Genomic DNA, 44,935 nt, shown 5'->3' with positions numbered 1-44,935 from the left:
CTTCAGCGAGAGCGAAACGCGCTCGCGATCGAGCTCGACCGAAAGCACCTCGACGGTGACTTCCTGGCCAACCTCGACGACGTCGGAGGCGTGCTCGATGTGCTTCCACGAGAGCTCCGAGACGTGCACGAGGCCGTCAACGCCGCCGAGATCGACGAACGCACCGAAGTTAACGATCGACGAGATGACGCCCTTGCGAACCTGGCCGGGCTTGAGGTCGGCGAGGAACGAGGAGCGCGTAGCGGACTGGGTCTCTTCGAGGAGCGCACGACGCGAAAGCACAACGTTGTTGCGGTTCTTGTCGAGCTCGAGGATCTTGGCCTCGATCTCCTGGCCGAGGTACGGGGTGAGGTCGCGCACGCGGCGGAGCTCGATGAGCGATGCGGGCAGGAAGCCGCGGAGCCCGATGTCAACAATGAGGCCGCCCTTGACAACCTCGATGACGGTGCCGGTGACGACACCCTCGGTCTCCTTGACCTTCTCCACGTCGCCCCAAGCACGCTCGTACTGAGCACGCTTCTTGGACAGGATCAGGCGACCTTCCTTGTCCTCCTTCTGGAGCACGAGTGCCTCAACGGAATCGCCGACCTTGACAACCTCATCAGGGTTGACGTCGTGCTTGATGGACAGCTCGCGCGAGGGGATAACGCCCTCGGTCTTGAACCCGACGTCGAGGAGAACCTCGTCGCGGTCAATCTTCACAACGGTGCCCTCGATGAGGTCTCCGTCGTTGAAGGACTTAATGGTCAGTTCGACCGCTGCAAGGAAGTCTTCGGCTGAGCCGATGTCGTTTACTGCGACCTGCTTGCTCGTGGTCGTTGCGTTCGTCATGTAATTGGTCTCCAGAATGGACAGGATATTCAGGTGGGCGCGTGCCAAAGTGGCCGGAGCTGAATTGCTTCTGCTCCGCGAGACGTCCCACACGTGGACATGGTGTAGTCGCCACAAATGTGACAGTTCAGTCTAACTCGAATTTGCCTGACTGGGCAAGTGACGAACTCCGGCGCGTCGGAAGGCCTGCGGGCCGCCTGTTGCGACCCGCATTCCTAGTCCGGTGCGGGGGCTAGTGGGCCGCAGCGTTCCAGTTTGGTCCGTGCCCGAACTGCACCTCGAGTGGCACGCTCAGCTCGGCAGCGCCCGCCATGTCGGCGTGCACGATCTGTTCGAGCTGCTCCTGCTCCCCCTCGGCCACCTCGAACATGAGCTCATCGTGGATCTGCAGCAGCATGCGCGACTTCAGGCCCGCCTCGCGCATGTGCTGTTCGACGCGGATCATTGCGATCTTGATGATGTCGGCTGCTGACCCCTGGATGGGGGCGTTGAGCGCGGCGCGCTCCGCGTTCTCGCGGAGGATCCGGTTCGGGCTCGCAAGGTCGGGGAACGGCCGGCGGCGACCGAAGATCGTCTCGGTGTAGGTGTCCTGCTTCGCCTGCTCGACGACCGAGCGGAGGTAGTCGCGGACTCCCCCGAAGCGCTCGAAGTAGTCCTCCATGAGCTGCTTCGCCTCACCGGCGGAGATGTTCAGCTGCTTGGAAAGCCCGAACGCCGACAGCCCGTATGCGAGACCGTACGACATCGCCTTCACCTTGGAGCGCATCTCATTCGTCACCTCAGCCGGCGTGACGCCGAAGATGCGTGCGCCAACGAAACGGTGGAGGTCTTCGCCGGCGTTGAAGGCCTCGATGAGTCCCTCGTCGCCAGAGAGGTGCGCCATGATGCGCATCTCGATCTGCGAGTAGTCAGCCGTGAGCAGCGTCGTGTACTCAGGCGCGTGGATGAAGCCCTCGCGAATGCGACGCCCCTCCTCAGACCGGACGGGGATGTTCTGCAGGTTCGGATCGGTCGAGGCGAGGCGCCCCGTGCTAGCGCCAACCTGCACGAGCGTGGTGTGGATCCGCTGATCCTCCGGGTCAACGGCCTTGATGAGCGTCTCGATGATCTGCCGCAGCTTGTTCGCGTCGCGGTGTGCGAGCAGCGAGTCGAGGAACGGGTGGGGGTTCTTCTGCTGCAGGTCGGCAAGCGCCGCCGCGTCCGTCGTGTAGCCGCTCTTCGTCTTGCGCGTCTTCGGCATGTCGAGCTCTTCGAACAGAACCTGCTGGAGCTGCTTCGGCGAGGAGAGGTTCACCTCGTGCCCGATTGCGTCAAACGCGCGCTGTTCGAGCGCCGCGACACGTTCGGTCAGCTCGGCGTTGTGCGCTTCGAAGAGTGGCAGGTCGATCGCGACGCCGCGCGCTTCCAGCTGCGCGAGGATCGGCAAAAGCGGTAGCTCGATCTCGGTGTAGACCTCGCCCGTGCGACCCTGGAAACGGCCGACGATTGCGGCGTGCACCCGCACGATGTACCAGGCGAGCTGCTCAGGGGTCGCAACGCTGCCCTCTTCTGGGACGAGCTGGTTCGGATCCCCCGTCGGGACTTCCTCGCCGAGGTAGCGGAACACGGCCTCGGCGATGGTCTTCTCTGGGGCGATGGGCCGGAACACCCAGGCGGCGAGGAGCGCATCTCCCGCGATACCCGAGACCTCGACGCCGGCGGCGGCTGCGATGCGTAGCTGCGCCTTCGCGTCGAAGAAGATCTTCGGCGCGTCTGAGCCAAGCCACTCCTCGAACTGACCGTAGTCGCGGCCACCCGGCTGCCAGAGCAGCTTCACGGTGGAGTCTGCTGTCGCGAGCCCAACGTCGACGCCCGAGCCAGTCTCGGCGAAGTAGACGGCGGGGCTGTCGGCCTTCGCAAGCCAGTCTCCGAGTTCTTCGTCGATGAGCAGTCGCGCCTCGGGCAGCGTCGCGCCGATCGCCGCGGGCTTGCTCGAGCCCGTTGGTACCTCGGCACCGACGAGCTTCGCAACGCGCTGCAGCAGGGTGCGGAACTCGAGCTCAGCGAACTTCTCTGCGACGGCATCCATATCGACGTCGCCGCGCTTGAGGCCTTCGAGCGGCAGATTCAGTTCGACATCCGTCACCAGTCGGTTCAGGCGGCGATTGCGCACGGCGAGGTGCGCGTTTTCGCGCAGGCTCTCGCCGACCTTGCCGCCGATCTCGTCCTGCCGCTTGAGGATCTCGTCGAGCGAGCCGAACTGGTTGATCCACTTCACTGCGGTCTTCTCGCCGACGCGCGGCACACCAGGGAGGTTATCGCTCGTCTCGCCGACGAGCGCCGCGATCTCGGGATACTGCTCCGGCCGAACGCCGTAGCGCTCCATGACCTTGTCGGCGTCGTAGCGGGTGAGTTCGCTCACGCCCTGCTTCGACGGGTAGAGCAGCGTGACATCGTCATTCACGAGCTGGATCGTGTCGCGGTCACCGCTGACGACGAGCACGCGATAACCGCCAGCACGCCCCTCGGTCGCGAGCGTCGCGAGAATATCGTCGGCCTCGTAGCCCTCCTTCTCGATGGTCGTGATGCCCATCGCGTGGAGCGCCTCCTGGAGGAGCGGGATCTGGCCCTTGAACTCGACAGGGGTCTCGCCGCGGGTGCCCTTGTACTCCGGGTATTCCTCGGTGCGGAACGAGTGGCGCGAGATATCGAACGCGATCGCGAGCGCGTCTGGATTCTCGTTTGCCAACAGGTTGATGAGCATCGAGATGAAGCCGTGGATCGCATTGGTGTGCTGACCCGTCTGCGTCTGGAAGCTATCGACTGGAAGCGCGTAAAAGGCACGGAAAGCGAGGGAGTGACCGTCGATGACCATGAGGGTAGGCTGCTGAGTGTTATTCGACACACACCCAGCCTACAAGGCCGGACCGACATTGAAAGAGTGACAATGACCGAGCATGATGTAGCAGCCCCCAATCGTTTCGGAGCTCGCCCAGGAGAAGACACCGCCGACCTGGAGTACATCAATTCCGTCGGCCTCGGAGCGCTCGCGAACACTATGGGCATCACGCTCACGGAATTCAATCGAGAGCGTGCGGTAGCGACCATGCCTGTCGAGGGAAACACGCAGCCTTACGGGCTCGTCAACGGCGGCGCGTACGCTGTACTCGGCGAGACGCTCGGATCCATGCACGCGGGATTTCTGGCCCCGGAGGGCAAGGTTCCCGTCGGCGTCGACATCAACGCAACCCACACCGGCTCGGCGACTTCGGGCAACATCACCGCGGTCTGCACACCCATCCACGCAGGCCGTTCGATGACGGTGCATGAAATTGTGTGCACGGATGACGACGGGCGCCGGTGCTCGACGCTGCGCATCACGAACTTCTACAAGACCCTCAAGGCCTAACCGCTCCTGCACCGGCAGCGCACCAGCCAACAACGAAAAAGACCCCGCAGGTTGCGGGGTCTTTTTCGGTTCGGGCGTGGCGCCGATCTCGAGCAGTTCGTCGAGTTAGTCCTTCTTCGGCCCGAGCTGGTCGATGATCGTCTTCGCGACGTCCTGCATGGTCAGGCGGCGATCCATGGATGCCTTCTGAATCCAGCGGAACGCCTCGGGCTCAGAGAGGCCCATCTTGTCGTTGAGGATGCCCTTCGCGCGGTCAACGAGCTTACGCGTCTCGAAGCGCTCAGCGAGGTCGGCGACCTCGCTCTCGAGGGCAACGATCTGCTGGAAGCGCGAGAGCGCAATCTCGATCGCAGGGATCAGGTCTGCTGGGGTGAACGGCTTCACGACGTAGGCGAGTGCACCCGCCTCGGTCGCGCGCTCGACGAGCTCGCGCTGGCTGAACGCGGTGAGCAGCACGACGGGGGCGATGTGCTCCTCGTTGATCTGCTCAGCAGCTGAGATGCCATCAAGCTTTGGCATCTTCACGTCCATTACGACGAGGTCGGGGCGCAGCTCTTTCACGAGCGCAACAGCGGTCTCGCCGTCGCCGGCCTCACCGACAACGTCAAACCCGTTATCGCGGAGCGTCTCAACAATGTCGAGGCGGATGAGGGATTCGTCTTCTGCGACAACTACGCGCCGCGGCGCGGTCGGTGCAACACTCTGGTCATTCACGCTTCAAGCTTACGATATTCCGATTACATAACGCCCAGAATTCGCCGTGTGGCCGAAAAGAGTCTCCGAATAACGTCGAACTATCAGCTTCACCGCACAAGAGAAGGCACACTGCGCTTGGCTGCAGTGTGCCTTCTGTGTCTGTGCAGCCGGGCGCGTCACGCCCAGCTCGTTGTACCGGATGCGGGACTCGAACCCGCACGCCTTTCGGCAACGCATTTTGAGTGCGCCGTGTCTACCATTCCACCAATCCGGCAAGAGACTCCAGTTTACTGTACTGGAGCCGCCCCTGGGACCGCGAACGGGTGTCACCCCGTCGTCCCAGAGCGCGGGGCGGGCCGCAGCCCGCCCCGCGAGCGACCTATTCGCCGTCGAGCGTGTGCTTGCGCGGCCCGGCCTCGGTCAAGTTACCGCTCGTCTCCCCCACACGGTGAATGCGGAGGGTGTTCGTTGTGCCGACGGTCCCTGGAGGGGAACCGGCAATGATGAGGACACGCTCACCGAGTTCGATGTTGTCGCGCGGCTCGAGCACCTCGTCGACCTGAGCGAACATCTCGTCCGTGCTTCCGACGCGCGGCATCTCAATGCTGCGCGCACCCCAGGTGAGCTCCATCCGGCGGCGTGTTGCGACCTCCGGAGTGAAACCGATGATGGGGATCGGCGTGCGCAGACGTGACATCCGGCGCACCGTGTCACCTGACTCGGTGAACACGCAGATGTACCGGGCGCCGATGAAGTCAGCGACCTCGGCAGCAGCGCGGGTGAGCACGCCGCCCTGGCTGCGGGGAGCTGCGGTGAGCGGCTTGATCCGATCCAGCGCGTGATCCTCGGTGGTCTCGATGATGCGCGCCATCGTCTGCACGGCCTCAACAGGATACGCACCAACGCTTGTCTCGCCCGAGAGCATGACGGCGTCCGCGCCGTCGAGCACGGCATTCGCGCAGTCCGAAGCCTCGGCGCGAGTCGGCCGCGGGTTCTCAATCATGGACTCGAAGACCTGCGTCGCAACAATCACAGGCTTTGCGTTGCGCCTGGCAATGTCAATGGCCTCGGTCTGCACGAGCGGCACCCGCTCGAGCGGCATCTCGACGCCAAGGTCGCCACGGGCGACCATGATCCCGTCGAATGCGGCGACGATCTCTTCGAGGTTGTCGACGGCCTGCGGCTTCTCGATCTTCGCGATCACCGGAAGGCGCGTCCCCTCCTCGTCCATGATCTCGTGCACGCGGTCGATGTCTGCAGCATCACGCACGAACGAGAGCGCGATGTAGTCGACGCCGAGCTTGAGGGCCCAGCGAAGGTCGTCCTCGTCCTTCTCGGACAGCGCGGGAACGTTCACCGCGACGCCGGGAAGGTTGATGCCCTTGTTGTTCGACACAGTGCCAGGAACCTCAACGACCGTGTACACGGTGTCTTCAGTGACCTTGATCGCGCGAAGCGCGACCTTACCGTCGTCTACGAGCAGCGGATCCCCAACGCTCACGTCGCCAGGGAGGCCCTTGTGGGTCGTCCCACACAGCGTGCGATCTCCGGGAACGTCGCGAGTGGTGATCGCAAACTCGTCTCCGACTGCAAGGTCGTGGGGGCCGTCTGCGAAGGTCGCGAGCCGGATCTTCGGGCCCTGGAGGTCGGCGAGCACAGCAATGGGGCGAGCAACCTCGATCTCGGCGCGCCGGATGTTGCGGTAAATGCCCTCGTGCACGTTGTACGTGCCGTGCGACATGTTCAGGCGCGCGACGTTCACACCCGCGCTGATGAGCTCGAGAGTGTGGTCGTAACTTGAGACAGCAGGGCCCCAGGTTGCGACGATCTTGGCGTGGCGCATGGCTACTCCTTCTATTCCGCGTTATCGCGGGTGATCACATGATGAAATTCTTCGGGGTCCGCAGTGTCGCTGAGGACCGAGTCGGCCGGGTTGTTCCGGCCTGGCAAGTACACGCTCGTCTCGACGCCTACGTGGCGGCGACGCTGCACGAGGTACAGCACGATTCCGAGGACGATCGCGAGTAGCGCGGCGAGCACGTTGGTGCGCAGCCCCAGGAAGAGGAGGCTCGGGTCGACGCGCATCGATTCGATGATGGCGCGGCCAACGCCGTACCAGACGAGGTACAGCGAGAAGAGCTTGCCCCAGCGGAGCCGCCACTTGTGCTCGATCGCGAGCAGAACGACGATACCGACGAGGTTCCAAAGGATCTCGTACAGGAACGTCGGGTGGAAGAGAGTCCCCTCAGGCAAACCGATCGGGAATGCCGGATTCGAGGAGTCGATTTCGAGCCCCCACGGAGCCGTGGTGGGGCCGCCGAAGAGCTCGTGGTTGAAGTAGTTGCCGAGCCGGCCGAACGCCTGTGCGAGCAGCAGGCCGGGCACGAGTGCGTCAGCAAACGAGAGGAAGCGCACGCCGGTGAGACGGGAGGCGATGAGCACGCCGACCGCGCCGCCGAGCAGCGCACCGAAGATGGCGATCCCGCCATCCCAGATGTTCCAGATCGCATCCTTCTCGAACGGGTTCCACCACTGACGGCCAGAGGCAAAGTAGAAGCCCCAGTGGGTGACGACGTGGTAGAGCCGCGCCCCGATGATGCCCATGAGCACCGACCAGATCATGAAATCGAGAACGACGCCGCGCTCTGCCCCGCGAGCGGTGAGCCTGCGCCCGGTCCACATGGTTGCGAGGGTAATGCCGAGGATGATCCACAGGGCGTACAGGTGGATCGTGAGCGGACCAATTTCAAAGAACTGGAAGCTGGGGCTCGGAATACTGAGCGGGAGAATCATTGGCTCCTCTTTCGCGGGCGAATCTGTTCACTGGCGGCTGCGTCGGCGCTGGGATTTCTCCCCTCGGCGCTGGTGCGCAGCCAAGTTCCTTGTCCGCGCGACCACACCACCTCTGGTTGGCTCTCACCACGGTATCCCGCGGCACCAGAGTTCATCCTATCTCCTGGTGCCCTCGGCGATCTCGCGAACCACCTCGGAAAGTCGCTCGACACCGCCCTCGCGCAGCGCGCGAACGAAGACCGTGCCGACGATGGCTCCGTCGGCGTATTCGAGTGTCGAGGCAACCTGCTCGGCGTTGGAGATGCCGATCCCGACACAGGCGAGCCTGTCACCAGCGTCGCGGAGTCGTGCGGTGAGCACGCGAGCGGCGGCGTCGAGCTCCGACCGCTCCCCCGTGATTCCCATGGTGGAAACGGTGTACACAAAGCCTGTGCTGCTCTGGGAGATCATCGCGAGCCGCTCATCGCTGGATGTCGGCGCGGCAAGGAACACGCGGTCGAGGCCGGTTCGCTCGCTGACGTCGATCCACTCGGCCGCCGCGTCAGGGGTGATGTCGGGCGTGATGAGCCCAGCACCACCGGCAGCAGCCAGGTCGCGCGCGAAGCGCTCAACCCCGTACTGCACGACGGGATTCCAGTAGGTCATGACGAGTACTGGGGCGTCGACGACGGCCGTGACCCGCTTGATCGCTTCGAAAAGCTGCGAGAGCTTGAAGCCAGCTTTGAGCGCGGTCTGCGTCGCCTCCTGGATCACCAGGCCGTCCATCACCGGGTCGGAGTATGGCACCCCGAACTCGATGACGTCGGCACCGGACCGCGCCATCGCAATCGCCGCGTCAACGCTCGTGTCGAGGTCGGGGAAGGCAACAGGAAGATAGCCAATGAGCGCGCCCTTGCGCTCTTGCTTTGCGGCGAGGATTGCCGCTTCAACACGCGAAGCGCTCATTCTGCGCCCTCCTGAGAAATGGTGCCGTCAACCTCGGCGCCGTCGAGCTCGGTGCCGTCAAACAGCCCGAAGTAGCGACCCGCGGTCGCCATGTCCTTGTCGCCGCGGCCGGAGAGGCTCACTGCGATGATCGCGTCTGGCCCGAGTTCCTTACCAATGCGGATCGCGCCAGCGAGCGCGTGCGCAGATTCGATCGCGGGAATGATGCCCTCGGTCTGGCTGAGCAGCCGGAGCGCCTGCATCGCCTCGTCATCGGTCGCGGGAATGTAGGTTGCCCTGCCAATGTCTGCGAGCCAGGAGTGCTCTGGCCCAACGCCCGGATAGTCGAGACCGGCGGAGATCGAGTGCGACTCGATGGTCTGGCCGTCGTCGTCCTGCAGCACGTAGGTGCGCGCGCCGTGCAGCACACCGGGCTTGCCGCGCTCGATCGAGGCCGCGTGCCGTTCGGTGTCGACGCCATCGCCCGCGGCCTCAACACCGTAGAGCGCGACGGATTCGTCGTCGAGGAACGCATCAAACATGCCGATCGCGTTCGATCCGCCGCCGACGCAGGCAACGACCGCGTCGGGTAGCCTGCCGTTCTTCGCGAGCAGCTGCTCACGCGCCTCCTCGGAGATGACCTTCTGGAAGTCACGCACCATCGCGGGGAACGGGTGCGGGCCTGCCGCGGTTCCGAAGACGTAGTTGGTGTTCTCGACGGTCGCGACCCAGTCGCGGTACGCCTCGTTGATTGCGTCCTTGAGCGTGCGCGAACCGGTCGTCACCGGAACAACCTCAGCGCCGAGCAGGCGCATCCGTGCGACGTTCAGCGCCTGCCGCTTGGTGTCGACTTCGCCCATGTACACGACGCACTCGAGCCCGAGCAGCGCCGCCGCGGTAGCCGTAGCTACGCCGTGCTGCCCCGCGCCGGTCTCCGCGATGACGCGTGTCTTACCGAGCCGCTTCGTGAGCAGCGCTTGGCCGAGCACGTTGTTGATCTTGTGGGACCCGGTGTGGTTCAGATCCTCGCGCTTGAGAAAGATCCGCGCGCCGCCAGCGTGCTCAGCGAACCGCGGCACCTCAGTAATCGGGGACGGCCTGCCGGCGTAGTCACGGAGCAGATCAAGCAGCTCCGACTGGAACGCGGGGTCTGCCTTCGCCTCGGCGTAGGCCGCAGAGAGCTCGTCGATCGCGGCGATAAGCGACTCTGGCATGAATCGTCCGCCGTAAGAACCGAAAAACGGCCCCTGCTGATCTCTGAGACTCGTCATTGAGGGCTGATCTGACATGGTCGCCTTTCACAAGAGACGGTAGGGGTCGCGTTACACGTTCAAAAACGAACCAAGCGTCGCAATCGGGTCGTTCGTCACGAGCGCTTCGCCAACGAGCACCGCGTCGGCACCAGCATCACGGTAACGCTCGACGTCCTCGACACCGAGCACCGCCGACTCCGCGACGCGAATCACGCCAGCCGGAATCTGGTCGGCAACGCGGCCGAACAGGTCGCGGTCGAGTTCGAATGTCGAAAGGTCTCGCGCATTCACACCGATCAGCTGGGACCCAAGGTCGACCGAGCGAGCAACCTCGTCAGCGGAGTGCGCCTCGACGAGCGGGGTCATCCCCAGCTCAAGCGTGAACGCGTAGAGACGCTCAAGCGTCTCCTGTGGAAGCGCAGCAACGATGAGCAAAATGAGGTCTGCGCCAGCGGCGCGTGCCTCGAGAATCTGGTACTCCTCGCCGATGAACTCCTTGCGGAGCACCGGGATACTCACGGCCTTGCGAACCGCCTCAAGGTCCCGAAGGGATCCCTTGAAACGACGTTCCTCGGTGAGCACGCTCACCACGCTCGCGCCGCCAGACTCGTACTGGCTGGCCAGCGCCTGCGGCTCGGGGATCTCAGCGAGATCACCCCGCGAGGGGCTCGCACGCTTGACCTCGGCGATCACACGAATGTGATCCGCAGGCGCAAGATGCGCCAGCGCGTCAAGCGCGGCAGGCCGCGCCAACGCCTCCGCCTCAACGGCGGAGTACGGGCGGACCTGCCTGCGGGACTTCGCGTCCTCGAGCGAACCCTTGAGGAGCTGGTCAAGCATGGTTAGTCGTGTGACTTCGGGGTGAACCGGGGGCCCTTGACGCCATAGCCAGCCTTCGCGAGGATAGCTCCAAGGATCAGGCCGAGTGCTACGACTCCGACGCATACCCACACAAACGTGGGCATCTGCAGGAAGAAGAATACGGTTCCGGCAGCAATGCCAATGAGCATCACCACCACTGCCGTCCATGCCGCGGGCGAATCGCCGTGACCGGGGTCTCCGTGCTGGTTACTCATGTATCTCCTCTGGCAGGTGTGCACATTCGGACGTTTCAATCTTACCGGGAACTCTCAGCATTCAGCGAATGCAGAGGCGCGTGGCGTACTCATCGCCGTGTCTTGCGACGGATCGCAGCACATTACACGGCACGACAATCCGCGCCGACTTGGGCGAAGCGAAGCTCGCGTGCCGCTAGCGGTCATCCTCATCGTCGGTTGGGTCTCCGCCATCCGACAGCGCATCCCACTCAGAGATCCGGTCGTCGGTAGGGGCTGTCGCCGAGCGCGGGCGCGCCGGCCCCGATCCTGACTCATACTTGCGACCAGCTGCCTTCCAGCGCTGCCCGAATACCAACACCAAGACCCCGGCGAGCGCAAGGAGCGCACCAACCACAACGGTGACCGTTGGCCAGACCGACACGTTGAAGCTCTCGACGAGCGTGCTCTGCGCGGTACCGGTGATGCCGCTCACCTGCGCGATGGGGCCGCTCGCGCCATCGAACGGGTCGATGAGCGCGCGCACCCCAGCGTACGAGAGCCCGCCACCAAGGATGACGATGAGTAGGCCGATGACCCGGCGGAACCCCCGACCGGCAATCGTCAGCACCAGCGCAGACGCGAGCGCCGCAAGCGCGATGAGCGTGAGCGCCGGGCTGATCTGTTGACCTGTCACACTCAAGTGCTCAATCGTTGCTGCTCCGGGATGGAACGCGATATCGATCCATTCCTGCACAGAACTCAGCAACGCCACGGCGCCGGTGAGGACGACGAACCCGATGAGAGTCGCCTTATTCGTGAATTTGCTGGTGCGTACTTCAGACATGCGTGTTGGCTCCTCAGGCAAACTCAGTGATTCCTCGTGCGCGCTCGGTCCCCGGTCAGCCATGTACTGCTGCCCTGGTCAGTGAGTTCGCGATCGCAATAGCCCTGAGCGGCGCCGCAGCCTTACTCTGGCACTCGGCGTCCTCGGTCTCCGGGACCGAATCCGCCACAACTCCCGCGCCCGCCTGCACCATCGCAACGCCGTCGCGGATCGTGGCCGTGCGGATCGCGATCGCGAGATCCGCTGCCCCGCCGAGCCCGAAGTAGCCGACAACTCCCCCGTACACGCCCCGCTGCACTGGCTCGAGTTCGTCGATAATTTCGAGGGCGCGCGGCTTCGGCGCACCACTGAGCGTCCCAGCAGGGAACGTTGCCTTGAACACGTCAATCGGGTTCTGGTCTTCACGCACCTGACCCTCAACCGAGGAGACGATGTGCATGATGTGGCTGAACCGTTGGATCATCATGAACTCGGTCACCTCGACACTGCCTGGCTCACACACCCTGGCGAGGTCATTGCGCGCGAGATCGACGAGCATGAGATGCTCAGCACGCTCTTTCTCGTCAGCAAGCAAGTCCTTCGCGAACTGCTTGTCCTGCTCAACCGTCGCCCCGCGCGGCCGCGACCCGGCAATCGGGTGGGTCATCACGTGCCCGTGCTCCTGCACCGTCACCAGCGCCTCGGGGCTCGATCCGACGACCGCGAACGGCACCCCGTCATTGCCTTCGAGCTGCACAAGGTACAGGAAGGGACTCGGGTTGAGGTGCCTGAGCACGCGATACACATCGAGCGGGTCGGCCGTGCACTCCTGATCAAATCGCTGCGACGGCACGACCTGGAAGATGTCGCCGTCGACGATATAGCGCTTCGCCGCATCGACCGTCGCCATGTACTCGGGCGTGGTCGTCAACCGTGTCGGCTCTGGGATGGCGTCCCGGTCGAGCGTGCCGAGGGGCGACGGTTCAGGCGCAGCGAGTGCCGCCTGCAAGGCGTCGAGCCGGCGCTGCGCATCAGCCCACTGTGCGTCGCGTCGCCGTGCTCGCCACCGTTCGCGCCGGGGATGACGCCGTCGTTAAGAACGTTCGCGATGAGGATCACAGCACCCTCGCGGTGATCGATCACCACGAGCTCAGAAACAAAGCTCAGGCCCTGCGTCGGCAGGCCGGTTCCCGCAGCTGGAGGCGATTCGAGGCGCTCGAACTGGCGAACGGTCTCCCACCCGAGGTAGCCAACGAACCCGCTCGCGAGCGGCGGGAGTCCGGGAATCTGCGGCGCCTTCCAACGCTCGTACGCTGCGCGCAGCGCAGCGACGGGCTGCAACGTCGACACACCGCCTGGCAAGAGGCGATCCTCTGCGAGCGGCTCCCCGAGGGGCTGCGCACCGTTGGCGTCCGCAGCGCCAAATGCGTGCGTGCTCGGAGTCCACTGCGCACGGCCATCACGCTCGCCGAGCACACCAAAACTGCCTGCCCCAACAAAGCTAAACCGCGTCCACACGCCGCCCTGCTCAGCGGATTCGAGGAGGAATGTCCCCACCCGTGATCCGGCGACTTTCCGGTAGATGCTCACTGGCGTGTCCGCGTCAGCGAAGATCTCTCGCCTGACGGGGATGACGGCGTGTGCCATGCGCTCAGATTCGAACTCGGCACGGGTGGTCGTGTTGCTCACTGTCTCAGCCTATCTCTCAGTGCCAGAATGAACCCTGCGTTGGGCATTCTCATGCGCAAGAGACAGCTCAGCCCCGCCGTAGTTGGCGAGGCTGAACTGTCACATTCATCAATCGGTTACTGGGTCTCCAACGACCACGGGCAGTGCGCGCCCGTCGAAGCAGGTGCGCTCCCCAGTGTGGCACGCTGCCCCGAGCTGCACGACGCGCACGAGCAGCGTATCGCCGTCGCAGTCGCTGGCGACCGAGCGCACATACTGCCGGTGCCCCGACGTGTCGCCCTTGCGCCAGTACTCGCCGCGAGACCGCGACCAATACGTCACGCGGCCGGAGGTGAGGGTGCGTCGCACAGCCTCAGCGTCCATCCACGCCAGCATGAGCACGTCGCCACCGTCGTCGTCCTGCACGATCGCGGGCAGAAGCCCATCGTCACCAAACTTCAGCGACGCGATCGTTTCCGACACGTCAACAGCCGCGCCCGCACCCGTATCTGCTGCGTGCGAGTGCTCCGCAGCGACGGCCCGCTGAGCTCCGACACGATCCGTGTGCTGGCCACCATTCGCCTGCGAGCTCATCCCTGTCCCTCCGCCTGTGCGCCGCCGAGCCGCACAGGATGGCCTGCGGACGCAAGCGCCTCTTTCACCTCACCGATCGTGAACTTGCCGTAGTGGAAGACGGACGCGGCAAGCACTGCGTCTGCGCCAGCGTCAACCGCCGGGGCGAAGTGCGCAAGCTCACCGGCGCCGCCCGAAGCGATCACCGGAACCGTCGCGATCGCCCGCACCTTGCGTACGAGCTCAAGATCAAACCCGTCTTGCGTACCGTCGGCATCCATCGAGTTCACGAGCAATTCGCCAGCACCACGATCCACCGCTTCGCGGCACCACTCGAGCGCGTCGAGCTCGGTCTCGCGCTTGCCGCCATGGGTCGTCACGACGAAACCGCTGGGCTGCTTCTCGCTGCGCTTCACGTCGAGCGAGAGCACGAGCACCTGCGCGCCGAAGCGGTCGGCGATCTCACCGATCACTTCCGGGCGCGCGATCGCGCCGGAATTGATGCCGACCTTATCTGCGCCAACCTCAAGCAGGCGGGCGACATCGTCGACCTCGCGCACTCCCCCACCAACGGTGAGCGGAATGAACACCTGCTCAGCGGTGCGCCGCACCACGTCATACGTCGTCGAGCGGCCATCAACGGTTGCCGTGACGTCGAGGAACGTCAACTCGTCTGCGCCCTGCTCAGCGTACTTCGCCGCGAGTTCAACGGGGTCACCCGCGTCCTGCAGGTTGAGGAAGTTCACGCCCTTCACGACGCGCCCACCCGCAACGTCGAGGCACGGAATCACACGCACTGAAACAGTCATCGTGCGCGCCCCCTACAGCCGTGCGGCGTGGATCGCGGTAACGAGGATCGCCCTGGCACCGAGGTCATAGAGCCTGTCCATGATCTGGTTCGCGTCGTCCGCAGCAACCATGACCCGCACCGCGACCCACTTCTCGTCGCGCAGCGGCGACACGGTCGGCGACTCGATGCCGCCGGCGACCGCGATCGCGTCGTCGAGATGATCCACCGGGAGGTCGTAGTCCATGAGCACAAACTTGCGCGCGACAAGCACACCGCGGAGGCGGCGCATCAGCCGCTCAAGGCCTGCGTGCTGGCTCGGCCCACCGATGAGCACAGCGGTCGACTCGAGGATCACTGGCCCGAAGATGTCGAGCCCCGCAGCGCGCAGCGTCGCCCCGGTTGACACAACGTCGGCAACCGCGTCAGCGACGCCGAGCTGCACGGCAGACTCGACAGCGCCATCGAGCTTCACGAGCGTCGACTCGACGCCGCGCTTCCGCAGGAACGTATCTACGAGCGTCGGGTAGCTCGTCGCAACCCGCTTGCCGGCGAGGTGCTCAAGCTCGGTGATGTCGCCGTCGGCGGGCGACGCGAACCGGAACGTTGAGTCAGCAAAGTCGAGCTCTGCGATCTCGTGCGCTTCAGAACCCGAGTCGAGCAAGAGGTCACGACCCGTGATGCCGACGTCGAGCGCACCCGAACCAACATAGGTGGCGATGTCGCGGGGGCGAAGGTAGAAAAACTCAACGTCGTTCTTCGGGTCAGCGTGGACAAGCTTCCGCGCATCCTTACGCCCCGAGTAGCCGGCCTCTGCGAGCATTTCGGCAGCGATCTCGGAGAGCGAGCCCTTGTTCGGAACTGCGATACGCAGCATGTGGAAATTTCCTTCCATCGTGGCCGAGGCACGCAAGTGGATCGGCCGAGTGAGATTTTGAGTCAGCGGATCGCGCCAACGCAGGGCTCAAGCCGAGCGTCGACGCTACAGATGCGTGTAGACATCCTCAAGCGACATGCCCTTTGCGAGCATGAGCACCTGCAGGTGGTACAGCAACTGGCTGATCTCTTCGGCGCAGGCTTCTGACGACTCGTACTCGGCCGCCATCCAGACCTCTGCTGCCTCTTCGACGATCTTCTTGCCGATCGAATGCACGCCAGCGTCCAGCCGGGCGACAGTGTCGCTGCCTTCGGGCCGCGATGCGGCCTTCTCGGCGAGCTCGGCGAAGAGCGTGTCGAAGGTTTTCACGGGTCAAGACTATCAGGGTGCGCGGGCGCCGCTTGCCACGTCAGCGCGACCGGCACAGAACTCGGGCTTCTTGCGGCAGCGCGGCACTGCGCTTGCCGCGCTCACCGAGCTGCGCTGGCCGATGCGCGGTGCTGGGTTCGAACCCAACGCGCTGCGCCGCACTTATCTCTCGAATCCGCGTTATCTCTGCACGAAACCCAGGTTTTCCGCAGAGATAACGCCGATCTCAGTTCTTCTGCCGCCACACGGGGGGGCATGCTGCCGCCGACTGCCGCAGGCTACTGCCGGCTACTGCCGGCTGCCGCAGGCTACCGCCGGCAGCGGAGAACACCGAAGCCGAACAGCAGCGCCCCACCAAGCGCGATCCACAGTGTCGTGGCAAGACCCGGTGCGTTTCCGGCGAGCTCCCCGGCGAGCGTGCGGGATATCGCCGTCGTTGGGACGAACCCGAGCGCCCTGTCGGCCCCGGGCAGGATCGCGTCGAACGGCAGCGCCCCCGCGGTCAACAGCACGACGGCAGGCACGATCGTGCCGAGCGCCCGCACCTGCGAGGCGCGCGCCGCATAGGCTCCGATCACCGCGCCAAGGGCCATCCCGACTACGCAGAGGCCCGCACAGGCGACGAATGCCCCGGGCATTGCCGCGAGGGGTAGCCGAGTCGCGGCGAGTCCAGCGGCCGCGACAAGTGCAGCTGCGGCGAGCGCGACGGGCGTATGCGCGAGCAGGAGCGCGCCGCGATGCGCCGGGACGGTGTCGAGGGCGCGAAGGATGCCGCGTTCTCTTGCGTCGACTACTGGTACGGCGATGGCTCCGAAGGTGACGGTGACGAGGAGCACGGGAAGGAGGACGGGTATCGCTCCCCTGGTGAGTTCACCGCCTACGCCAAGCAGGAGGTCGGTTGCGGCGACGAGGAGGATGGTGCCGAGAGGGATCGCGATGCCGAGCACTGTTGCGAGCGGACGGCGGCGGATCTCGGTGAGTGCCGCCCGGTGGAGTGCGGGAACACCGCGAAGCGGTCGCGTCTGGAACATTAGCCGTCAGCCGTCAGCCGTCGTCCGAGCGGCGCGGCCCGGCTCTCCGCTTCCCGTCCCCCGGTGTCCGGCTCCCCGCTCCCCGCTCCCGGCTCCCGGCTCCTCCACGGCAGCGAGGTAGACGTCTTCGAGCGTTGGGTGGTGCACGGCGACGCCGGTTGCGTGGAGCCCACGCGTGAACGTGAGGCGTCTGAGTGTCGCGTCGGGGTCGTCGCTTGGCGCGGTGATCCGTTTCCCTGCGGCGAGCGCCCGCTCCGTACGCTGCTCTCCGACGGCCGCTGTGAGGAGCTCGGGATCCGTGTCCTGCGCGACGGTGAAGCACACCTGACTCGGTGCGACGAGTGCTCGCGTCAGGTCATCGGGTGAGCCGGCGAGCACGATCCTCCCCCTGGCCATGATCGCTACCCTGTCACAGAGCTGCTGCGCCTCGTCGAGGTGGTGCGTCGTCATGAGCACCGTCGCTCCTGCGCTGCGGATCTCCCGGATGAGCTGGGCGATGTCTCGCCGCATCTCGGGGTCCAGCCCGGCGGACGGTTCGTCGAGGAGCACGAGAGTGGGACGACCGACCAAGGCGATCGCGATGCGCAGCCGCCGCTCCTCCCCGCCGGAGAGGTGCTTCACGCGCGTGCGCCGCAGCTCAGTGAGCCCCACTCTGCCGCGAAGCTCTGCGAGCGGGAGCGGGTCGTCGTGGAAGGATGCGAAGAGTCGCAGCGTCTCGTCGACGGTGAGACTTGGGAAGAGCGCCGCCGCCTGCGGTTGCACGCCGACGTTCTCGGTGATGGTGGATCGCTGTCGCTCGGGATCCACACCGAGCACCGTAACGCTTCCCGAACTCGGCCGCTCGAGCCCGGCGATGAGATCCACCGTTGTCGTCTTGCCCGCACCGTTCGGGCCGAGGAGGCCGACGATCTCACCCTCCCTGGCTTCGAGGTCAACACCGTGCAGGATCTGTGCCTCGCCGACGGCGCGTGTTACCCCGTGGAGAGCGATGACTGAGGTCATTTCTTTCCCCCTGAGGGTGGCGCGTCTTCCTCCCCTGGGAAGAAGATCTGCTCGATGGGTTTACCGAACGCGGTCGAGACGCGGAACGCGAGCGGCAGCGATGGATCGTACTTGCCCGACTCGAGTGCGTTCACTGTCTGCCTGGAGACTCCGAGCATCTCGGCGAACTCGACCTGCGTCCACCCTGCTTCGCTGCGGAGGGCGCGCACGTCGTTTCTCACTTGTTCCCTCGGAGGTTCATGCCGAGCATCGCTGCACCCCAGGTGATCATGCCGACGACGAAGACTCCCCATGTGGCAAGGGGCAACGGCCCGATCTCGGCGTCGAGCATGCCGAACACGACCGAGGCGACCATCGCCGCGACGAACGCTATCGCGGCGGCTGTCATCGCGCGCGGGCGCATGAACTCGTCGAGGCTGCGCACGAACTGCACGACGGCGAACACCATCCAGGCGACCGCGACGAGCGGCACGAGAGCGATCACGAGCGCGAGCGGCGTGCCTGGTTCAGGCTCGAGGGGAAGAAACAGCATGAGCACAAGGAAGAGCACCGATGCGCCCGCCATGTGGAGGGTGTAGCGGCGCGCGTGCGCGCGTTCGCCCCTGGTGAGTTCGGTCATGTGATGGCTCCTTCACGGGAGGTTGCCGGTGGGGTGTTAAATGCGGTGGTCTCAGATGCGGTGGTCTCAGATGCAGTCGCGTCAGATGGGGCGGCGGCTGTGGCCTCCGGATCCTTGCGGCGCCTCGCTGGGGTCGGTGCGGCATCCCAGCTGAATCGTCTGGCGGCGAGTACGAAGCAGGCGACTCCCGTGAGGAGCATGAGCGCCCAGTACACGGGCACCGGCAGCAACGGGGTCGTGCCAGCGAGGTCCGCGCTTGCCGGTTCCGTCACCCAGCTGCCGGGGAGGAGGCCGACCACCGTGCGCATCGGAGCCGGCAGCACGGCGGTCGGGATTACCGCGCCCCCGCTGAACACGAGCGCAAGCGAGAGTCCAGCCATGACGTTCTGAGAGGCCTCGGCGTTGCGCGCCCTCGCAGAGAACACAGCCCCGAGCCCGAACAGCATGATGGCGGCGCAGCTGACGGTGACCGCGAAGCGCGGCAGCGCACTCACCTCGGTGTACCTGCGGGCGATCCCGATCGCGATGAAGCCGGCCGTGCAGGCGAGCAGCAGTGCTAGGCGCGTGGGAATGCGCGCGGCAAGAAACAGGCGGCGCGGGAGCGGGGTCGTGCCGAGGAGCCTGAGCATCCCGCGCTCGCGTGCCGCGACGAGCGGTACCGTCGTTCCGATGAGTGCGATCGAGGCGAGCACCGCGAGAAACTCGGTGCCGAGGTTGAGCCGAAGAAAGTCGGGGGCCGGGTCGCCGTCGACGCCGATCACGGTGATGCTTCCCGCCGGTACGCCCGCGGCGCGAAGCGTCTGCCAGAGTACATCCCAGCCAACGCGCGAATCCAGCAGCGTGACGGTCACCGCCGCGGCGTCGGTGTTCGCGTTGTCGCCTGTGCTGTTGCCAGTGCTGGCGCCTGTGTTCATTGCGAGCGTCGCATTCGGATCGTCCTGCGGGCCCGCGGCGAGGGGTGCGAGCTGAGCTGCGATCTTTGCCGTGTGGGGAGACGCGGTGAGGGCAGCAAGGTCGGCCTGCGCGATACGCGGGGCGGATCCCGTCACCGCGAACGCGAGCCACAAAGCGGTGTGGATCACGAGCAGGACGAGCACCATCGTGAGCATCGAGGCCACGGTGAGCTTTTCGCGGAACAGGTCGCTCGCATCCGTGCGGACGAGGGCCCGGAATGCGCGGCGCTTGGTCTTCGTGAGCACCGGACCCCCTGACGTCAACTTTCCTTTACGTCAGGCTAGGCGATCTCCCCCGAAGCGTCAAGACTCCTTAACATCGGCGTGCTTGGGGTGCCCGATTCCACGGACGAACACCCAAGAACGGCACGCATCTCCCCCTGCGCCGCACTTATCTCTGAAATCCGCGTTATCTCTGCACGAAACCCAGGTTTTCCGCAGAGATAACGCCGATCCCAGCTCTTCTGCCGCCGCACGGGCACAAGCTGCCGCCGACTGCCGCAGGCTACCGCCGGCCGCCCCGCGGGACGGCGGCAGGGCCCTAGGAGCTGGACCGCTCAGGCGTAGGGACAGCCCGTTCCGTGCTGCGTCCTAGGGGGTTGGCGCTTAGGCGGTGCGCACGTGGCGGGCACGACCCCGAACCACGTCGGGCTTCGCCTCACCCTCAGAGCGCGCGACGGCCTCCTCCAGCCGCTCAAGCTTGCCGTCCATCTCGCCCTCGAATCCGGGGCGAATATCCGCCTTCATGATGAGCGACACCCGCGAGCCGAACGGCATGACAGCCTCGGTCGCGCGCTTCACCACGTCGAAGACCTCGTCCCACTCGCCCTCGATCTCCGTGAACATGCTGCTCGTGCGGTACGGCAGGCCTGAGTCGCGCACTACGCGGATCGCCTCGGCCACCGCCTCAACAACAGATCCATCAGGGTGTTCTTGTCCGCCACTCGGGGCAACGGAAAACGCGAGAATCACGAAGGGGTCCTTTCGTCTTTGACGTAACCAGCCAAGGCTATCTGCCCGAGATGCTAGAAAGATCCGCGCGTCGAGGACCGGCGGCCGCCCGCGCCGAGCACACCCAAGGGAAACACCGGCTGAACCGCGGTGAGCGCCAGCCTACTTCTTGATCGCGGAGACCGTTCCGGAGCCCGCAGCGCAGAGGTACTCGTCACCCTCCGAGGAAACGAAGATCTCAACGAGGGTGACCGCCCGCCCAGACGTGCGGGCCTGCGTCGTCGCGCGCGCGATGACACGCTCCCCCTTTGCGGGTCGCAGATAGTGCAGGTTCACCCCCGCCGTGAGCACGTTCGGGCCGAGCACCTGGCCCGCTGCGAACGTCAGCGCGTTGTCTGCCAGGTAGCAGAGCACCCCGCCGTGCACGAAGCCGTGCTGCTGCAGCAGGTCGGGTCGAACGTCGAGCTCGAGCGTCACGCCGTCCGCGTCCCAGCGCGTGAGGCGCGCGCCAAGCAGTTGGCTGAAGGGCTGCGCGTCGAGGACGTGCTGGGCCCCGACAAGGTCAAGATCAGTCATGCCAACCCTCCGAATCCGAAAGCTGCTCCCGAGCAGACGCCGCTTCCGCCCGCACACCCCGCATCACTGACGGGCTGCTAACGGTGAGCGCCTCAATCACTGCGCCTCGCTGCGTCACGGGCACGGAACACCTCCGGGGCCAACTGCTGCTGCCGCGCCGCCAGGCGACGACGCATCACAACAAGTGTCGCGCAAACGCCCGCGGATAGCTAGTGCATGGCAGCGGGCGGAGAGCTAGCGGGCGGAGAGCTAGCGGCCCCGCCGGGTACCAGCTAGTGCGCGTGCTGCGCGGCGGCGACGCGGAGGTCGGCGATCCGCTCCTCTGGCACACCGCCATAGACGGCGGAACCGGCGACGAAGGTGTCTGCGCCTGCCTCAGCGGCGATCCCGATCGTGTCGACGGTGATGCCGCCGTCGACCTGCAGCCAGACGTCGAGGCCGTGCTTCGCGCGCGCCTCGGCGAAGCGGCGAAGCTTCGGCATCATGTCGGGCATGAACGACTGGCCACCGAAGCCTGGCTCAACGGTCATCACGAGCACCTGATCGAACTCGGGCAGCAGCTCAAGGTAGGGCTCGGGGTCGGTTCCTGGCTTCAGCGCGATACCCGCGCGGGCGCCGATGTCGCGGATCTTACGCGCGAGGGCGACCGGATCGGTGGACGCCTCGACGTGGAAGGTGACGGAGAACGCGCCCATCTCGGCGTAGCCTGGGGCCCACCGGTCAGCGTCCGAAATCATGAGGTGCATGTCGAGCGGGATCGGCGACACCGCCTGAATGCGCTCAACGATGGGCGGACCCATCGTGAGGTTCGGCACGAAGTGGTTGTCCATCACGTCGACGTGCACGAGGTCCGCGGTGCGGATCGCCTCGAGCTCCGCCTGGAGGTTCACGAAGTCGGCGGACAGGATGCTGGGGTTAATGCGCTGCGCGGTCACACCCAAAGCCTACGCGATCCGCACGGTCCTGCCCGCCGCGCGCTCAACAGCACCGGGCCCAGCATCGGACGCAGCATGAGGCGCACCATGAGGCGCAGCATGGGGCGCAGCATGAGGCGCAGCATCACTGGCGGCATCGCGGGCCGCATCGCGATCAGCCCCCTTCGATGCCGCCCTCCGTGAGCTCGCGTGCTCGAGGAGTGCGCGCGCGGCGGGGTGCGGTTCGCGGTTGTCGGGGAGCGCGAGCACGAGCTGCCGTGCGCGCCGCTCGACGAGCGGCCGCATGCGCAGGGTGTCGGCAAGCATTTCGCGCCCGAGCGTCGGCACGATCGACACCCCGAACCCCTGTTCCACCATGGCGAGGAGCGTGCTCATTTCCCGCACCCGATGCCGGGCGGAGAACTCGATACCCGCCGTGTCGAACATGGACCGGACGTGCACCTCGCAGCCGCCGCCCGAGACGATCATGCCGTCGTCGGCGAGCTCGGCGAGTGCGATCTCGGGAAGCTCGACGAGGGGATGATCCTCGCGCACCACGGCCGCGTATTCGTCAACGTCGATGATTTTCGATTCGGCAGGTTGCCGCTCGGGATCGACGAGGATCGCGACGTCAACGAAGCCGTTGTCGAGCCACTCCGGCATCTCGGCGTCGTCGCCTTCGAAGACGTCGACACGCACGTCGGGTAGTGCGCTCACCCACTCGTCGATGAGGTCGGGCAGCAGTCCCCTGCACACGGTCGGCACTGCGCCCAGTCGCACGGTGCCCGTGATTGAGCGGTCCCCTCGCGCGATCGCCTCGAGCTGCGCTATCGCGGCGGCGGCTGCTCGAGCCTGCACGATGGTTCGCTGGCCGAGCCGCGTGAGCGTGAGCGTTCGGCGGTCGATGACGCCGCCCCCGAGCTCCCGCTCGAGCCCGGCTATTGCGTGCGACACGGCCGACTGGCTCACGCCGACGTCGGCTGCGGCGTCCGTGAAGGATCCACTGTCGGCAACGGCGACGAATGCGCGCAGCTGCTGCGTGGTGACCCCCATGAGCCCTCCTCATATCTACATGAGCTTCATGTGTTTGCCTCATGCTAGCGTGATTTCTAAGCTTAGCCGCATGATTCAGCGACGCAAGGCCCCCGGAACCGCAATCGCGTTCGGCGTGCTCGCGCTCATTTGGGGGTCAAGCTTCTTCCTCATCAAACTCAGCCTCGAGGGACTGTCGCCGGGGCAGGTGGCGCTCGGCCGCCTGGCGTTTGGTGCGCTCACGCTCGTCGTCATCATGCTCGTGACGAAGCGCGCCTGGCCGCGCAGCCGGCGCGTCTGGCTGCACATGACGGTCGTGGCGGCCACGCTCTGCACGATCCCGTTCACCCTCTTCGCGTGGGCCGAGACGATGGTGCCGAGCACGGTCGCGAGCATCGTCAACGCGACAACACCCATCATGACGCTGCTCCTCATTCCGCTGGTGATGCCAAAGGATCGACTCTCACGGGCGCAGACCATCGGCCTCGTCGTAGGGATCCTTGGGGTGGTCGTGCTCGTAGGGCCTTGGCGAATGGTGCTCACCGGCGACGGAATCTCCCTCCCGGGTGTGCTCGCGGCGCTCGGCGCAACCGCGTGCTACGGCTTCGGCGGGCTGTACATGCGACGCTTCCTCACCGACACCACGATCGACTCGATCACGATCGCTGCCATGCAGCTCGTGCTGGCGACGGGCCTCGCGCTCATCGCCGCGCCGTTCATCTCGACGGGCCCCATGCAGCTCACCGCAACCGTTGTCGCAGCGATCTCAGCGCTTGGCATCCTTGGCGGCGGCATTGCGTACATCCTGTACACCGGGATCATCCGCACGTGGGGGCCGGCACGCGCGTCGACGGTGACCTACCTCACGCCCGTGGTCGGTGTCACCCTTGGTGCGCTGTTCCTCGGGGAGACCGTGCACTGGAACGAGCCGGTTGGCGGCGCGATCGTCGTGCTCGGCATCCTTGCGAGCCAGGGCGCGATCGAGCGGTGGATCGACCGGGGAGCGCGCAGCAAGCCAGCCGACGAGCCAGCCTGCGAGGCAGCCACCCCGCCCGAAAGTCGCCTCCCCGCCGCTTAGCTTTCCCGGGTGAGCAGCGACACGAACATCGCGTCGGTGCCGTGCCTGTGCGGCCAGAGCTGGGCGCTGAGCTGCTCGCCGGCGAGTTCCGGCTGCTCGTCCTCGCGGGCAGCCGCACGCACTGCGGCCTTCGCGTCGAGCTCGCGCAGCTCGGGGTGGCGCTTCAGGGCGCGATCCACACCGACCCGGGTCTCCGCGAGGTGCGGCGAGCAGGTCACGTATGCGAGCACCCCGCCCGGCTTGAGGTGCGCGGCGGCTGCGTCGAGCAGCTCCGCCTGCAGCGCGGTGAGCTCTGGCAGGTCGCCCGGCTGCTTGCGCCAGCGAGCCTCCGGCCTGCGGCGGAGCGCGCCGAGGCCCGAGCACGGTGCGTCAACGAGGATGCGGTCGTAGAGTTCGTGCCCGCCGGGGCCGCACCCGAACGCTTCTTCCTCGCGGCCGTCATGGGAGACGACTTCGATCGCCTCACCTGGCAGCGCGTCGACGCCGCTCACCGAATCGCGCACGAGGTCAGCGCGGTGCTCCGACACCTCGTTCGCTCGCACTGTCGCACCCTCAACGAGCGCCTCGGCCCCGAGAATAGCGGTCTTCCCACCGGGGCCAGCGCACAGGTCGAGCCAGCGCTCCCCCTCGGCGACGGGCGTCGCCCGCACGAGGGCGAGGGCCGCGAGCTGCGAGCCCTGATCCTGCACGCGCAGCAGCCCCGCGGGCACACTCGCCTGCTCCTCCGCCGTGGCCATCGCGCGGGCGGGATCACCGCCGAGCAGCTCAAGGCCGATCGCCGAAACGCATACGGCATCAAACAGGTCGGGTTCGACCGCGGCAAGCTCCTGGCTCGTGATGCCTGCCCCCTCGAGCAGGGCAAGGTTCACCCGCGGTGAGGCGTTGTTCGTGTCGAGCAGCGCCTCGATCTCGGCCTCGCGGCCCTCTGCGCGGAGGGCGTCGCGCAGCGCGCGCAGCACCCATGCAGGGTGCGAGGCTCGCGCGGCGAGGGCGTCGTCTGGCGTCTTCGCTTCGGCGACGATGCGCTCGTCCCACTCCTCTGGCGTCGCGCGACCAATCTCGCGCAGCACGCCGTTCACGAAACCAGCGGCTCGCTCGTTGCCGACGCGTCGCTGCAGCTCAACGCTCTCGTGCACGGCGGCGTGGGCCGCGGTGCGCATCGAGAGCAGCTGGTGCGCACCGAGCCGCAGTACGTTCAGCGCGACGGGGTCGATCTCCGCTGCCTGGCGGCCAGCGGCGAGCTCGATGATCCGGTCGATCCGGCCGAGGCCACGGAGCGTACCGGCAGCGAGCTCGGTCGCGAGGCCAGCGTCCCGGGAGTCAAGGCGCGCGGTGCGGATCCGTGAGGCGAGGGCGAGGTTCGCGTAGGCGTCGCGATCCACCACGTCGCGCAGCACGTCGTAAGCGACGATGCGCGCGCCCGAAATGCGCGGGCGTGGGGCGCGGTCGCGCTGCCCACGAGCATGCCCGTTGCCACGGGACTGGCCGCCGCGCTGACCGCCGCCACCCTGCCCGCCGCGACCCTGCCCGCCGCGACCCTGGCCGCGCTGCTGACCGTCGCGCGATCCGCCGCCGCGATTGCCGCCGCCGTGGTTGCCGCCCTGGTTGCCGCCGCGCGATCCGCCGGTTCCCCGGTCGCCGCTGTTCTGTGGGCTCATGCGAGCTCCGCCTTTCCGCCGCGGCCGCGAAGCCAGGCGTTTGCATCCATTGCGGGTTTGCCAGCTGGCTGCACCCGTGAAAGTTCGAGGGCACCGTCGGAGCAGCCGAGCAGGGCGACCTTCCCGACGAGCCTGGCCTCGCCCGCGGCGAGATCCTCAGGGACCTCACCCGCGAACTGGCGCAGCTCCGTGAGCTTCACCGGCTGGTCGCCGAGCAGCGCGTACGCGCCGGGCTCCGGGGTGACGCCCGCCCAGTGCGCGAGCGCGGCGTCGGCGGTCGTGCCGGAGCCAAACGAGATGAGCCCGTCCTCGCGTGTGAGCTTGTGCGCGTAGGTGTCCTCGCCGACCTGCGGCTCCCCCGCTTCACTGTCGGCCGCGAGCGTCTCGACCGCGGCGAGCAGCGCCCCTGTTCCCGTGCTCGCGAGCTCGGTGAGCGCCTGGCCAGCCGACGTGCCCTGCGCGAAGGTTGTGGAGTCGCGGGTGAGCACGTCGCCGGCGTCGAGGGCCTCGACGAGGCGGAACACGGTGACGCCAAGCTCCTGCTCGCCAGCCATGAGTGCACGCTGCACGGGGGCGGCGCCACGCCAGCGCGGGAGGTCGGAGAAGTGCAGGTTGATCCACCCGTGCCCCGGCAGCGAGAGGAACGGCTCGCGGAGTAGGCCGCCGTAGGCGACGATGACGCCAAGCTCGGGCGCGCGCTCGGCGACCCATGCCGTCGCGTCCTCGCCGAGACGGTTCGCCTTAAGCGTGTCGATGCCGAGCGCTTCGGCCGCGACCGCGACGGGCGACGGCGTGAGCACGCGCTTGCGCCCGAGCGGGGCGTCCTCGCGGGTGATGACGCCGACGATGTCGTGGCCAGCGGCCGCGAGGGCGTTGAGGCTCGGGACGGCGAACTCGGGGGTTCCGGCAAAGACGATACGCATCCGTCTATTCTCGCACCCCGAGCGCGACCCGCAGCTCGCGGGCCTTCCGAAGCGCCGCCTGGCTGCCCTTGCGCCCCGCGAGATCGGCGAGACCCGGCCACGCGGCAGCATCGGCGGGGATGAGCCCGCGCTCGGCGGCTGCCCTGAGCACCTGGGCCCTGAGCAGGGCGGCGTCGAGCACACGATTCAGCCAGCGGGGTGGTGCACTCGCGCTCGTTGCGACGCGGATCGATTCGACGAGCGCTGGCCACAGGGTCGCGATCGCGTCGGGCTCCGCCTCGATGATGCCGGCGAGCTTCACCGGCGAATAGTCGGTGCTCTCGAGGAGTCGCGCGACGGCGAGCCGCACCCCCGCCGCCCCGAACAGGTCGTTGCGCACCGCCGCGAGGAGGGTGTAGCCGTGCGCGTTGTCGTGGTTCAGGCTGCCGATGAGCACCGCGAGCATGCCAACCGTGAGCGGCGGCACCTGGCCGTCGTGGCGGAGCGGACCGTTCTTCGCGTCACGCCAGTTGCGGTGCTCGGCGACGCGCACGCCGCCAGCCTCGACGTCCCACCGCAGCCACGCGTCGGCAACCGGATCAGCCGCGTCATCCGCGGTGTGGATCTCCGACATGCCGCACTGCCCCTCGCGCTCAAGGTCGTAGAACCACGACGTGCGGGTGCGGAACCGCCGCGGCCCGGCCGCGGGGTCTGCGAGCCGCTCGGGGGCGAACTCGAGCTCGATCTCGAGTAGACGCGTTGACGCCTTCGGGTCGTGCCAGGATGCCCGCACGGTCGCGCCGTCATCGACCGCTGGCGCGGTGCCGCGGCCGTCGGGCCAGAAGTGGGCGAACTCGGCGTCGGGCAGCACCATGTCGAGAAGCGCGGCGTCCGGCAGTGCGGCGCCTGGCAGGGCGGCCGTTGCCGCTTCCGCCTGCGGCGGTGCCCCCGGTGCCGCTGCCCCCGGTGCGGCCTCGGCGGCTGCCTCTCCGGAGGTTGCCCCTCCGGCGGTTGCCCCTTCGGCCGCTCTAGCTGCGGCCTCGTCCGGGAGTGCGCCCACGACGGCGCGCGCCAGCTGCACCGCACGGGAAGATCCACCGGCTGCGGCGAGCGCCCGCGTTCCTGGGAGCGCGCGGGCGGATCCCGGTGCGACGCCCCGACCGACCGCGTCCGTGACTGCGGGGAGGAGTTCCCCGATCGCTTCGACGAGTTCCGCGGTGCCGGCGAGGCGACGGGTCGATGCAAGGGAGACGCGGACGAGGTCGTCGAGGAGCGGCCACACGACAGCGAGCATGCCGTCCTCGGCGAGGGCGACGCACGCGGCGGCGAGGGCTGCGAGCTTTCCGGGCGTCTCACGCCAGTCGAGCAGCCTGGTGTCTGCGACCCCAGGGAGGAGGATGCCGCGCTCCCACGCCTCAGTGATCGCGAGGGCACCGTCGTGCACGGCGCGCTCGTGGAAGCCGCGCTGCGCCCCGATGAGGTTCATGGCGAGTCCGGGGCTCAGCGGTGTGGCTGAGCGCGCGAGCTGGCGCAGCTGCAGGCCGAGCCCCGCGTCGTCGGAGTGGGCGATCTCGAGGGCCAACTCGGCTCCGGCGTCGGAGCCACCCTCAGCGCCGCCGGCGACACCGCCTGCTGCGAGCGCCCCGAGTTCGAGGCCGCTGTAGGGGGTGTCGAGCTTGAGCCTTGGCGGGAACTCGGTGAGTGACTCGGGAAGCTTCAACGGGGTAGGCGCCCACCAGTGCCGAGTGCGGTCGAGGACACGGGCGGGTGGCACGAGTGGGTCGGCAACGTAGCGGGCGATCGCTGGGCCCGCTGGAGTTGGCATCGCTGTCCCAGCCTGCGTGAGCACCGGCACCAGCAGCTCAGCGAACGCGGCGAGATGCTCGCCGGTGACGCGCGTGAGGTCGGTGCGGAGCAGTGCAAGGAACAGGTCGGCCTCGCTCGCGGCGAAGCCACCCGCGCTATACCGGGCGAGGCGGTCGAGCAGGTCCGCTGGATCGATGCGCATGTCTTCCCACGTAGGGGTCGACAGCAGCACGGGCACTTCGCCGAGGCGCTGCAACACTGCCGCGTCGCGCGCGGGCACGGGGCCGTACACGGTGGGGCTCGATCCGGGGAAGTCTTCGCGTGCCGGCCGGTCGAGCGTGAGGGGCGTGTCGCCGCCGACCCACTCGGCCACGCCGCGGAGGCCTGGCACCCAGCGGGGCTTCACGCCGCGCAGCGCGGTGCGGGCCGCGGCGATGTCTCGGTGCGCGACGAGGTTCGCGAGCGCGAGCAGCCGCTCGGCCGCTGGGTCAACGGGCCACCCTCGGGCCTTCCCGTGAGCTCGGCTGCCGCCTCGGTGAGCGCCGCGGCCAGCGACTCGAGACTCGCTTCGCTGTGTTCTGTGTCGCCGCGCCCTGTGTCGCCGCGCGCTGTGTCGTCCTGGCCTGATACCGGGGCGAGTCCCGCCGCCGCGTCAAGCCCGGCTGCGGCGTCGAACCCAGTGTTCCCGAGGGTGAACCTCGGCACGCTCCAGAGCTCAGGCGTCGCCTCCCAGCGCCCGCGGAGTATTGCGGCCGGCGATCCACCGCTGCCGACACTGTCGCCAGTGCCACCGGCCTCGCTGCCCGGGCCGACGGCCGCCTGCGCTGCATTGCCAGCAGCCGACTCAGCGGCCGACCCAGCGGCGGGCCCGGCGATCCCCCACGCCTCGAGCACGCGCGCGGCCGCCCGGGCGAGTGGCGCATCGTTGCCAGCGGCGATCGGAGCAATGAGTTCGGCGGCGCTCGCCGCAGCTGCCGCGTTCGGGCGGGGTCTCTCGGCGGCGGCGAGCAGCAGCGCACGGCGCGCCTTCTTCGTGCGGGCCGAGAGCCCAAGCTGCAGCACCTCGCCGAGCGTGTGCTCATCGCCCGCGGAGATGAGGGCCGGGCCGAAGGCTTCGATGAGCGCCGCGTCGCCCGTGGCGATCGCCGACACCAGCGCGTCCGCGCGGTCGAGGAGTTCGCTGCGATTCGCCTCGCTCGTGAGCGCGAGCGGGCCGGTGAGGAACTCGGCCCACACCTTCCGGTCGCCGGGCCGCTGCGCTGCGTCGAGACCGGCTATTGCGAGTGCGAGCGCTTCGGGCTCGCTGATCCACCCCCGCTCGAGAGCCGCAGGCAGGAGCCCGCCGAACGGCCCCGTGACACTCAGGCCGCTCGCGACGGCGACCCGCGCGTGCTCGGCGAAGCGCGGCGCGAGCACCTCGGGCGAGATGCCTCCGCGCCCGCGCGGCTGCAACCAGCCCTCGTTCGCCGGGGCACCGAACGCGTACACGGCCCAGTCGCGGAGGTAGTCGAGCGAGTCCGGCACGGGCAGCGCGAAGTCGTGCACGAGGCGCACAGTCACCCCAGCGAAGCGCGAGCTCGCGTCGATCCACAGCCTGCCGCCGCCGCGCTCGGCGTTCGCGACGAACGCTGCGGCGTACTCGGGCCCGCGATCCGCAACCACCGCGGTGACGAGCTCGTCGGTGAGCCGGCCGGAACCGGGGAGGATCGCGACCGCCCGCTTCGCCGTCACCCCGCAGCGGATCGCGAACAGCGCAAGCAGGCCCGCGTCGATGCCGTCGCCGAGCCAACTGCGCCAGCCGAATGTCGAGGGATCGACCGTCTCGAACGCGCCCCACTCGCCGCGGCTCAGGCCCGCGACCGCGGTGCGCTGCTGCTCCGGACTGCCGAGCGGCAGGCTGAGCGCGGTAGCGGGGTCCGCTCCCGGCCACCCGAGCTCGGTAAACACGGCGACGGCCTGTTCGAGTGCGGGTGATGCGCTCACGCGAGCTCCTTCGTGACGATGCGTACGGCGAGAATGTGTTTGCACGGGCCGCGCCCGCTCCCGTGCGTGAGACCCCACGTGCACCCGCAGCGCAACTCACCTTCGACCTCGCGCACGACCGAATCCTGGCCGGTCTCTGCGCCGCGAACCACCCAGGAACGGCCCGGTGCCTTGTCCGTGCGAGCGGCTTCCACGCGGCCGGCCGCAGCGAGCGCGCGTGCAGCGACGAGCCTCGGCTGGTCGCGGTCGACACGCCCAGGGTCGTCGGGGAGCTCGCGGTGGAAGTGCGCGGCATCCGCAAGATCCCAGCCGACGCGGCCGCTCGCCGCGAGCACCGCAATCGCACCGCGCACGCGCTGCTCGCTCAGGCCCGTGTCGCGCCCGAGCCGCGCGACGTCGAGCACCGGCTCGAAGCCGAGCAGCGCGGAGACGAGCTCGGCGTCGGCGAGCACCTCGTCGGCCGCGAGCGCCGCGAGCAGCGCGCCCTCGCCCGAGTGACCCCGCCACGGTTCTGCCGTGAGGCCGAGGGTGAGCCTGGCGCTCGGCAGCTCGATCACGACCGCCGACGCCCCGGTCTCGGGTGTGCCGGGCTCCGGCCCGTACACGGTGAGCCCGGTGACGTGCGTGAGGAGGCGCTTCGCGGCGCTGAGCCGATGCAGCCCCGCGACGCTCACCGCTGCAGGTGCCGGGCGGGAGCCGATCCGCACCCCCTCGCGGGACGGCACGAGCCAGACGGTGCGGCCGGTTGCGGTCGCCGCAGGGACCGCGGTGAGAAACGCGCGCGCCTGAGCGGCGTCGAGGGTGATCCGCGGCACGAGACGGCGGTGGATCTCGGCGATGTTGCCGAGCGCGCGCACCCAGCGGTCGGGCATGTTCACCGGGCGCTCGACGCTGTGGGCTACGGGCGTCGCAAGTGTGAGGCCGTCTCCCCCGACGTCAACGTGCAGGAGCTCCGCGCGGCGGACTGCTGTGAGCACCTCACGCGACTCGGGCCCGAGGTCAACGTTGGTGGTGCCGAGCGCGATATCGCCGCCGTCGAAGCCAGCGGCGAGCAGGTCGAGCCTGGCGTAGACGCCGTTGCACGCCGAGAAGGTTTCGGCCCGTAACCGGTCGCCGTTCGCGGTGAGGACGGGGTCACGCATCGTCGTTGGGACGTACTGGAAGTAGCGCGTCGCCGTGATGTCGCCGAGCGCGAGGAGGCCGCGCGCGAGCACGAGCGGCTGCGTCGCAAAGCCGGAGAAGAAACTCGGGGTGGCGTCGATGCCCGCTGGCGTGAGCGCCGGGGCGAGCGCGAGGGAGATGTGGGCGGATCCCCCGGGTGCCGGCAATGGTGCGTGTGCCGGCGTTCCCGCCTGGGCCGGCGATGCTGCTTGGGCCGTGAGCCCCGTCGAGCGGGTCGCCGCGGTGAAGGTGCGTGCGGCGTGCTGCGTTCCCGTCATACGTCGATGGTACCGATCCACCACGCGCCGAAGAAGCATCGAATACACACTGGCTTCGCTGGTGATACACTCGGCGCATGCATATCGTGATTCAGTGGTGGGCCGCCTAGGGCGGTCACTCTTCACGCATCTGCATGCACCTCGACACCGCCTCCCGGAGGCGGTGTTTTTTTTGTCTCCGAGCGGCGCGAAGCGGCACCCAATCACTGACACTAAGGACTCTCATGACTGAGCAAACCCTCTCCCCCTACCGCGCCGACGAGGCCGGCTTCTTCGGCGAGTTCGGCGGTGCCCCGCTGCCACCATTCCTCGTCGAGCCCATCGCCGAGGTCGCCCGCGAGTACGCGAAGGCGAGCGCCGACCCTGCCTTCCAAGAGGAGTACCAGGCGCTGCTCTCCAAGTACGTCGGACGCCCCTCGCTGCTGTACTTCGCGGAGAACCTCACGACCAAGCTCGGCGGCGCCCGCGTGTACCTCAAGCGCGAGGACCTCAACCACACCGGCGCGCACAAGATCAACCACTGCCTCGGTGAGGCGCTGCTCGCAAAGCGCATGGGCAAGACGAAGCTTATCGCCGAGACCGGCGCGGGCCAGCACGGCGTGGCCCTCGCAACGGCGGCGGCGCTCGTCGGCCTTGACTGCGAGATCCACATGGGCGCGATCGACGTCGCGAAGCAGCACCCGAACGTCGTGCGCATGGAGCTGCTCGGCGCGAAGGTGGTCTCCGTCGAGGAGGGCGGCAAGACCCTCAAGGAGGCAGTCGACTCCGCGTTCGGTGTGTACGCCGCGCACCCCGACGAGTACTTCTTCGCGATCGGATCCGTCGTCGGCCCCACCCGTACCCCTCGATGGTGCGCGACTTCCAGTCGGTCGTCGGCCGCGAGGCCCGCGCACAGGTACTTGAGGCCGAGGGGAAGCTTCCCGACTACCTCATCGCCGCGGTCGGCGGCGGGTCGAACGCCATGGGCCTCTTCGACGCGTTCCTCGAGGACGAGGGCGTCGCCATGATCGGCGTCGAGCCGTCGGGCGAGGGGCTCGATGGCACCAGGCACGCTGCAACGATGACGCTCGGCACCCCCGGCATGCTCCACGGCATGCACACGAAGGTGCTGCAGGATGCGGCCGGCGAGCCGTCTGCCGTGCACTCGATCGCCTCTGGCATCGACTACCCGGGCGTCGGGCCGCAGCACGCGCGCCTCGAGCAGCTCGGCCGCGCGCAGTACGTGACGGCGTCAGACGCCGAGACGCTCGACGCGTTCCAGCTGCTCACCCGCACGGAGGGCATCATCCCGGCGCTGGAGTCATCGCACGCCGTCGCGCACGCGGTGAAGCTCGCACCGACCCTTGGCACCGACGAAATCATCATCGTGAACCTCTCGGGCCGCGGCGATAAGGACGTCGATTACGTCGCCGAGCTCCTCGCGAAGCAGGCGTAGCCGCCGCGGCTCCTGGCGAATGCACTAGGTTTCTGCAAAAGCATATGCTTTCTACGCGCAGAAACCGGGTGCTTTTGCAGAAACCGTATGCTTTGGCGGGCGAGGCTCGCCCGGTGGGTGAGGCTCGCCCGGTGGGTGAGGCTCGCCCGGTGGGCGAAGCCCGCCCGGTGGGCGAAGCCCGCCCGCCGGATCCGCCCTACGCCCACACCTCGCGCCGACTCGTTCGCGTTCCGGGCACGGCGGTCCGCTTCCGCGCCCGCGTGAGCAGCCCAAGCTTCTCGGGTGAGTCAATCTCGTGCAGCGTGCACGGGCCGACCTGCCGCATCCACTCACGCGCGAAGAGCTGGGCGTCCGCCCGCCGCTTTCCAATCATGGTCGGCACCTGCAGAAACCGGCTCCGGAACCCAAACACCGACGCGACGCGTGTCGCCAACCAGGTGAACGGGTTTCGCCAGCCAAGCGGTGCGGCCCCCACCTCGAGCAGGAAACGCGGCGTCCGCACCGGTGACAGCAACTCCTCAAGGTTGTCGAGCACGAGCCGCTGTTCCTCGAGCGAACCGCCGTGAACTTCCACCTCGTAGTTGGCGACGATGTGCTCCGACGCGCGCTGCGGCACGACAGCGATGTTGCCGCGACCGAGGCTGCGCACAAACCCCCTGCTGTTAAGCACGCGGGCGATCGCAAGCGCCGCCCCCTGGTAGGCGTTCGCGGGCAGCGCGCGCTGCTTCGCTCCCCGCCAGAGTTCCCCGAGTAGGTCGCGCTGCGCCCACAGGGCTGCGCCCAGCCCGCCGCCGAGGATCAGTGCCACCAGCGCAGGAGGCAAGTCTCGAAGCCGGGGCGCATATACGAGAAGCTCAATGGCGAGGAACAGCAGCATGAACGCAAACGTCACGAGCACGAACGCGAGCGTGAACGAGCTCACGAAGGGGCGACGCTTCGCAGCGGCCGGGTCGGCGACCGCGAGCGCCGCGTGTTCCTCCCCGAGGTAGTCCTCCCCTACCCGCCACAGTTGCATGGTTTCGGCCCGGGTCGGCAGCTCCCGCTCGGTCGCCCGGTTGATGTGCTCCGCACGCGTGAAGGGGAGCCCCGGCGCGAAGAGGGCGTCGAGCTGCGCGAGTTGCCGCGTGCTGAGCGTGTGGGGCAGGCCACGCACGACGGCTCCGGTCTCATCGAGCGCGATGCCCCACACCTGCGCGTGCTTGCGCGCGAGCCTGGCTACGTCGCTCGACCCGTCGAGCTTCGTGTCTGACTCGAGCACGCAGGCAACGGTCCAGTTGTGGGCGACCTTCTCTGGCCATGCCGGATCGAGCCGGAGGGTGCGCCCCCGCAGCTGCTGCGTCGCAGCAGAGGTCGCCGCGACGGACAGGTCGATGAGCGTGTTCACCGCCGGGCAGTCCCAGCCCTCGCCGAGCAGCCCGCGCGTACCAACGAGTAGCCGCACGCTGCCGTCCGCGACGAGCTGCGAGACGGCGGCGACGATCGCTGCGGGCCCGGTACCGGCGATCTCAAGCTCGACAACGTCGGGGTTGGGTGTCTCTGCGACGGTCGCCTCCCGCCCGAGCAGTTCGGCAAAGCGTGGCAGCAGTGCGTCCGCGTCGCGTGCGGCGATGCGGAGGTGCTTCGCGGTGACGAGTACGGGCCGCAGCTCGGCGAGGCTCTCGTCGCTTGCAACGGTGTCGAAGCAGCGCAGCGCGCCGGCCCTGTCACCCCGCGAGGCCGTCCCATGGCCGTGCACCGCGAAATCGACGAGCACGACCGCGCGCACGTCCTTGCCGGTGTCGGTTGCGAGCTCGAGGCGCAGGATCTCTCCGACGGCCGCGTCCTTCGACCGTGACGTCGAGAGGATCTGGTCTATCGGGTCGCGGCCGCGGCGCACCCCGCGGTCGGTGAGGTGGTAGCCGAAATCGGCGAGCACGCCACGGGTTCGCTGCCAGAGCTCGCCGCGCTCTGGGTCGGGCAGGATCCGCTCGAGCGCGAACCGCGCGAGCACCCGCATGCGCTGCTCGGTGCTCGGCCGTGCCCGCGCATCGGGGCCGAGCGCCCGCACGATGTCGTGCCCGGGTCGGAGCTCGGCGAGCACGCGCACGGCGGCTTCGGCGAACGCGAAGTCAGCCTTGAACGATTCGGCGATCCGCTGCTCGAGTTCGCGGCCGCCGCGGGGTGGCGCAGCGGGTCCGGCACCAGCCGGCGAGCCGGAGCCCGAGCCGGAGCCCGAGCCGGCGCCCGAGCCCGAGCCCGAGCCGGAGCCGGAGCCTGAGCCCGACCCCGCAAGGGTGTGCTCAAGGAATTCGACGCCCTCGGGGCCCGCGAGGGTCTCACCGACGAGGCGCTCGAGCTCGCGATCCTGGGTACGGAGGAACGTCATCTCGTCCGGGGTCGGGGTGACGAACCAGGCGAAATCGCGGTAGGGGGCAAGGTTGCCCTCCTTCACCACCGCCGGCGTCGGCAGCTCGTAGTCGACGTCGCCAAGCAGGCCAGTGTAGTTCTCGTAGAGCGTCTTATCGTCTTCCGACGGCAGGGTCGCGGTGAGCCCGATGATGAGCGGCTCGGTGCCGCGCTCCCTGATGCGCGCGGCGAGGCAGTGCACCACGATCGCCCAGTGGTCGAGCAGGTGGTGGCACTCGTCGAGCACGAGCGTGGTGACGCCGTGGTCTGCGATGCGTGTGATGAGCGCTCGCGCGTTCGGGTGGAGCGCCGCTTCGAGCTGCGCGGGATCCGCGCGCACGACGTCCTTCCGCAGGCGCCCCGCCCTGCGACGCAGGCCCTGTTTGTACTTCGCCCCGTTGGAGGAAGCGAGCTCGGCCAGCCAGCGTTCGGCGTCCGCGGTGGATCGGCCAGCCTCCACGAGCTCGGCGGCCCACTCGGTGCGGGCGAGCTCATCGAACGGGTTGCTCGTCTCGAGCACGGAGAGCATCTGGTAGGTGAGCGCGGTGAAGTCGCCGAGTGCCTGGGGATCCTCGGAAACCGCCGGGGTGAGCGGTTCGGGTGGCGTGGCCGGGGACGGAGCGTCGGAAGCCTTCTTCGTTGCTGCCCCGCCCCACGTTCCAGCCGCGAGCTCGGCCGCCGAGCGCGCCCACTGGGAGCGAATCGTCGTGGTCGGCGCGAGCGCGAGGGCGCGCGCACCGTTGCGCCTGGCGAGCTCGAGCCCGACGAGGGTCTTCCCCGACCCTGGCGGGGCGACGATATGCAGCGGGCTCGCGGGCTCAGCTCCGAGCGCCTCGAAAATCGTGACCTGCGACCGCCTGAACGTGCCGGCGAACTCCCACGACGCGAGCGGGCCTGCCGCACTACCCATCGAATACTCCCCTGTCGTCAAAGCGGAGCCGTAGCGCCTCGGGCCGCGCGCGGCCGGGCGCCCGCCCTTTCTGCCGTGAGGAGGCGCCAGCCGCGTCGGCGACGAGCGCGCCGCGGAGCCGCTTGGCGACGTCACTCCCGCGCGCGTACTCGAAGCGCACAATCGCACGGACGAGTTTTGCGCCGCGTGCTGCTGGATCCTTCGGATCGATCGGCGTCGGCCCGAGCACTTCAACGCCCTGGAGCGTGTCGGGTGCACGGAGCGCCGCGAGTGCACGGTCCACCTCGGCCGGGCCGCCAGTGACACTCGCGACGCGCACCGCCGGCGGGTACCGCAGCGCCTGCCGGTCGCGCAGCTCGCTGTGCAGCCACTCGTCGATACGCCCCGTCACGAAGGCCTGGACGACGGGCCCGCCGCCAGAAGCCATGAGACACATCCCGTCTGGCGCGGCGAGTGCCGCGGCGTTCTCCCACCACCGCAGGCAGTCCTCGCCGGCGCGGAGGTGCTCAAGGCCGAGCAGGCGCTCCGCATCGAGCAGGATCACGGCACGATAGCCGCCTGCCGCGATCGGTTCGGCGCCGCGTGTTGCGACAACGAGCGCTGGGCGGGCGTCGACGCGCTCCCTGGGATGGTCCCCGTCGGAGAGCAGCACGCGGAACCCTCTGAACTGTTTCTCGAACTGCTCGACGGTGCGCGCGGAACCCATGCCACGCTCCGCCAGCCGGTTTCCACCGCACCCCGTGCACGCCCACCCGCCTGCGTGCACCCCGCACCAGCGGCACGCTGCGCGTCCGGCAACGCGAAACCCGATCGGGCCACCGCACGCGGTGCAGCGCGCAAGGTCGCCGCAGTCGCCGCACACCGAGACGGGCGCGTACCCCGGGGTCGCTACCTGAACGAGCACCGGGCCGGTGCGCAGGCCCTCACGGATCGTGCGCGCCGCGAAGTCTGGCACGCGGCCTGCGAATGCGTCAGGGGCGACCGACGCGTCCGCGTGGAACACGCGCGTGCGCCGCGGCGGGTTCTCCTGGTCTTTCACATAGCCGATGAGGGCAAGCCGCTCGATCTCTGCGCTGCGCGCATGCGCCGCGAAGAAGAGCCCAGCGCCGGACTGTTCGGCTCGCACGAGTGCCGCGTCGCGCGCGTGCACGTACGGCGCGAGCGGCTCCGCGAGCACGGGGTCGCCGTCGTCCCACATGAGGATCGCGCCGAGCTCGTGCGCCGGAGCGTACACTGCGGATCGGTTGCCCAGGATGATTCGGGGCTTCCGGTCGAGGGCCCGCAGAAAGCTCGCGTACCGCTCGCCGTTGGATTGGCGTGCGTCAACGCGCACCACGTCGTGCGCACCGAACGCCGCGAGTGCGCTCTGCAATTGGTCTTGGTCTCGGTAGTCGGGAGAGACGACAATGACGCTGCGGCCCGCAGCGTGCACCGCGAGTGCGAGGTGCGCAAGCCGTGCCGCCCAGCCGCCGACCCATTCCCCCGTCGGGAGCCGTTCCGGGGAGTGTGTTGCGGTGAACGCGAGCCGCTCTCCGGAGGTGAGCTGCACCGCGATAGCCTGCGCGTCAGCCTCGGGAAGGTGCGGCGCAGTCGTCTGGGCGCCTGCCTCCGCGGTCGCCGCTGCCTCCGCAGTTTCCGCAGTCGCCGCTGCCTCCGCAGTTTCCGCAGCTTCGGCAGCCGCCGCGGCTTCCCCTGGCTCGGCGCCCGCCGAAGCAAGGTGCTGCTTCTCGACACGCACCTGGCGCCCGGGAATCGCCAGCCTGAGGATGTCGCCCGCTGATCCGCCAGCACGGTCGGCAACCGCTCGGGCGAGCTGCCAAATCTCTGGCGCGAGCTGGGGCACCGGGCTCACGATGTCGGCGATGGGAGAGAGTTCGCCCCCGAAGCTGCTCGCCTCAGCAAACCCAATGACATACCCGAAGGCTTTGCGCTGCTGATTTCGAAACGGCACGCGGACCCGTTGACCGACACGCAGCTCCCCCGCGAGTTCCTCGGGTACGGCGTAGTCAAAGAGATGGTCGAGTTGTGGGAGCGCTGAGTCAAGCAGCACTTCAGCCACCTGGCGGCCGTTGGGCGCTTCAGCGTCGAGGCAGCTGCATCGCTCGGTGGCAGCCTCAGGGGGCGCGGCGGACGCGCCCACCGCATCAGCGGCGTGCGACTGCGCTGTAGCGTCCCCGCCAGGCGTTGCCTCGTCGATCACTCCCCACCTCGGCTCCCGCGGCCTACAGGCCGGCTGCTGCGCGGAGCTCCGCTACCCGTGGCGTCGCTTCCCAGGTGAAATCTGGCAGCTCGCGGCCGAAGTGGCCGTATGCGCTTGTCTGCGCGTAGATTGGGCGGAGCAGGTTCAGGTCGCGAATGATGGCGAGGGGACGCAGGTCGAATACCTCACGCACCGCGGCTTCGATTCGCTCGGTCGGAACGGTCTCCGTGCCAAACGTTTCAACGTACAGACCAACCGGACGCGCGCGTCCGATCGCGTAGGCGACCTGCAGCTCGGCGCGGCGAGCGAGACCGGCACGCACGACGTGCTTCGCTACCCAACGCATCGCGTAGGCGGCCGAGCGGTCAACCTTCGACGGGTCCTTGCCGCTGAACGCGCCACCGCCGTGACGGCTCGCCCCGCCGTAGGTGTCAATGATGATCTTGCGGCCGGTGAGGCCAGCGTCACCCATCGGGCCGCCAACGACGAACGGGCCTGCAGGGTTGATGAAGAACTCGGCATCAGCACTCGGCAGATCGACAAGCTCGAGTACCGGCTTGATGACCTCGCGCGCGATGACCTCGCGCAGCGCAGGCACCGACAGGCTCGCGGCGTGCTGCGTCGAAACGACGACGGCCTCGATCGCGGCTGGGCGGTCGCCGTCGTAGCCGATGGTGACCTGGGTCTTGCCGTCGGGCCGAAGCTCAGGGATGATCCCGGCCTTGCGCACCTCGGTGAGGCGCTCAGCAAAGCGGTGCGACAGCCAGCTCGGGAGCGGCTGCAGCTCGGGGGTTTCGTCGGTTGCGAAGCCAAACATTATGCCCTGGTCGCCTGCGCCCTGCGCGCTGAGCGCATCATCGTCGCTGCCCTCGCGCACCTCGAGCGAGACGCCAACGCCGTCGGCAATCTCGGGCGACTGCTGCCCGATCGACACCGAAACACCGCACGAAGAGGCGTCGAAGCCCATCTCGGAGCTCGTGTAACCAATCTCGCGGATCGTGTCACGTACGAGCTGCGGAATCTCAACATAGCCGCTCGTCGACACCTCGCCCGCGACGTGCACAAGGCCCGTCGTCACCAGGGTTTCGACGGCCACGCGCGCTCCGGGATCCTGCTCGAGCATCGCGTCAAGGATCGAGTCAGATATGCGGTCACAGATCTTGTCTGGGTGACCCTCGGTGACGGACTCGGACGTGAACTGTCGCAGCACGGATGCTCCTCGAATAGTTAAGCGGTACGGCCAAAAAAATGCTGGCCTAAGAATAGCTGTGGCGCCGGTACCAGTAAGGGTATCCGGCGCCACCGACACTGAACGCAGTTACGCCTTTGGCGTCATCTGCAGCTTGCCCTCGACGATCTCGTGGAGAGCGATCGACAGCGGCTTGTCGTCGACAGACGAGTCAACGAGCGGGCCGACGTTGTCGAAGAGGTTTCCGTCGTGCAGATCGGTGTAGTAATCGTTGATCTGGCGCGCGCGCTGAGCAGCGAAAACCACGAGGGCGTACTTCGAGTCCACCTTGGCGAGCAGATCGTCGATCGGTGGGTCGATGATGCCGTTGACATTAGCCATGAAATAACTCCTCTAGATAGACCCATTCAGTCTAGCCCATGAGGCCAACACCCCGCCGCAAGATGACATGACCGTTACGGCTACTCATCCGCGTCCACGCCCTGCTCCCCGAAACCGTCAGGCGGTCAACGCCGGCGAGGAACCCTAGCCCCTCTGCGGCGAAGGCCGCAGCAGCGGGAATCCCTGGGGCAATCTCGCTGCCCCACACCGCTCTGCGCACCTTCTGCACGACGGGATCGCCGGCGTCGGCAGGGACACCCTCAGCGACTCGGGCCATGCCCTCAGCCGCGACAACGGCGAGCGATCCAGCGTCGATTTCACCGCGCGCCTCCCAGCCGGAAAGCGGCGGAAGCACGCCGCTCCATGCAGCGGATACGGTCACGTCGGGCATGGCGAGCGCCAACCCCGACTCGGCTCTGGCGAGCCGGTCGGTGAGCGAGCGCACCTCGACGACGGTATCCACAGGGGATTCGGGCGTGTCAGACAGCGGGAATGCGCGCATCACGAGCACGACGGGAGACTCGTCCATAATCCCGAGCGGCGCCTGCGTGCAGCCATACACGGCAAGCACGCTGCCACGGGTTTGGAGCCGTACCTCCGGCTCTCCGAAGCGGGCGAGTCGACCAAGATAGTTCTGCAGGTCGTCTCGGGTTGCCTGATCGGCGAGGCCTAGGGTGAGGGTGTGTGCAGTCATCGCTTTAAGCCTAGCCCCGCATGTTTGGCAGTGGCTCCACTGACGCGCCCTAGACTGACAGGATGACTGACACGGTGAAGAACACTCCTGTGCTCGATTTTCCTGCGCCGAACCTCGCTGAGATGCTCGCGCTGGCCTCCACCGAGGCCCGCACCCACTACGACATTTTCACCGGGCCGGCCATGCCGACGCCGCACGGCCGCGCGTTCGGCGGCCAGGTACTCGGTCAGGCGCTCGTCGCCGCGGGCCTCACCGCGCCAGAGGGGCGCGAGATCCACTCCATGCACGGCTACTTCGTCCGGCCCGGCGACAGCAACGTTCCCATGACCTTTGAGATCGCGCGGCTCCACGATGGGCGCTCGTTCTCAACGCGCAGGGCGCAGGCATACCAGGGCGGCAACGTACTCATGTCGCTCATCGCCTCGTATCAGGGCGTCGAGGAGGGCATCGAACACCAAGAGTCCTTCGACATGTCCACCGTTGCGCAGCCAGAAGACCTCCCCACCGTGTGGGAAAAGTATGGGCACCTCACCGGCGATCCACGCAACTCCTGGGTGCTCAACCGGCCGTTCGACTTCCGCTACGCAGAATCCGACCTCATCATGGCGGTGAGTGAGCGCACGAACACCCAGCGCGTGTGGCTGCGCAGCCGCGAGCCGCTCGACGGCGGTCAGCCGCTGCACTCCGCAGCGCTTGCCTTTGCCAGCGACTACCTCCTGCTCGAGCCGGTTGCACGCCAACACGGTATCCCGTGGGCAACACCAGGCATGAGTGCAGCGAGCCTTGACCACAGCATGTGGTTCCACCGCTCGTTCAGGGTCGACGAGTGGCTGCTGTACGAGCTGGAATCCCCGACCGCGCAGGGCGGTCGCGGCCTCGCGCACGGTCGCTTCTACAACAGGGCAGGCGACCTCGTTGCGAGCGTCTCGCAGGAGTCGATGATCCGGCTCCCCCGCTAACCTCGGCGCAGCCTGAGCGGCTCATCCGTCCACGCCGCGACGGCGTCGCGGGCGGCATCCGTGATGCGCGACGGGCGCATCGTCACCGAATCAACCATGACGGCCACCGTGATCGCGCGCGCGACGACCGTGCGGTCGGCTGCGGCACCGTCGAGGATCTCGCAGTGGATCTCGAGGTTCGCTCCGCCGAGCTTCCCGATCCACATCTCGACGACGACCGGGCGCACCGAGTAGTCGAGCACGCGCACGTACTCGATGTGCTGGCTCGCAACGAGCATCTTCTGGTCACCCGCCCCACCAGCATTGAAGTGCCGTTCGAGGCCGGTTTCCTCGACCGCTGCACCCATCCACAGCGCGCGAACGCGCGCCTCCTCGAGCAGGCGCGCGTATGCGACGTTATTCACGTGCCCGTAGGCATCCTGGTCGCCCCAGCGCAGCTGCAGCTCAACGTGTGCTCGTGCCATGATCTCTATCCTTCCAGGCCAGCGACCCGTTCGCACCGATCCTTCGCGGCGCACAAACAGCTGTGCCCGCGGGCCGAAGCTCGCGGGCACAGCAGCGCAACCTAGTCGCGGGTGAGCTTACGGTAGTGGCTGCGCGACGGCTTCGCCGCATCAGCACCGAGGCGCTCAACCTTGTTGGCCTCGTAGGATTCGAAGTTGCCCTCGAACCAGTGCCAGTCGGCCGGGTTCTCATCCGTGCCCTCGTAGGCGAGGATGTGGGTCGCGATGCGGTCGAGGAACCAGCGATCGTGGGTGATGACCACGGCGCAACCGGGGAACTCGAGCAGCGCGTTCTCAAGCGACTGCAGCGTCTCAACGTCAAGGTCGTTGGTGGGCTCATCGAGGAGCAGCAGGTTGCCGCCCTGCTTGAGCGTGAGCGCGAGGTTCAACCGGTTGCGCTCACCGCCCGACAGCACGCCGGCCTTCTTCTGCTGGTCAGGTCCCTTGAAGCCGAACTTCGAGACGTACGCGCGCGACGGGATCTCGGTCTTGCCGACCGTGATGATGTCGAGGCCCTCGCTCACGACCTCCCACAGCGACTTGTTCGGGTCGATGTTCGCGCGGTTCTGATCCACGTAGCTGATCTTCACGGTCTCGCCGATCTTCAGATCGCCGGAATCGAGCGGCTCGAGGCCGACGATCGTCTTGAACAGGGTCGTCTTACCGACGCCGTTCGGGCCGATGACGCCGACGATGCCGTTCGGCGGGAGGCTGAACGAGAGACCGTCGATGAGCACGCGGTCGCCAAAGCCCTTCTTGAGATCCTTCGCCTCGATGACGATGTTGCCAAGGCGCGGGCCAGCGGGGATCTGGATCTCTTCGAAGTCGAGCTTCTTCGTGCGCTCGGCCTCCGTCGCCATTTCCTCGTAGCGCGCAAGACGCGCCTTCGACTTCGCCTGGCGGCCCTTCGTGTTCGAGCGAACCCACTCGAGCTCGTCCTTCAGACGGCGAGCGAGCTTCTGGTCCTTCTTACCCTGGACGTCGAGTCGCTCGGCCTTCTTCTCGAGGTATGTCGAGTAGTTGCCCTCGTAGCCGATGAGGCGACCGCGGTCGACCTCGGCGATCCACTCAGCAACGTTGTCGAGGAAGTACCTATCGTGCGTGATCGCGATGACGGCGCCGTGGTACTTCTGCAGGTGCTGCTCGAGCCAGAGCACGCTCTCGGCGTCAAGGTGGTTAGTTGGCTCGTCGAGGAGCAGCAGGTCTGGCTTCTGGAGCAGCAGCTTGGTGAGGGCAACGCGGCGCTTCTCACCACCGGAGAGCGGGCCAACCTCGGCGTCGCCTGGGGGCGTGCGGAGCGCATCCATGGCCTGTGCGAGCTGGTTGTCGAGATCCCAGCCGTCAGCGGCGTCGATGTCTTCCTGCAGCGTGCCCATCTCGGCGAGCAGGGTGTCGAAGTCTGCGTCTGGCTCGGCCATCAGCGCGGAGATCTCGTTGAACCGGTCGAGCTTCGCCTTGATCGCGATGCCGTCTTCGATGTTCTCGAGTACCGTCTTTGTCTCGTCGAGCACTGGCTCCTGCATGAGGATGCCAACCGTGTAGCCGGGCGACAGCATCGCCTCGCCGTTCGACGGTGTGTCCATGCCTGCCATGATCTTGAGGATCGTCGACTTGCCGGCGCCGTTCGGGCCGACCATGCCGATCTTCGCTCCCGGCAGGAACGACATCGATACGTCGTCAAGGATCAGCTTTTCGCCGACTGCCTTGCGCGCGCGGCTCATCTGGTAAATGTATTCAGCCATATGTTTTCCGGGCGCGAGCGCCCCGAACTCCCTGTTTCACAAAAGTGGAATGTATCGCGGACTACTCTACCCGGTCAGTGGCTCGGCGGTGTCTGAGATATCTTCCTGCCGCTCGGTGTCTGTGGCGTAGGCTCGCCTGCGTGAGTGAGTACCCAGAACCCGTCGCTGAGATCCCCACCGGCCCCGTTGCCGTTCCGCCGCGGGTCGCCGCGCTCACCGGTGGGCGCGAGCTCGTGCCCGTCTGGGTGAACGGGCTCGGCGGGTTAACCTTTCGCGACGGCGGCGCTGACGGGGCTGCGGCGAGCTACATCAAGTGGGTTGCTGCCGGCACACCCGAACTCGATCTTGCCGCGGAGGCCGAGCGCCTCGCCTGGGCGCGCCGACACGGCGCCGCGGTGCCCGAGGTGCTCGCGCACGGGGCAGACGCCAGTGGATCCTGGCTGATCACCCGCGCGCTCAGCGGCGAGTCTGCGGTCGCGCCCACGTGGATCGCCGAGCCAGCAACGGCTGCGCGTGCGATCGGCGCTGGGCTCCGTGCGCTCCACGAACTGCTCCCCGTCGCGGAGTGCCCGTT

40 protein-coding genes, 1 tRNA gene and 2 pseudogenes (1 of these 43 only partly in view) are annotated in these 44,935 nt (G+C 67.6%); 6 read left to right on the top strand and 37 right to left on the bottom strand.

Translation table 11 applies throughout. The features are described 5' to 3' along the window. Positions 1–831 (bottom strand): S1 RNA-binding domain-containing protein (locus SD72_RS09590; RefSeq protein WP_042544221.1); only part of this gene is annotated, 831 nt, incomplete at its 3' end. A gap of 232 nt (positions 832–1,063) precedes the next feature. Beyond that, positions 1,064–3,685, bottom strand: a complete 2,622-nt coding sequence (polA, locus tag SD72_RS09585) for a DNA polymerase I (protein ID WP_042544220.1) — start codon at positions 3,683–3,685, stop codon at positions 1,064–1,066. Positions 3,686–3,757: 72 nt separating this feature from the next. On the opposite strand from polA, the gene SD72_RS09580 reads away from it, so the two are divergent. Next, positions 3,758–4,219, top strand: coding sequence for a hotdog fold thioesterase (locus tag SD72_RS09580; RefSeq protein WP_042544219.1), 462 nt, complete (start codon positions 3,758–3,760; stop codon positions 4,217–4,219). Positions 4,220–4,324: 105 nt separating this feature from the next. Here SD72_RS09580 and SD72_RS09575 read toward each other — a convergent pair whose 3' ends face one another. The 23 genes and pseudogenes from SD72_RS09575 to SD72_RS09465 form a co-directional block, all read right to left on the bottom strand. After that, positions 4,325–4,933 carry an ANTAR domain-containing response regulator gene (locus tag SD72_RS09575; protein ID WP_042544218.1) on the bottom strand — a complete coding sequence of 203 codons (609 nt, stop codon included), beginning with the start codon at positions 4,931–4,933 and terminating at the stop codon, positions 4,325–4,327. A 175-nt stretch (positions 4,934–5,108) separates the two neighbouring features. Beyond that, positions 5,109–5,189: transfer RNA gene (locus SD72_RS09570), tRNA-Leu, on the bottom strand. Positions 5,190–5,294: 105 nt separating this feature from the next. Then, a complete protein-coding gene (pyk, locus tag SD72_RS09565; protein ID WP_042544217.1) occupies positions 5,295–6,758 on the bottom strand; it encodes a pyruvate kinase in 1,464 nt (487 codons plus the stop codon). A gap of 11 nt (positions 6,759–6,769) precedes the next feature. Further along, the gene (lgt, locus tag SD72_RS09560; RefSeq protein WP_042544216.1) at positions 6,770–7,708 is read right to left on the bottom strand and encodes a prolipoprotein diacylglyceryl transferase; all 939 of its coding nucleotides are present in this window, start codon (positions 7,706–7,708) and stop codon (positions 6,770–6,772) included. 156 nt (positions 7,709–7,864) lie between these two features. Next, positions 7,865–8,653: a tryptophan synthase subunit alpha gene (gene trpA, locus SD72_RS09555; protein WP_042544215.1), complete on the bottom strand. Its 789-nt coding sequence runs from the start codon at positions 8,651–8,653 to the stop codon at positions 7,865–7,867. Next, positions 8,650–9,921, bottom strand: coding sequence for a tryptophan synthase subunit beta (trpB, locus tag SD72_RS09550; protein WP_198141927.1), 1,272 nt, complete (start codon positions 9,919–9,921; stop codon positions 8,650–8,652). The genes trpA and trpB overlap by 4 nt, the downstream gene beginning before the upstream one ends. 33 nt (positions 9,922–9,954) lie before the next feature. Next, positions 9,955–10,725, bottom strand: a complete 771-nt coding sequence (gene trpC, locus SD72_RS09545; protein ID WP_042544214.1) for an indole-3-glycerol phosphate synthase TrpC — start codon at positions 10,723–10,725, stop codon at positions 9,955–9,957. 2 nt (positions 10,726–10,727) lie between these two features. Beyond that, entirely contained in the window at positions 10,728–10,961 is a 234-nt protein-coding gene (locus SD72_RS09540; protein ID WP_042544213.1) for a DUF6704 family protein, read from the bottom strand. A 175-nt stretch (positions 10,962–11,136) separates the two neighbouring features. Next, positions 11,137–11,766 (bottom strand): Trp biosynthesis-associated membrane protein, encoded by a 630-nt coding sequence (locus SD72_RS09535; RefSeq protein ID WP_042544212.1) that lies wholly within the window; start codon positions 11,764–11,766, stop codon positions 11,137–11,139. A gap of 55 nt (positions 11,767–11,821) precedes the next feature. Continuing rightward, positions 11,822–13,434: pseudogene (locus tag SD72_RS09530) on the bottom strand (anthranilate synthase component I). A gap of 108 nt (positions 13,435–13,542) precedes the next feature. Beyond that, positions 13,543–14,007, bottom strand: coding sequence for a phosphoribosyl-AMP cyclohydrolase (gene hisI, locus SD72_RS09525; protein ID WP_084767085.1), 465 nt, complete (start codon positions 14,005–14,007; stop codon positions 13,543–13,545). Further along, complete coding sequence (hisF, locus tag SD72_RS09520) at positions 14,004–14,795, bottom strand: imidazole glycerol phosphate synthase subunit HisF (RefSeq protein ID WP_042544211.1); 792 nt, start codon at positions 14,793–14,795, stop codon at positions 14,004–14,006. The genes hisI and hisF overlap by 4 nt, the downstream gene beginning before the upstream one ends. Positions 14,796–14,807: 12 nt before the next feature. Next, positions 14,808–15,650, bottom strand: coding sequence for an ATP phosphoribosyltransferase (gene hisG / locus SD72_RS09515; protein ID WP_042544210.1), 843 nt, complete (start codon positions 15,648–15,650; stop codon positions 14,808–14,810). A gap of 105 nt (positions 15,651–15,755) precedes the next feature. Then, positions 15,756–16,019, bottom strand: coding sequence for a phosphoribosyl-ATP diphosphatase (locus tag SD72_RS09510; RefSeq protein WP_042544209.1), 264 nt, complete (start codon positions 16,017–16,019; stop codon positions 15,756–15,758). A gap of 308 nt (positions 16,020–16,327) precedes the next feature. After that, complete coding sequence (locus SD72_RS09505) at positions 16,328–17,050, bottom strand: hypothetical protein (RefSeq protein ID WP_042544208.1); 723 nt, start codon at positions 17,048–17,050, stop codon at positions 16,328–16,330. A gap of 6 nt (positions 17,051–17,056) precedes the next feature. Continuing rightward, complete coding sequence (locus tag SD72_RS09500; protein WP_052492582.1) at positions 17,057–18,052, bottom strand: ABC transporter ATP-binding protein; 996 nt, start codon at positions 18,050–18,052, stop codon at positions 17,057–17,059. After that, complete coding sequence (locus tag SD72_RS09495; RefSeq protein ID WP_042544207.1) at positions 18,049–18,273, bottom strand: helix-turn-helix transcriptional regulator; 225 nt, start codon at positions 18,271–18,273, stop codon at positions 18,049–18,051. Before SD72_RS09495 ends, SD72_RS09500 begins: the two co-directional genes overlap by 4 nt. After that, entirely contained in the window at positions 18,270–18,671 is a 402-nt protein-coding gene (locus SD72_RS09490) for a hypothetical protein (protein WP_042544206.1), read from the bottom strand. The genes SD72_RS09495 and SD72_RS09490 overlap by 4 nt, the downstream gene beginning before the upstream one ends. Next, complete coding sequence (locus tag SD72_RS09485; protein ID WP_042544205.1) at positions 18,668–19,870, bottom strand: ABC transporter permease; 1,203 nt, start codon at positions 19,868–19,870, stop codon at positions 18,668–18,670. Before SD72_RS09485 ends, SD72_RS09490 begins: the two co-directional genes overlap by 4 nt. Positions 19,871–20,230: 360 nt before the next feature. Then, the gene (locus SD72_RS09480; protein WP_042544204.1) at positions 20,231–20,596 is read right to left on the bottom strand and encodes a thiamine-binding protein; all 366 of its coding nucleotides are present in this window, start codon (positions 20,594–20,596) and stop codon (positions 20,231–20,233) included. Between the two features lie 141 nt (positions 20,597–20,737). After that, positions 20,738–21,151 (bottom strand): PaaI family thioesterase, encoded by a 414-nt coding sequence (locus tag SD72_RS09475; RefSeq protein ID WP_042544203.1) that lies wholly within the window; start codon positions 21,149–21,151, stop codon positions 20,738–20,740. Positions 21,152–21,423: 272 nt separating this feature from the next. Further along, entirely contained in the window at positions 21,424–22,086 is a 663-nt protein-coding gene (gene rpe / locus SD72_RS09470) for a ribulose-phosphate 3-epimerase (RefSeq protein WP_042544202.1), read from the bottom strand. Positions 22,087–22,095: 9 nt separating this feature from the next. Further along, complete coding sequence (locus SD72_RS09465; RefSeq protein ID WP_084767083.1) at positions 22,096–23,118, bottom strand: LysR family transcriptional regulator; 1,023 nt, start codon at positions 23,116–23,118, stop codon at positions 22,096–22,098. A 70-nt stretch (positions 23,119–23,188) separates the two neighbouring features. Between SD72_RS09465 and SD72_RS09460 the strand changes: the two genes are divergently transcribed. Next, positions 23,189–24,175: a DMT family transporter gene (locus SD72_RS09460; RefSeq protein WP_042544201.1), complete on the top strand. Its 987-nt coding sequence runs from the start codon at positions 23,189–23,191 to the stop codon at positions 24,173–24,175. On the opposite strand, the gene SD72_RS09455 is transcribed toward SD72_RS09460, so the two are convergent. From SD72_RS09455 to SD72_RS09435, 5 genes are read right to left on the bottom strand one after another with little or no spacing between them, the layout of a single operon-like run. After that, on the bottom strand, positions 24,172–25,833 hold the full coding sequence (locus SD72_RS09455) for an RsmB/NOP family class I SAM-dependent RNA methyltransferase (protein ID WP_084767081.1): 1,662 nt from the start codon (positions 25,831–25,833) through the stop codon (positions 24,172–24,174). The genes SD72_RS09460 and SD72_RS09455 overlap by 4 nt on opposite strands. Then, positions 25,830–26,756, bottom strand: coding sequence for a methionyl-tRNA formyltransferase (locus SD72_RS09450; RefSeq protein ID WP_042544200.1), 927 nt, complete (start codon positions 26,754–26,756; stop codon positions 25,830–25,832). The genes SD72_RS09455 and SD72_RS09450 overlap by 4 nt, the downstream gene beginning before the upstream one ends. A 4-nt stretch (positions 26,757–26,760) precedes the next feature. Continuing rightward, positions 26,761–28,947, bottom strand: coding sequence for a DUF7824 domain-containing protein (locus SD72_RS09445; protein WP_042544199.1), 2,187 nt, complete (start codon positions 28,945–28,947; stop codon positions 26,761–26,763). Beyond that, positions 28,944–30,524 carry a hypothetical protein gene (locus tag SD72_RS09440; protein ID WP_042544198.1) on the bottom strand — a complete coding sequence of 527 codons (1,581 nt, stop codon included), beginning with the start codon at positions 30,522–30,524 and terminating at the stop codon, positions 28,944–28,946. Before SD72_RS09440 ends, SD72_RS09445 begins: the two co-directional genes overlap by 4 nt. Beyond that, positions 30,521–31,963 (bottom strand): SWIM zinc finger family protein, encoded by a 1,443-nt coding sequence (locus tag SD72_RS09435; protein ID WP_232299712.1) that lies wholly within the window; start codon positions 31,961–31,963, stop codon positions 30,521–30,523. The genes SD72_RS09440 and SD72_RS09435 overlap by 4 nt, the downstream gene beginning before the upstream one ends. A gap of 134 nt (positions 31,964–32,097) precedes the next feature. Here SD72_RS09435 and SD72_RS18595 point away from each other — a divergent pair. Together SD72_RS18595 and SD72_RS18590 are read left to right on the top strand one after the other, a co-directional pair. Next, positions 32,098–32,670, top strand: a pseudogene (locus tag SD72_RS18595) (pyridoxal-phosphate dependent enzyme); the annotation flags it as partial. A gap of 140 nt (positions 32,671–32,810) precedes the next feature. Then, positions 32,811–33,398 (top strand): pyridoxal-phosphate dependent enzyme, encoded by a 588-nt coding sequence (locus SD72_RS18590; RefSeq protein ID WP_332307499.1) that lies wholly within the window; start codon positions 32,811–32,813, stop codon positions 33,396–33,398. 196 nt (positions 33,399–33,594) lie between these two features. Here the strand turns inward: SD72_RS18590 and SD72_RS17975 are convergent, their stop codons facing one another. The 5 genes from SD72_RS17975 to SD72_RS09400 form a co-directional block, all read right to left on the bottom strand. Continuing rightward, complete coding sequence (locus tag SD72_RS17975; protein ID WP_052492581.1) at positions 33,595–36,693, bottom strand: DEAD/DEAH box helicase family protein; 3,099 nt, start codon at positions 36,691–36,693, stop codon at positions 33,595–33,597. After that, complete coding sequence (locus SD72_RS09415; RefSeq protein ID WP_420038424.1) at positions 36,686–38,890, bottom strand: hypothetical protein; 2,205 nt, start codon at positions 38,888–38,890, stop codon at positions 36,686–36,688. Before SD72_RS09415 ends, SD72_RS17975 begins: the two co-directional genes overlap by 8 nt. 25 nt (positions 38,891–38,915) lie before the next feature. Next, on the bottom strand, positions 38,916–40,100 hold the full coding sequence (metK, locus tag SD72_RS09410; protein ID WP_157000531.1) for a methionine adenosyltransferase: 1,185 nt from the start codon (positions 40,098–40,100) through the stop codon (positions 38,916–38,918). A gap of 111 nt (positions 40,101–40,211) precedes the next feature. Continuing rightward, entirely contained in the window at positions 40,212–40,463 is a 252-nt protein-coding gene (gene rpoZ, locus SD72_RS09405) for a DNA-directed RNA polymerase subunit omega (protein ID WP_042544196.1), read from the bottom strand. A gap of 31 nt (positions 40,464–40,494) precedes the next feature. Further along, the gene (locus SD72_RS09400) at positions 40,495–41,157 is read right to left on the bottom strand and encodes a hypothetical protein (protein WP_042544195.1); all 663 of its coding nucleotides are present in this window, start codon (positions 41,155–41,157) and stop codon (positions 40,495–40,497) included. Positions 41,158–41,219: 62 nt separating this feature from the next. On the opposite strand from SD72_RS09400, the gene SD72_RS09395 reads away from it, so the two are divergent. After that, on the top strand, positions 41,220–42,116 hold the full coding sequence (locus SD72_RS09395) for an acyl-CoA thioesterase (RefSeq protein WP_198141926.1): 897 nt from the start codon (positions 41,220–41,222) through the stop codon (positions 42,114–42,116). Here the strand turns inward: SD72_RS09395 and SD72_RS09390 are convergent. Together SD72_RS09390 and ettA are read right to left on the bottom strand one after the other, a co-directional pair. Beyond that, a complete protein-coding gene (locus tag SD72_RS09390) occupies positions 42,113–42,580 on the bottom strand; it encodes an acyl-CoA thioesterase (RefSeq protein ID WP_042544194.1) in 468 nt (155 codons plus the stop codon). The genes SD72_RS09395 and SD72_RS09390 overlap by 4 nt on opposite strands. 101 nt (positions 42,581–42,681) lie before the next feature. After that, positions 42,682–44,361 carry an energy-dependent translational throttle protein EttA gene (gene ettA, locus SD72_RS09385; RefSeq protein ID WP_042544193.1) on the bottom strand — a complete coding sequence of 560 codons (1,680 nt, stop codon included), beginning with the start codon at positions 44,359–44,361 and terminating at the stop codon, positions 42,682–42,684. A 140-nt stretch (positions 44,362–44,501) separates the two neighbouring features. Between ettA and SD72_RS09380 the strand changes: the two genes are divergently transcribed. After that, a protein-coding gene (locus SD72_RS09380) for an aminoglycoside 3'-phosphotransferase (protein ID WP_042544192.1) crosses the window boundary here: on the top strand, positions 44,502–44,935 show its 5' portion. Its footprint extends 391 nt past the window's final position; 434 of the gene's 825 nt are visible here — the first part of the coding sequence; the start codon lies at positions 44,502–44,504; its stop codon lies beyond the right edge, outside the window.

The organism is Leucobacter komagatae (genome assembly GCF_000834055.1).
GTDB lineage: Bacteria > Actinomycetota > Actinomycetes > Actinomycetales > Microbacteriaceae > Leucobacter > Leucobacter komagatae_A.
The sequence above is the reverse complement of the archived record's forward strand: the minus strand, read 5'-3'. Positions and strand labels throughout refer to the sequence as shown.

Coding starts and splice junctions, on each gene's coding strand:
- polA (WP_042544220.1), bottom strand. CDS start 3,685: ATGGTCATCGACGGTCACTCCCTCGCTTTCCGTGCCTTTTACGCGCTT.
- SD72_RS09580 (WP_042544219.1), top strand. CDS start 3,758: ATGACCGAGCATGATGTAGCAGCCCCCAATCGTTTCGGAGCTCGCCCA.
- pyk (WP_042544217.1), bottom strand. CDS start 6,758: ATGCGCCACGCCAAGATCGTCGCAACCTGGGGCCCTGCTGTCTCAAGT.
- lgt (WP_042544216.1), bottom strand. CDS start 7,708: ATGATTCTCCCGCTCAGTATTCCGAGCCCCAGCTTCCAGTTCTTTGAA.
- trpA (WP_042544215.1), bottom strand. CDS start 8,653: ATGAGCGCTTCGCGTGTTGAAGCGGCAATCCTCGCCGCAAAGCAAGAG.
- trpB (WP_198141927.1), bottom strand. CDS start 9,921: ATGTCAGATCAGCCCTCAATGACGAGTCTCAGAGATCAGCAGGGGCCG.
- trpC (WP_042544214.1), bottom strand. CDS start 10,725: ATGCTTGACCAGCTCCTCAAGGGTTCGCTCGAGGACGCGAAGTCCCGC.
- SD72_RS09540 (WP_042544213.1), bottom strand. CDS start 10,961: ATGAGTAACCAGCACGGAGACCCCGGTCACGGCGATTCGCCCGCGGCA.
- SD72_RS09535 (WP_042544212.1), bottom strand. CDS start 11,766: ATGTCTGAAGTACGCACCAGCAAATTCACGAATAAGGCGACTCTCATC.
- hisI (WP_084767085.1), bottom strand. CDS start 14,007: ATGAGCTCGCAGGCGAATGGTGGCCAGCACACGGATCGTGTCGGAGCT.
- hisF (WP_042544211.1), bottom strand. CDS start 14,795: ATGACTGTTTCAGTGCGTGTGATTCCGTGCCTCGACGTTGCGGGTGGG.
- hisG (WP_042544210.1), bottom strand. CDS start 15,650: ATGCTGCGTATCGCAGTTCCGAACAAGGGCTCGCTCTCCGAGATCGCT.
- SD72_RS09505 (WP_042544208.1), bottom strand. CDS start 17,050: ATGTTCCAGACGCGACCGCTTCGCGGTGTTCCCGCACTCCACCGGGCG.
- SD72_RS09500 (WP_052492582.1), bottom strand. CDS start 18,052: ATGACCTCAGTCATCGCTCTCCACGGGGTAACACGCGCCGTCGGCGAG.
- SD72_RS09490 (WP_042544206.1), bottom strand. CDS start 18,671: ATGACCGAACTCACCAGGGGCGAACGCGCGCACGCGCGCCGCTACACC.
- SD72_RS09475 (WP_042544203.1), bottom strand. CDS start 21,151: ATGACTGATCTTGACCTTGTCGGGGCCCAGCACGTCCTCGACGCGCAG.
- SD72_RS09465 (WP_084767083.1), bottom strand. CDS start 23,118: ATGGGGGTCACCACGCAGCAGCTGCGCGCATTCGTCGCCGTTGCCGAC.
- SD72_RS09460 (WP_042544201.1), top strand. CDS start 23,189: ATGATTCAGCGACGCAAGGCCCCCGGAACCGCAATCGCGTTCGGCGTG.
- SD72_RS09455 (WP_084767081.1), bottom strand. CDS start 25,833: ATGAGCCCACAGAACAGCGGCGACCGGGGAACCGGCGGATCGCGCGGC.
- SD72_RS09450 (WP_042544200.1), bottom strand. CDS start 26,756: ATGCGTATCGTCTTTGCCGGAACCCCCGAGTTCGCCGTCCCGAGCCTC.
- SD72_RS09435 (WP_232299712.1), bottom strand. CDS start 31,963: ATGACGGGAACGCAGCACGCCGCACGCACCTTCACCGCGGCGACCCGC.
- SD72_RS18590 (WP_332307499.1), top strand. CDS start 32,811: ATGGTGCGCGACTTCCAGTCGGTCGTCGGCCGCGAGGCCCGCGCACAG.
- SD72_RS17975 (WP_052492581.1), bottom strand. CDS start 36,693: ATGGGTAGTGCGGCAGGCCCGCTCGCGTCGTGGGAGTTCGCCGGCACG.
- rpoZ (WP_042544196.1), bottom strand. CDS start 40,463: ATGGCTAATGTCAACGGCATCATCGACCCACCGATCGACGATCTGCTC.
- SD72_RS09400 (WP_042544195.1), bottom strand. CDS start 41,157: ATGACTGCACACACCCTCACCCTAGGCCTCGCCGATCAGGCAACCCGA.
- SD72_RS09395 (WP_198141926.1), top strand. CDS start 41,220: ATGACTGACACGGTGAAGAACACTCCTGTGCTCGATTTTCCTGCGCCG.
- SD72_RS09390 (WP_042544194.1), bottom strand. CDS start 42,580: ATGGCACGAGCACACGTTGAGCTGCAGCTGCGCTGGGGCGACCAGGAT.
- ettA (WP_042544193.1), bottom strand. CDS start 44,361: ATGGCTGAATACATTTACCAGATGAGCCGCGCGCGCAAGGCAGTCGGC.